40 protein-coding genes and 5 pseudogenes are annotated in these 45,658 nt (G+C 67.7%); 8 read left to right on the top strand and 37 right to left on the bottom strand.

The window, feature by feature from the left end; genetic code table 11:
- Positions 1–561, top strand: a pseudogene (locus tag ABEA33_RS00220) (2-oxoacid:acceptor oxidoreductase subunit alpha); the annotation flags it as partial.
- A gap of 41 nt (positions 562–602) precedes the next feature.
- The gene (locus ABEA33_RS00215; RefSeq protein WP_425577268.1) at positions 603–1,697 is read left to right on the top strand and encodes a 2-oxoacid:ferredoxin oxidoreductase subunit beta; all 1,095 of its coding nucleotides are present in this window, start codon (positions 603–605) and stop codon (positions 1,695–1,697) included.
- Positions 1,698–1,710: 13 nt separating this feature from the next.
- Here ABEA33_RS00215 and ABEA33_RS00210 read toward each other — a convergent pair whose 3' ends face one another.
- Both ABEA33_RS00210 and ABEA33_RS00205 read right to left on the bottom strand, forming a co-directional pair.
- Positions 1,711–2,955 (bottom strand): NAD(P)/FAD-dependent oxidoreductase, encoded by a 1,245-nt coding sequence (locus tag ABEA33_RS00210; protein WP_345524473.1) that lies wholly within the window; start codon positions 2,953–2,955, stop codon positions 1,711–1,713.
- Between the two features lie 14 nt (positions 2,956–2,969).
- A complete protein-coding gene (locus ABEA33_RS00205) occupies positions 2,970–3,167 on the bottom strand; it encodes a ferredoxin (protein WP_345524472.1) in 198 nt (65 codons plus the stop codon).
- Positions 3,168–3,354: 187 nt separating this feature from the next.
- On the opposite strand from ABEA33_RS00205, the gene ABEA33_RS00200 reads away from it, so the two are divergent.
- On the top strand, positions 3,355–3,966 hold the full coding sequence (locus ABEA33_RS00200) for an adenylate kinase family protein (RefSeq protein ID WP_345524471.1): 612 nt from the start codon (positions 3,355–3,357) through the stop codon (positions 3,964–3,966).
- On the opposite strand, the pseudogene ABEA33_RS00195 reads toward ABEA33_RS00200, so the two are convergent.
- From ABEA33_RS00195 to ABEA33_RS00090, 22 genes and pseudogenes are all read right to left on the bottom strand, one after another.
- A pseudogene (locus ABEA33_RS00195) lies at positions 3,949–4,580 on the bottom strand (IS630 family transposase); the annotation flags it as partial. The gene ABEA33_RS00200 and the pseudogene ABEA33_RS00195 sit on opposite strands and share 18 nt — an antisense overlap.
- A gap of 17 nt (positions 4,581–4,597) precedes the next feature.
- Complete coding sequence (locus tag ABEA33_RS00190; RefSeq protein WP_345524476.1) at positions 4,598–4,759, bottom strand: hypothetical protein; 162 nt, start codon at positions 4,757–4,759, stop codon at positions 4,598–4,600.
- A gap of 108 nt (positions 4,760–4,867) precedes the next feature.
- Complete coding sequence (locus ABEA33_RS00185; RefSeq protein WP_345524470.1) at positions 4,868–6,400, bottom strand: class I adenylate-forming enzyme family protein; 1,533 nt, start codon at positions 6,398–6,400, stop codon at positions 4,868–4,870.
- A gap of 125 nt (positions 6,401–6,525) precedes the next feature.
- Positions 6,526–7,020, bottom strand: a complete 495-nt coding sequence (locus ABEA33_RS00180; protein WP_345524468.1) for an ester cyclase — start codon at positions 7,018–7,020, stop codon at positions 6,526–6,528.
- Positions 7,017–8,096, bottom strand: a complete 1,080-nt coding sequence (locus tag ABEA33_RS00175; RefSeq protein WP_345524467.1) for a phenylacetaldoxime dehydratase family protein — start codon at positions 8,094–8,096, stop codon at positions 7,017–7,019. The genes ABEA33_RS00180 and ABEA33_RS00175 overlap by 4 nt, the downstream gene beginning before the upstream one ends.
- A 244-nt stretch (positions 8,097–8,340) precedes the next feature.
- Complete coding sequence (locus ABEA33_RS00170) at positions 8,341–9,213, bottom strand: enoyl-CoA hydratase/isomerase family protein (protein ID WP_345524466.1); 873 nt, start codon at positions 9,211–9,213, stop codon at positions 8,341–8,343.
- A gap of 217 nt (positions 9,214–9,430) precedes the next feature.
- Complete coding sequence (locus ABEA33_RS00165) at positions 9,431–9,802, bottom strand: nitrile hydratase accessory protein (protein WP_345524465.1); 372 nt, start codon at positions 9,800–9,802, stop codon at positions 9,431–9,433.
- The gene (gene nthA, locus ABEA33_RS00160; protein ID WP_345524464.1) at positions 9,799–10,419 is read right to left on the bottom strand and encodes a nitrile hydratase subunit alpha; all 621 of its coding nucleotides are present in this window, start codon (positions 10,417–10,419) and stop codon (positions 9,799–9,801) included. Before nthA ends, ABEA33_RS00165 begins: the two co-directional genes overlap by 4 nt.
- Positions 10,416–11,246, bottom strand: a complete 831-nt coding sequence (gene nthB, locus ABEA33_RS00155; RefSeq protein WP_345524463.1) for a nitrile hydratase subunit beta — start codon at positions 11,244–11,246, stop codon at positions 10,416–10,418. The genes nthA and nthB overlap by 4 nt, the downstream gene beginning before the upstream one ends.
- 68 nt (positions 11,247–11,314) lie before the next feature.
- On the bottom strand, positions 11,315–12,523 hold the full coding sequence (locus tag ABEA33_RS00150; RefSeq protein WP_345524462.1) for an ABC transporter substrate-binding protein: 1,209 nt from the start codon (positions 12,521–12,523) through the stop codon (positions 11,315–11,317).
- A 314-nt stretch (positions 12,524–12,837) separates the two neighbouring features.
- Positions 12,838–13,197 (bottom strand): ArsR/SmtB family transcription factor, encoded by a 360-nt coding sequence (locus ABEA33_RS00145; RefSeq protein WP_345524461.1) that lies wholly within the window; start codon positions 13,195–13,197, stop codon positions 12,838–12,840.
- A gap of 67 nt (positions 13,198–13,264) precedes the next feature.
- Complete coding sequence (locus ABEA33_RS00140; RefSeq protein ID WP_345524460.1) at positions 13,265–14,821, bottom strand: amidase; 1,557 nt, start codon at positions 14,819–14,821, stop codon at positions 13,265–13,267.
- A 236-nt stretch (positions 14,822–15,057) separates the two neighbouring features.
- Positions 15,058–16,086 carry a sugar ABC transporter substrate-binding protein gene (locus ABEA33_RS00135; protein WP_345524459.1) on the bottom strand — a complete coding sequence of 343 codons (1,029 nt, stop codon included), beginning with the start codon at positions 16,084–16,086 and terminating at the stop codon, positions 15,058–15,060.
- A gap of 55 nt (positions 16,087–16,141) precedes the next feature.
- Complete coding sequence (locus tag ABEA33_RS00130) at positions 16,142–17,701, bottom strand: sugar ABC transporter ATP-binding protein (RefSeq protein ID WP_345524458.1); 1,560 nt, start codon at positions 17,699–17,701, stop codon at positions 16,142–16,144.
- On the bottom strand, positions 17,698–18,741 hold the full coding sequence (locus ABEA33_RS00125; protein WP_345524457.1) for an ABC transporter permease: 1,044 nt from the start codon (positions 18,739–18,741) through the stop codon (positions 17,698–17,700). Before ABEA33_RS00125 ends, ABEA33_RS00130 begins: the two co-directional genes overlap by 4 nt.
- Positions 18,742–19,207: 466 nt before the next feature.
- Positions 19,208–20,005 carry a CbtA family protein gene (locus ABEA33_RS00120; protein ID WP_345524456.1) on the bottom strand — a complete coding sequence of 266 codons (798 nt, stop codon included), beginning with the start codon at positions 20,003–20,005 and terminating at the stop codon, positions 19,208–19,210.
- A 17-nt stretch (positions 20,006–20,022) separates the two neighbouring features.
- Entirely contained in the window at positions 20,023–20,220 is a 198-nt protein-coding gene (locus tag ABEA33_RS00115; RefSeq protein WP_345524455.1) for a CbtB domain-containing protein, read from the bottom strand.
- A 392-nt stretch (positions 20,221–20,612) separates the two neighbouring features.
- Positions 20,613–21,461 carry an SDR family NAD(P)-dependent oxidoreductase gene (locus tag ABEA33_RS00110; RefSeq protein WP_345524454.1) on the bottom strand — a complete coding sequence of 283 codons (849 nt, stop codon included), beginning with the start codon at positions 21,459–21,461 and terminating at the stop codon, positions 20,613–20,615.
- A 102-nt stretch (positions 21,462–21,563) separates the two neighbouring features.
- The gene (locus tag ABEA33_RS00105; protein WP_345524453.1) at positions 21,564–23,237 is read right to left on the bottom strand and encodes a CocE/NonD family hydrolase; all 1,674 of its coding nucleotides are present in this window, start codon (positions 23,235–23,237) and stop codon (positions 21,564–21,566) included.
- A 176-nt stretch (positions 23,238–23,413) separates the two neighbouring features.
- Positions 23,414–24,019: a nuclear transport factor 2 family protein gene (locus tag ABEA33_RS00100; protein WP_345524452.1), complete on the bottom strand. Its 606-nt coding sequence runs from the start codon at positions 24,017–24,019 to the stop codon at positions 23,414–23,416.
- Between the two features lie 181 nt (positions 24,020–24,200).
- Positions 24,201–25,118: a maleylacetate reductase gene (locus ABEA33_RS00095; RefSeq protein WP_345524451.1), complete on the bottom strand. Its 918-nt coding sequence runs from the start codon at positions 25,116–25,118 to the stop codon at positions 24,201–24,203.
- A gap of 5 nt (positions 25,119–25,123) precedes the next feature.
- Entirely contained in the window at positions 25,124–26,335 is a 1,212-nt protein-coding gene (locus ABEA33_RS00090; RefSeq protein WP_345524450.1) for an FAD-dependent monooxygenase, read from the bottom strand.
- Positions 26,336–26,478: 143 nt separating this feature from the next.
- Here ABEA33_RS00090 and ABEA33_RS27330 point away from each other — a divergent pair.
- Positions 26,479–26,685: pseudogene (locus ABEA33_RS27330) on the top strand (helix-turn-helix domain-containing protein); the annotation flags it as partial.
- An 88-nt stretch (positions 26,686–26,773) separates the two neighbouring features.
- Positions 26,774–27,300, top strand: a pseudogene (locus tag ABEA33_RS00085) (IclR family transcriptional regulator).
- A 462-nt stretch (positions 27,301–27,762) separates the two neighbouring features.
- Here the strand turns inward: ABEA33_RS00085 and ABEA33_RS00080 are convergent.
- From ABEA33_RS00080 to ABEA33_RS00070, 3 genes and pseudogenes are all read right to left on the bottom strand, one after another.
- A complete protein-coding gene (locus tag ABEA33_RS00080; protein ID WP_345524448.1) occupies positions 27,763–27,918 on the bottom strand; it encodes a hypothetical protein in 156 nt (51 codons plus the stop codon).
- A gap of 140 nt (positions 27,919–28,058) precedes the next feature.
- Positions 28,059–28,274: a helix-turn-helix domain-containing protein gene (locus ABEA33_RS00075; RefSeq protein ID WP_345524447.1), complete on the bottom strand. Its 216-nt coding sequence runs from the start codon at positions 28,272–28,274 to the stop codon at positions 28,059–28,061.
- Between the two features lie 193 nt (positions 28,275–28,467).
- Positions 28,468–28,974, bottom strand: a pseudogene (locus tag ABEA33_RS00070) (transposase); the annotation flags it as partial.
- Positions 28,975–29,261: 287 nt separating this feature from the next.
- Here ABEA33_RS00070 and ABEA33_RS00065 point away from each other — a divergent pair.
- The gene (locus ABEA33_RS00065) at positions 29,262–31,487 is read left to right on the top strand and encodes an MMPL family transporter (protein WP_345524446.1); all 2,226 of its coding nucleotides are present in this window, start codon (positions 29,262–29,264) and stop codon (positions 31,485–31,487) included.
- A 57-nt stretch (positions 31,488–31,544) separates the two neighbouring features.
- A complete protein-coding gene (locus ABEA33_RS00060) occupies positions 31,545–32,132 on the top strand; it encodes an acyl-CoA-like ligand-binding transcription factor (RefSeq protein WP_345524445.1) in 588 nt (195 codons plus the stop codon).
- A gap of 311 nt (positions 32,133–32,443) precedes the next feature.
- On the opposite strand, the gene ABEA33_RS00055 is transcribed toward ABEA33_RS00060, so the two are convergent.
- From ABEA33_RS00055 to ABEA33_RS00010, 10 genes are all read right to left on the bottom strand, one after another.
- Complete coding sequence (locus ABEA33_RS00055) at positions 32,444–32,587, bottom strand: hypothetical protein (RefSeq protein ID WP_345524444.1); 144 nt, start codon at positions 32,585–32,587, stop codon at positions 32,444–32,446.
- Between the two features lie 28 nt (positions 32,588–32,615).
- Entirely contained in the window at positions 32,616–33,272 is a 657-nt protein-coding gene (locus tag ABEA33_RS00050) for a transposase (protein ID WP_425577267.1), read from the bottom strand.
- 126 nt (positions 33,273–33,398) lie between these two features.
- Positions 33,399–35,141, bottom strand: a complete 1,743-nt coding sequence (locus ABEA33_RS00045) for an ABC transporter ATP-binding protein (RefSeq protein ID WP_345524443.1) — start codon at positions 35,139–35,141, stop codon at positions 33,399–33,401.
- The gene (locus ABEA33_RS00040; RefSeq protein WP_345524442.1) at positions 35,138–36,880 is read right to left on the bottom strand and encodes an ABC transporter transmembrane domain-containing protein; all 1,743 of its coding nucleotides are present in this window, start codon (positions 36,878–36,880) and stop codon (positions 35,138–35,140) included. Before ABEA33_RS00040 ends, ABEA33_RS00045 begins: the two co-directional genes overlap by 4 nt.
- A complete protein-coding gene (locus ABEA33_RS00035; RefSeq protein WP_345524441.1) occupies positions 36,877–38,076 on the bottom strand; it encodes an alpha/beta hydrolase in 1,200 nt (399 codons plus the stop codon). Before ABEA33_RS00035 ends, ABEA33_RS00040 begins: the two co-directional genes overlap by 4 nt.
- On the bottom strand, positions 38,073–38,903 hold the full coding sequence (locus tag ABEA33_RS00030; protein WP_345524440.1) for an ABC transporter ATP-binding protein: 831 nt from the start codon (positions 38,901–38,903) through the stop codon (positions 38,073–38,075). Before ABEA33_RS00030 ends, ABEA33_RS00035 begins: the two co-directional genes overlap by 4 nt.
- On the bottom strand, positions 38,900–39,964 hold the full coding sequence (locus ABEA33_RS00025; protein WP_345524438.1) for a FecCD family ABC transporter permease: 1,065 nt from the start codon (positions 39,962–39,964) through the stop codon (positions 38,900–38,902). Before ABEA33_RS00025 ends, ABEA33_RS00030 begins: the two co-directional genes overlap by 4 nt.
- On the bottom strand, positions 39,961–41,004 hold the full coding sequence (locus tag ABEA33_RS00020) for a FecCD family ABC transporter permease (protein WP_345524436.1): 1,044 nt from the start codon (positions 41,002–41,004) through the stop codon (positions 39,961–39,963). The genes ABEA33_RS00025 and ABEA33_RS00020 overlap by 4 nt, the downstream gene beginning before the upstream one ends.
- Positions 41,001–41,972 carry an ABC transporter substrate-binding protein gene (locus tag ABEA33_RS00015; protein ID WP_345524435.1) on the bottom strand — a complete coding sequence of 324 codons (972 nt, stop codon included), beginning with the start codon at positions 41,970–41,972 and terminating at the stop codon, positions 41,001–41,003. Before ABEA33_RS00015 ends, ABEA33_RS00020 begins: the two co-directional genes overlap by 4 nt.
- 35 nt (positions 41,973–42,007) lie before the next feature.
- A complete protein-coding gene (locus tag ABEA33_RS00010; RefSeq protein ID WP_345524434.1) occupies positions 42,008–43,873 on the bottom strand; it encodes an SIP domain-containing protein in 1,866 nt (621 codons plus the stop codon).
- A 131-nt stretch (positions 43,874–44,004) separates the two neighbouring features.
- Between ABEA33_RS00010 and ABEA33_RS00005 the strand changes: the two genes are divergently transcribed.
- Positions 44,005–45,603, top strand: coding sequence for a helix-turn-helix transcriptional regulator (locus ABEA33_RS00005; RefSeq protein WP_345524432.1), 1,599 nt, complete (start codon positions 44,005–44,007; stop codon positions 45,601–45,603).
- Positions 45,604–45,658 lie beyond the last annotated feature (55 nt).

Raw genomic sequence — 45,658 nt, 5'->3', positions numbered from 1 at the left:
GCCATCCCCGGCACCCCCGGCCTCGAGCACCGCATCGGCGGCCTCGAGAAGGGCGAGGGCCACGGCAACATCTCCTACGACCCGGCCAACCACGACCTGATGGTCCGGACCCGGCAGGCGAAGGTCGACCGGATCGCCGACTCGCTCCCGCCACTGGTCGTCGACGGCCCCTCCGGCCCCCCCGGAGCAGGCACGGCGAAGGTCCTCGTGATCGGCTGGGGCTCCACCTACGGCCCGATCGGCGCCGGCTGCCGCCGGGTCCGCAAGGCCGGCTACCAGGTCGCCCAAGTGCACCTGCGCCACCTCAACCCGTTCCCGAAGGACCTCGGCGAGATCCTCAACAGGTACGACAAGATCCTCGTCCCCGAGATGAACCTCGGCCAGCTCAGCCTGCTGCTGCGCGGCAAGTACCTCGTCGACGCCATCGGCTACAACCAGGTCAACGGCATGCCCATCAAGGCAGCCGCCCTCGCCGAAGCCATCGGCGGCCTCGTCGCCGAAGCCGAGGGCATCACCGTCGACCTCACCCCCGCCCCCATCGCCGAGGAGGCGAGCAAGTGACCACCACGTCAACAGCTGCCGAGCCAACAGGTGCCGAGAACCTGCCCTTCCCCGGCCTGCGATCAGGAGTCGAGCTGGTCCCGACCAACGACCAGCCCCAGACCGGCAAGGAGTACACCTCCGACCAGGAGGTCCGCTGGTGCCCCGGCTGCGGCGACTACGCCGTGCTCAAGGCCGTCCAGGGCTTCCTGCCCCAGCTCGGCCTGCGCCGCGAGAACATCGTCTTCGTCTCCGGCATCGGCTGCTCGTCCCGGTTCCCCTACTACCTCGACACCTACGGCATGCACTCGATCCACGGCCGCGCGCCGTCGATCGCGACCGGCATCGCCACCGCCCGCGAGGACCTCTCGGTCTGGGTCGTCACCGGTGACGGCGACGCCCTCTCCATCGGCGGCAACCACCTCATCCACGCCCTGCGCCGCAACGTCAACATGACGATCCTGCTCTTCAACAACCGGATCTACGGCCTCACCAAAGGCCAGTACTCCCCCACGTCCGAGGCCGGCAAGATCACCAAATCCACCCCCATGGGCTCACTCGACCACCCGTTCAACCCCGTCTCCCTCGCCCTCGGCGCCGAAGGGTCGTTCGTGGCCCGCACCATCGACTCCGACCGCAAGCACCTCACCTCCGTGCTGTCCGCCGCAGCCGCCCACCGCGGCACCTCGATCGTCGAGATCTACCAGAACTGCCCGATCTTCAACGACGGCGCGTTCGACGCCATCAAGAACCCCGACACCAAAGCCGACGCCATCATCCCGCTCGTGCACGGCGAGCCGATCCGGTTCGGCACTCCGTCGTCTTCTGGGGAGGGGTCCAAGGGCCTGATCCGCGACAGCGAGACCGGCGGCGTGAAGATCGTCGACGTCGCCGACCTGGGAGACGCGGCCGAAGACATGCTGCTGGTCCACAACGCACACAACCCCGACCCCACCATGGCCTTCGCCATCTCACGACTGACCGACTCCGGCTACCTCAACCAGTCCCCGATCGGGATCTTCCGCCAAGTCGAGCGCCCGACCTACGACGACGGCGCCCGCGGTCAGATCGCCTCCGCACGGCAGGCGACGCCCGGCAGCCCGAGCGAGCGGCTCGCGAAGCTCATCGGCGGCGGCGACACCTGGACCCTCGTGTGAGGACCGAGCCCCACTATTGACGAGCGAGGTAGCTGCGTGCCCTGCTCTCCGCGAAAACAATGGCCTCCGGCCAGGACGTACCACGTCCGACTAGCGCGCGAAGCTTCATCGTTTCGCCCGGGGCATTCAGGGCGAACGCCCCGACACAGCGATCCGCTCTCCGGTAGAGGGCGACTGCACGCCGGCCTTGGCCTACGCCTCCTTCGATCCATTGAACCTCGTCGGCGACTGGAGAGCCGACGAACTGCAAGCGGTTCCCGTACCAGTCCGACCAGAAGTACGGGGTCGTCGTGTAGGCGCGGGCTGTAGCCGGGTCAAGGGCATTCTTCGCTGCAACGGCACCCTGCTCGGCTGCTGACGTCCAAGTCTCGAGGCGCTGTCGCCCGAACTGGCCGTTGGGCCAGGAAACTACGTCGCCCGCCGCAAAGACCCCTGGTACTCCAGTCCACAGGTTTGCATCACACACTATGCCGTTGTCGAGTTGCAGTCCGGACCCACGCAGCCAATCCGTCTCCGGATCGACTCCGATTGCGGTCACGACAAGATCGCTCGCGATCCTCGTTCCCACATCCAGCCGAATGGCCTCGACGGCCCCAACCCCCTCCAATGAAGCAACACACGCCCCGAGCAGGAGTCGGACTCCGTTCTCTTCGTGGAGATCGGCGACAGCACTCCCGACAGTAGCGCCCAAGGCTCGCACGAGTGGAACTTCCTGCGCCTCGACAAGGGTCACCTCTGCGTCCCAGGTGCGCGCGCTCGAGGCCACTTCGGACCCGATGAGTCCGGCACCGATGATCGCGACTCGCGCGCCTCGTTCCAAGCCGGCACGGACTGCTTGCGAATCCTCGTGAACCCGAAAGTCATGCACACCGCTGAGCTGACCGGCCGAATCGAACGGCTGTCGTGGGCGTGCCCCGGTCGCGATGACAAGACAGCCGTAGCGCACCGCGCTGCCATCCGCCAGGATCACGCACCGGCCGTCAGTGTCGAGCGCGACAGCTGGCACCCCGGACCTCACCGTGACCTGCAGACCGTCTTGCACGTAGCCGGCATCACGGAAATGAGGCGGCGTCACTCGGCCGTCCGAGGAGCCCTTCTCCAGCAGCTTCTTCGACAGCGGCGGTCGGTCATACGGGAGATGGTGCTCCGTGCCGATCAGAACGATCTCACCGCTGTAGCCGACCTGTCGAGCAGCCTCGACAGCTCGCAGGCCAGCAAGCGACGAGCCGACCACGACGAACGGCGCAGCCCCGGTCACGCGATCTACGGTGCTCATACGCGGTGAACTCTCAGAGCCTCTGTCGGGCAGCTGGCCACCGCCTCTTCGACTGCGTCCCGGTCATGCGGTTCGACCTCGTCGCGCAGCAGCACCAACTCACCTTCATCGTCCGTCTCGAAGTACGCGCCCGCTAGGGACTCACAAACACCCAGGCCACCACAGCGCTCGCGGTCGACGACGATCTTGTCCATTGCCACTCACTCCTTCCGCGACATATTTTTTAACCGTGGCTAAACTAACTGATGGCGTCGCGGTCCGCCACAAGAACCAGGAGGGCTGCACCGTCCTCGCCATCGCCGCGCCGCAGAGCCTTCAGCTTTCCTCAACCGCGCTCGATCCAGCTCGTCGACAGAGAGGTCCATCTTGCGAGTTCTTCTCATGGGTCCACCCGGAGCCGGCAAGGGCACACAGGCAGCTGCGCTCAGCCGCGAACTGGCGTTCTCTGCGATATCGACCGGTGACATCTTCATGCGGAACGTCGCCGAATCCACCCACCTCGGCCGCGAGGCTCGAACGTTCCTTGATTCCGGAGAGTACGTCCCGGACAGCCTCACGAATCGCATGGTGCGTGCTCGACTCCAGGAGGCCGACGCACGCGACGGCTTCCTCCTGGACGAGTACCCGCGAACTCTTGCGCAGGTCGAAGAGTTGGACATCATGCTGTCGTCCCTCGGGGTGGGCATTGACGTTGTCGTCGCCTTGTCTGTTGATCTCGGGTCGATCGTGAACCGACTTCGGCAGCGTTCGGCAACGGAGGGGCCGCACCGACGACACGGAGGCGGTGATTCATCGCCGACTTGCCCTGTACGCAGTGGAGACCGACCCACTTGTCGACATCTACCGAACGCGTGCGCTCGCGGTCGAGGTCGATGGTGCGGGCGTGCCGTCCGACGTGACCAGACGGATAGTTGTCCTCGTGCGCGAACAGCGATCCGGCGCCGAGAACATCAGGGCCGCCGACAGACACGCCAACTAATGCCCCGCATTTGAGGTTCCGTTACGTTTCGTGTGTTTGGGGATCTGGTCGGCGGTCTTGGTCCAGGCGAACGGGTGGGCGCGGTCGTTCCAGCTGTCGATGTAGGTGCGGATCTTGGTGTTGAGGTCCTTGACCGAGCCGTAGACGCCGCGGTGGATGGCTTGGCGTTCGATGAGGGAGAACCAGACCTCGATGAGGTTCATCCAGGAGGCGCGGGTCGGGGTGACGTGCACGACGAAGCGTGGGTTGTCGGCCAACCAGTCGCGGACGTTCTTGTGCTTGTGCGCGGCGTAGTTGTCCATCACCAGGTGCAGCTCGACTGGCTCTCCGTCGTCCTCGACCACGTAGCGGTAGGCACGCTCAATCTGTTTGAGGAACGCGAGGAACTCCTGGTTGCGGTGCCGCGGCTTGAGTCCGGCGGTGACCTTACCGGTCGCGATCTCCAAGGCTGCGAACGCCAAGGCTGCGAACAGTGTCGTGGTGCCGTGGCGGACGTAGTCATGGGAGCGGCGTTCGATCAGCCCGGGCAGCACCGGTCGAACGCCTGGATCTGCGACTTCTCGTCCACGCACAGCACGACCGCGTTCTGCGGCGGGTTCAGGTACAGCCCCACCACGTCGACGACCTTGACTCGCGAGGCGCCGGTCAGCTCGCGATCTCGGCCTTCTTCATCCCATCGGCCGACAACAGCACGATCCGGGCCCGCTGCGCGAGCCCTGCGCGCACGCCGCGCGAGCGCAGCAACTCCTCCAACCGCTCGCGACCACCTTCTCGCAGCGGCAACGCCGCAGCACCGCGATTCTCCATGCCTCAAGATTTCACCCCAAGAAACGTATCGCTACTTCCCACGCGGAGCTTGGAGCGCGTCTTCTCCCTCGACACGGGCATGCGCCCGTGGTGCCGGCGTCCGCCCGCTCAGCGCGGGATCTGGAACCTGCGAACCTTGCCGACGCTGGTGCGCGGCAGCTCGTCGATGAGATTCCAGGCACGAGGCCGGGCGGCTGGAGCCAGGTTCTCGGCGGCCCAGGCCTCCAACTCGTCCATGTCGGGTGGGTTCGCGCGGTCGTGGGCCACGATGAACGCCACCGGCACCTGATCCCGGACGGGGTCTGGCTGAGCCACGACCGCGACCTCGAGAACGCCCGGAGCCTGCGCCAACGCCGCTTCCGTCTCGGTCAGGCTCACGTTCTCGCCCGATACCTTGATCACGTCGTCCATCCTGCCCACGAACGTGCAGACACCTTCGGCGTCCCGGACGACGAGATCACCCGTGTGGAACCAATACCCACCATCGTGCGCGGTCAAGGCGCGGGCGTTGATCTCGGGAGCGTCGAGGTACCCGGCGAACAGATCGCGCCCGGGCTGGCCGTGGACCCAGAGCTCACCGACCTCCCCGGGGAACACTTCGTGACCGGTCGACGGGTCGACAACGCAGATCCGTCTGTTCGCAGCTGGTCCGATGACGTTGTGGACGGGGGGTTCGCTCGCGTCCGCGGTGACGATCGCGCACGTCTCGGTCATGCCGTAGAGCTGGCGCGGCAGGCGACCCGCGAGGCTGCCGAACAGCTCATGGTGCTCGCGGCCGAGACTCTGTGCGAACCAGATGTGCTCCAACGCGAGCGGCGCTATGTCCGAGGGGGTCCGCGCCAAGATCATCCGGATCGGCGAGGCGAACAGACTGGCATGCGTCACCTCGAGGTCACGGGCCTGCGCAACCCACCGCGATGCGGAGAACGACGCCACCAGCGCGACGCTCGCACCGACTGCGATCGCCGGACCGAAGCAGTAGTACTGGGCATTGGCGTGGAAGAGAGGGAGGGACACGAACCATCGGTGACGTGCCGCGAGGTGGGCCGCTTGGGCCATCGCGAGCGAGACCGTCGTGTAGCAGGCCTGCGTGAGGTCCACACCCTTCGGCTCCGACGTCGTGCCCGAGGTGAACATCACCGCCAGACGATCGCCAGGGCTCACCGGGGCACCGGTGACAGGCGGGGACGACAGGATCTCCGCCTGCGGATCGAGGTCGCTCGCATCTTCGTTCAGCTCCACGACGCACGGCACCGCGCCCGAGGCACCTTCACGGAACGCCGCCGCACGGGACGCCGCGACCAGGGCGACCTGCGGTCGGATCCGGCGCACCTGGCTGGCGACGTCCCGGGCAGTCGACGCCGGGTCGACCGGCACCATCCATGCACCCAGGCGAGCCACTGCGAGCCACGTCGCCACGAAGATCGGGGCGTTCCGCAGCACCACGTGCACTGGCGTGCCATGCCCGACCCCCCGGGCACGGAGGGAGCCCGCGACCTGGGCCACGACTCGGTCGAACTCCGCGTACGTCCACTGGGTCGTCACACCGTCGTCGGACCGGAACAGGAGGAATGGGCGAGTCCCGTCGCGGTCCACGGTGCGACTCCACAGGTGCGCGAACGGGATGTCGTGCGAGTTCATTGGATCTCCTCTGGCCGGGATCACCTGCCGCGGCTCGTGGCCGGGGCAGGCACGATGAGCCGCCGCCCCCCACTGTCGTGGGACGACGGCACACCGCACGAGGCAACTGACGGACGAACGGGCCTCTAGATCAGCACCGAAGGGGTCCTGGGGTGCGTGAACTCCAGGGAGGGTGCGGCGCTGGCAGCAGGGAGGAAGGCGAGGCGGTCGCAGACGACCACGTCGCGGACGATCTGCTCGCCGCGGAACTCGAGCAGATGCACCTGGGGCACCTCGATCGGCTCGTGCGACGGCTCGATGCCGCAGAACTCGCCCAGGTGCGTGCCACGCAGCACCACGTAGGCGGCGAGACGATCCGCAGTCACACCTTTGCCGACGTGGTGGACGTCGACCTCCGCGGTCATCCAGTTCCCCTCGACCAGGGCGTTCACGTCCGGGAACCCGCGGCGCACCGTCTCCACCCAATCCTCGACCGACCCAGGCCCGACGCGGGGCTCGCTCCACTCGGGGAAATGCCCGACGAAGTCCTCGGCGAAGAGCTCGTCGATCACCTCTAGCCGGCCGTTGTTCAGGGCCTGGTCCAGGAACCGGCAGAACGCGGCCTTGTGGCGGTAGCTCATGCGGTCACCGCACCGATCTCGGAGCCCACCACGGAGGCGGCCTCGTCGGCCTGGAAGAACCCCAGGAAGCCGCTCTGCGGGTGACAGTTGACGTAGTCGAGCCGCAGGGCGCCCCGGGGAAGAACGTGCTGGTCGACCCAGGTCTGGAGTTCGGGGACGATTCCCTCCGCGGCAAACTGCTCCATCAAGCCACTGAACGTGTTGTACAGCGCGAGGTGGGAGGGCTGAGTCCGGGCGGCGCGCTCGAGGTGCCGTAGGGTGAGGAAGTAGCAGAGGATACTGTACTTCTCCAGGTCCTCGCCCGTCTCAAGGTCCTGTTCGACCGTCCGGCGAGTGCTGAGCGCACCGCTGAGGGCAGGATTGTCGATGAGGTACTGCACCCACTTGTCGAGGGCCGGTTCGACCTCCGCCTCCCACATGGCGCGCTCGACAGGCGAGCTGATGAAGGTCGAGACCACGCCTTCGCGCACGAAGCAGATGTTGTTGGGAGCAGCGACGCTGACGCGTCGCCCGAACGTGTCCTGGTGGACCGGCGGCGGCAGCTCGTCACCGATGTCCGACGCGAGCTGGTCGCCCGAGCTCGTGACGTCGAACCGATCGCGATACCCGCCCCAGTACCCCCACTTGTCGCTCGGAACAGCCCGCATGGCGTGCGTGCAACCCACGAGCCGGTCGGCCTGGAGCCCGAAGCCCGCGAAGTTCACCCTGCCGACGTCGGGCGTCATGATCTCGCGCCAATAGCCCACCTCGCCCTGCTCGGGAAGGTCGTCCCACCACGCCACGACGTCGGGCGATTTGATCCAGCGCTCGAAGGTGTCCAGGTTCAACCAGTAGGCCATCATGATGTCCTCGTGGAAGCCCTTGGCGTCCCACCCGTGGCAGCGCTCGACACGGATCGGTCCGTCCTCCACGCCGAACAGCGCCTTCATCTGCGAGGCGAACTGCGGCCCGTGGCCCTCGGCCCTCGCCTGGAGGCCGAACTGCGCGTAGACGAGGTGCTCGACGCCGTCGGGGTACCCGAACTCGCGGAGCGGGACGTCTGACTCCGGAAAGACCGGCTGGTCGTGCTCACTCATAGGTGTGTCTCCTAGCGATGTCGAATCTCATCTGAAGGTGGTACACCGCCATGACGAGCTATGCACGTCATGACCAGGGGTCCCTGCCTCGGGAGGGGGGACGGTTGTGCGCGCTCGTGAGGCGACCCTCGCGACCTGCCGGAAGCCTACGCACATCATGTTCACGTGTCAAGACTTATTGACGAGATGGCGTCGGATTCTCCACCCTGCTCGGGGAGAGCGGACCGAGTGAGCTCTGGCACCTCTATCGACCCTGGGCGGACGACATTCCGTACGCACCCGGACCAAGCGTCACGGCGCCGCTCACCAGGTCGCCGGACGGCTCGACGCCGGCCCCCTCCGCCGGGACGACGGTATGCTCCCCGTCGAGTGCGGCGAGAGCCTCGTGGGCGAACCCGGCCTGCAGTTGGTCGTGCATCAGCCGTCTGAGCTCCTGGGTGAGCAGGATGCGCGAGTACCGCCGCGCCAGGGGTGGCTTCGCCGCGATCATCCGGGCCAGCTCCATGGCGCGCGGCAGCAGCTGTTCGGGCGGGACCACCTCGTTCACGACACCCCACGCGAGGGCCTGTTCTGCAGAGATCCGCTGACCCGTCAGAAGGAAGTACCGGCCCCGCTGCGGGCCAAGGATGTGCGACCAGGCGACCTGTGCACCATCGCCGGGGACCGTTCCCAGTGGGAAGTGCGTGGAGTCCTCGAAGACGGCCGTCTCAGCGGCGATAGTAACGTCGGAAAGGATGGCGAGCTCGGGGTGGACGGTCGCCGGCCCGTTGATCGCAGCGATGATCGGGATCTCGATCGCCAGCAGGTTGCTGATCAGACGGCGGCCCTCGAACATGATGTGGCTCCACTCCGACGCCGTCCCGACCGGGAAGGTGTCGGAGTCGAAGTCCGCGCAGAAGCTGTCCCCGGCCCCGGTGATGACCATGACCTTGTTGTGCGGGTCGCAGGCGATGTCGGTGAAGCAGTAGGCGAGCTCGTCGTGCGAACGCGACGTCCATACCAGTGAGTCGTCATCCGAGTGCAGGGTGACGAGCAGGACGCCGTCTTCGCGATGCAGCCGGACGTTTTCGTACTTCCTCGAGTACTCACTCAGGCAAGGCCTCAGCGACGACACCATGGGACACCTCCTGCGATCCGGTGGACCGCTCGACATGTGGGGGGCGTGCGCCCGGGCGACGTGGTCAGTCGTCCCGAGGGATCGGGACAATGGCGCTGTCAGTCACGGCCAGCCTCCGCCAACGGCGGGACCGGACCGAGCGGCGGGTCGCACTGTAGTAATAGTTTTGTCAATGAGTCAAGACTCATAGACGTATGATCGGCCACGGGCCGCCGGGTTAGAAGACCTCATCCCGCGCATGGACGTGGTACTCGTGCTCACGCGCTTCTAGCTCAGCGCGTTGGTAGAGGCCGCGACCACTTAAGGACGCCTCCAGGGCGTCCAACCAGCGCAGGTAGTAGTCGTCGACGCCATCCTGGCCGCGGTCAACGATCGCACGCGCCAGGTTCGCCCGGAAATCATCCCACTCGAAGTAACCATCGCGACACAGCGCGACAGCCATTCCGAACGCTCGGCTCTGCCAGGGCGACTCGAAGACCACCTCGCCATTGCGGCGAGGGACGGCGACGTCGTCCTGCAGGGAGCTTACGTCGACGTCGACCTCACCGCCCCCCACGCCGGACTCGCGATCAGCGCTGTGCATGATCATCGAGCCGTCGCCGACGGCTCAAGGTCAGGCAGCACGGTCACCCCGACCATCGAGTCACGGGTGACGAGCCCTGCCAGCTGCTCCTCGGACATGCCCTCCGAACCCTTCGGCCTCTTCGGCAGGATGAAGTAGCGCACCTCGGCGTTGCTGTCCATGACCCTGATTTCGACGTCCGCCGGCAGCTCGGTTCCAAACTCTCCGAGCACGGCACGCGGCTCCCGGACGACGCGGGCGCGGTACGGCGCGTCCTTGTACCACCTGGGCGGGAGACCAAGGACCGCCCACGGGTAGCACGAGCACAGCGTGCAGACGATGACGTGATGGAGGGTGTCGGTGTTCTCGACCGCAACCAGATGCTCGGACTCGAAGCCCCCGATGCCGAGCTCGCGCACAGCGGCGGTGGCGTCTGCCATGAGCCGGTCCTTGAACTCCGGGTCGCACCAGGCACGAGCAATGGCCTTGGCACCATTGAGTGGCCCGATGTCATTGGTGTAGATGTCGATGATCTCATCGATGGCGGCGCCGTGGAGGACGCCCTTCTCGCGCAGGATGGACTCGATAGCGCGCGATCGAACCTCGCCCTCACTGAGCTCACTCGGGTGGTGGTCTCCGCTCATCCGCGGGCCTCCTTCTCATCACGCTCGACATCGCTGCCGCTGTTGTCGTGGTCCATGTAGCTCTGCCACAGGTCGATGGTCAGGCTGGTGCCTGGTTCGGCACCGTCACCCCAGAGGTCGACGCCCTCGAAGCGGACTGCGAACACGGGCTCGGGGTTGTCGCCCCGCCTGTTGTAGATCGTGTCGGGCAGCGGGTGGGTCCCGCTGTAGCCGCAGATGACCCCGGGCTTGTTCCACGCAAAACGTGGGAGACGGGTGTGACCGGCGTGGGACCTCTGTCGGGCACGCACACGGTCGCCGATCTTGAACGACCGAGGCAGGTCGGGCCTTCGCTGACCCACTCCGTGATAGGCGATGCGCCATGCCGCCTCAGACTGCGCCTTGGCCTTGTCGGGGTCTGGCTCGGGAGGCTCCGGCAGCGGTTCGCCGCGTCGGACCATCGCTTGTCGCTGAGAGAGCTCCTCGGAGCTGAACCAGCCCTCTCGGACGCAGAGCTTCTCCAGCGACTCCAGCCAGTGCACGTAGTATGCGGTCTGGAGGTACTCCGCAGGCGGCATGAGCTCGATCTCGTAGCGGAACTCGTCCAGGGACCAGCTTCCCTGTGGACCGACCACGAGGAGCATGGCCATCGTGCGTCCCTCCCAGTCGTCATGGAAGACAGCCTCGTCGACTGTGTCGATAGGGCCTGGATAGTGGAAACCACCGACGTCGTGCACTCCAATCATCCTGAAGCTCCTTCGTTCGTCCGAGGGCACCGCTGCGGTCCCGTGAATGTCCGCGGTGCCGGCATCACCGTATCGCCTATCCGTCAATAGGTCTAGACGCATCCACTTGTTTCGAGCATCTGCTCCTCGTCCCGCGATCCCACCGTCGCTCGTGTGGGGTCGACTAAACGTCACAGAGCGCGGAGGGGGGAGGAAGAGCGCCGCGCTCGGCCGCGCGTCGTTCGCCCCGGGGGCGCAGGGTCCACGAGGGCGAACCCACCAATGCGGGCCTGCCCGACCTGGAGCGTGCCAGGGTGGGCGAAGTCCGGCGGGGGTGAGGCGACGGACCGGCGAGCAATCCGCTCTCGTGGAGCGTGCAGCTGGTTGGCGACTGATATCGGGTCGTCATTCCGGCAGCGGCGAGCCGCCGCCGAGTAGCTCATGAGCGCTTCGTATACGGCATGGGAGAAAGAGGAGATTGGCGGGGCCAGCTGCCCGAACTGAGCGCGGTACCGGGAGGAGAGCTCGTCACCCTCACGGTCATCGAGACTCTGGAAGTAGCTGAAGGCCACCCATATCCCGGTGGCGGCGGCATCGCCGACGCGCTCCCGCGTGGCCTCCTCCATGGTGAGCGAGACGGTCTCACACCGCGATCGGATGCCAGCCGAGTGCGCCTGACGCTGGAACGCGACCTCGTCAGCGCCGACTAGTGTCGACAAGACGATCTCGGTCCCCTTCCGCTCGATGTCCTCGACCACCCGCGAGAAGTCGAGGGTGCCGAGGCGCGCGAAAGTGCTGGCGATGACGTGGCCGCCTGCCTCACTGATCACGCGCTTGCTGTCACGGTGGGCAGCGTGCGACCAGCAGTAGTCGTTGCCGATGAGATACCACCGGCGCCCGCCGGCGCTCTCCATGGCCACCTGCGCCAGCGCTCGCACCTGGGCCAAAGGTCGCTCGCCCCAGCGGAACACCGACGTCGTCTCGGGACCACCCTCGTTGAGATGGGGCTGGATGATCGGGATCCCGCTGGCGCCGACGCCCTGGCAGGCGGCCGCGAAGCTGGCGCTCGTCACACTGGCGATGATCGCCCGACATCCGGCGGCGAGCAGGTGTCGGCTCTCCACGAATGCCCGGTGGGGGTCCGTGGCGTCGTCGACCACCAGCAGCTCGGCTCGCTTGCCGCGCAGCCCCCCGTCGCTGTTGATCTCGTCGACGGCCATCTGAGCCAGGTACTCGCACGCGATCGAGTTCACCGCATTGGGCCCGCTCTTGCTGACCAACAGGCCGATCCGGTGGACGCCGGGGTCCTGCGCGACCAATCGGGGCCAGCCACGACGATGCATCAGCCACGCCAGGCCCTGATCGTCGACGCTGGCCGTAACGACCACCCGCGAGCCCATGGGGGTGCTCCGCCGGAGACTGACGCGGAGCTCCCCCTGCCACGGCTGGTCATGGGTGATCTCGATCAAGCGTCCTGGGACGCAGCGCGAGATCCGACCGAGTAACTGGACTCGATCGCCAACATCGCTGCCGAGCGGGAGGTCCAACGTGACCGCGTTACCCGGTCGTACTGCGTCGCACTGAGCGCCGAACAGCCACCCACCGCTCGCTCCCGACTCATTGCCGAACATTTCGTACAGTTCACGAGGAGTGCGGAAGACCTCATCATGAGCGGCAAGAACGATCGATGCCAAGACGTCAACTCCTCAGTGGATCAAGACCCGACAGCCTCGCTACGCCCGTTGCTGCGCCGAAGCTCCTCGTCCTGTCCTGCCGCTGTCGCGGATGCCGGTATTGCGCTGCGTAGCATCCCGTGCAGTGTTGCCACGGCATCACGCACCGGACCGTCCGGCTCGATCGCGTAGAACCTGTATCGGCCCTCCCGGCGCTCGGAGACGAGCCCGGCCGTCCGGAGGATCCGGAGATGGCTCGACACGGCCGTCCGGCCCACACCGTCGACGCGCTCCGCGATCTGACCAGCTGTGAGCTCGTCGTGCTGCGCCAAGTCCTGCAGGATCGACCGACGGGTCGGATCTGCCAGAGCGTCGAATGTGTCTTGCAGTGAATTCACCATGCGGAGCCTACTCTCAACGGCGCTCAAGTCAACATGTGCAGACACATGGCCATGAGGCGAGCCGGCTTCACGAGGACGAGGGCGCTCGATCGTCGTGGGCGAAGGGCGGGGAGGCGAAGCCGCCCACGATCTGCTCGAAGTTGTGGGCCAATTCGATGACCGTGTCGTCCTCGAACCGGCGCCCCACGATCATCATCCCGACCGGAAGATCGCCGTCGTGGCGAGTGGGGACCGAGCACGCCGGATGCCCCGTGACGTCGAAGGGTGCCGTGTTCCGCAGCATCCCCAGGGCCCGGTCGAGGTACACGTCCAACGCGCAGTCCGGCTCGGGGATGGGAGGAGCGACCATCGGCACGGTGGGCATGAGCAGCAGGTCGAACCCTTCGAACGCGGTGTCGTACGCCTCGGTCAGCTGGGGAACGAGGTTCCTCGCCATGGCGTAGTGCTTACCATGCGTCTGCGAGAGCGAGTGCGACGCCGTGAGCGCGACCATCTTGACGGTGGTGGAGAAACGCGACGCGTCCTCGCGCCACGCCCTGCCGAAGTGCTCTATCACCTCCGGGTCGTAGAGGCCTGGCCAGTTCATCCCGTAACCGTTGCCCTCGAGCATCTGCCGGAAGGAGCCATCGGTCGCGATGACGTCCCAGAGCTGACTGCCGTGCGCGTGCCACGGGATTGAGACCTCGTCGACCTTGAGGCCGGCCTCGGCCAGCGTCTCCGCGGCCGCTCTGACGGCGGCGTCGACGCGCGCCTCGGAGTTGTCGTGGCCGAAGCCCTCCCGCACGAGGCCGAGGCGGAGGCCCGCGGAGTCTCGCTTGAGCGCCGCGCCGAAGCGGATCTTCCGGATCTGCGCTGGCTGTCGGGGGTCGCGCCCGTCCGGACCGGCGATGGCGTCGAGCATCTCTGCGGTCCCGCGGACGGTACGTGTCATGGGGCCTAGGTGGTCGAGGGTCTGTTCGATCGGGAAGGCACCCGTGTACGGCACCAAGCCGTGCGTCGGCTTGAAACCGACGATTCCGCAGAAGGCGGCTGGGATGCGAACTGATCCTCCCTGGTCCCCGCCGATCGCCCCGTCGACGACGCCGGCCGCCACCAGCGCCGCGGAGCCTGACGAGGAGCCACCGGCGGTACGGGTGTTGTCCCAGGGATTCAGCACGGGGCCGGTGGCCGAAGTGTGCGATCCTCCTGAAAAGCAGAGGTCCTCGCACGTCGCCTTCCCGGCGATCGTGCCACCAGCATCCAGGAGTCGCGACACGACCGTGGCGTCTCGACTCGGCGTGAAGCCTTCGAGGATGCGAGAGCCGTTCATCATCGGGACGCCGGCGACGGACGTGTTGTCCTTGATCGCGAATCGCCGCCCACCCAGTGGGCCGTCCTGGGCACCTCGCACGTCGCACGTCATGTACCAGGCGTTGAGCGGATTGGCCTCCGCCGAGGGCTCGTCCCACTCCCGGGTCGGCGCCACCGGGGCGCAATTCTCGTAGAGGAACTCCACCGCGTCGTACGACGCGAGCGAGGCAGTAATCGCAGCGGTGAGGTCAGTGACCTGCTGGGAGTCGAGTCCCAGGTCGTGGCGCTGCGCGATCGACTCGAGATCTGCGGAAGCCGGTGGGCGCATGGGCATCGAACTACCTCCAATTGGCTCCACGGTCGACGGAGAGCAGCCGGAGGCTGCTCAGGGACCCGCCACTCGTGGCACGTACGCGTTGACTGATCGACCGAGCCGGCACGGCAGCGATCTGCCGGACCGCTGCTTGTGACCTGCATCGTCCGGTCTCACCGGACTCGCCGGGGACGCTCCTGGGGCGCGAGGTGCCCGGCCTCGGCGAAGGCCGGGCACCCCGCGTTAGGGGACGCGGCTCACTCGTACTGCTGCTCCCACTTCGTTACGTAGGTGTCGATCTGCGCCTCCACGTCGAAGTGCGTCTCCCCCTCCGGTGGCACGTTCGAGGCATCGATCACCTCGAACTCGAAGGCACCATCCGCTGCCTTGGGATCGATGGGCGCGCCGTCCACCTTGTGCGCCAGGATCTGGTCGATGGCGATCAGGATCCCGGTGTCGGCGTTCGCGTTCGACAGCACCAGGTTCGCGCCCTCACGGATGAGCTGCAACGCGCTCGGGTTGTCATAGCGGGCCAGTTGGATGACATCGGGGTGATCATCCGCCAGGACGGCATTTGTCGCAGCCGGTGTGAAGTCGCAACAGCTGAAGAGGACCTTGGCCTTCGGATGGGCCTGAATGAGGCTGGCCGCTGCGTCCTGTGTGGACTGCGCGAGGTTCGCCGGGTCGAGATCGACCATCCCGACCTCCTTCCACCCCGCCTCCTCCAGCAAGGGGGCAGCGCCGACGATCGCTAGGTGAGCCCCGTAGATCGGCGTCAGATCGATCTGCACGTACTCGCCGCCCCCGGGCACCTTCTCGGCAAGGTACTCGGCGAGCACGCGGCCGTATTCCTCGTCCTCGGGCGCGTAATTGGCGCTCAGCAGGTCCATGCCCGGCCCTCCGGTCGACAGCGCCGCGGCAATGATCGGGATACCTGCGTCCTTGGCGTCCTCCAACTGCGTCCTGATCGGACCCGGGTCGACGGCCATCAGCACGATGCCGTCGACCTGCTGGGCGATGAGCGCCTGCACACTGGATCCCTGTACGCCGGGATCTCCCTTTCCGTCCATAATGACGGCTTCCCAGCCGATCCGGTCCAGCGCGGCCTCCGCCGTGTCGGACCAGATGGCGACCCTCTCCGACTCGGCAGAAGACTGGATGAAACCGATCTTCCCCGAACCGAGCTTGCCGGACCCGGATCCGCCGTCGGAACCTCCCTCTGATCCACCGGACGACCCGCACCCGGTCAGGGCCAGGGCCATGGCCATGCAGAGCGCCACCGTCACGGCGGCCGCTACTTTCCTCTTACTCACTCGTGTCTCCATTTCAACGTGGGGCTGACTATGCGATCGCCGAGGTGATGTTGGCGACGGACAGGCGCGACCGCTCGATGACGTCGACAATGCGTCCGTTCGCCACGCAGATGACCTGTTGGCACAGGGCGACGAGCTCCTCCGGCTCGCTCGAGGCGACGACGACGGCTCGTGACTCGGCGATGTCGCGCACGAGGGACCACAGGTCCTCGCGGGCCGCGACGTCCACACCGATGGTGGGTTCGTCCAGGATGACGAGCGAGGCGTCGGACGCGAGGCACCTGCCGACGAGCGCGCGCTGCTGGTTGCCCCCCGACAGCTCTCCGATACGCCGTGTCCCGGATGCCCGGACCCCGAGGCGTTCCAGGATGGAACGGACCTCACGCGTCTCGTACCGGCTGCGGATGAACCCACCCCTGGACCACGCGCGCAGGGACGAGATCGAGACGTTCTCGCTGATGGTCGAGGTTCGCAGCGCCGATCGCGAACGATCGCCCGCCAGGTAGGAGACACCGTGCGCAAGGGCAACCGTTGGCGTCAGCGACGTCACCTCGACGCCGTTGAGGAGGACCGCTCCGTCGGTGCGGTCGACCGCTCCAGCCAGCAGCCCGGCCAGGTCCTTGGCGCCCGAGCCGAGCAGACCTGCGATCCCAGTGACCCCCGTCGCCCGGATGCTGACGGACACGTCGGTCAAGTCTGCGCTCGACACATGTCGGAGCACGGCCGCGTGCGCGTCGTGGCCCGGTCCCCCAGCACGCGCACCAGCGCTCGTGCGACGCGCCAGGGTGTCGTCTGTAGGCCGCTTCTCCGGGCCTCCGGTCGCGTCGTGGATGAGATCGATGAGGGCATCCTTGGTGACCTGGGCGCGCTCGAGGACCCCGCCACCCCGACCCTCCCGCACACACGTCACGCGGTCGCAGATGCGAGCCACCTCGGACAGGTGGTGCGAGACGTAGACGACGGCCACCCCGGACGCGCGCAGACGCTCGACCGCGTCGAGCACGGTGGCGGCCTCGTCCGGAGGTAGGCCGGCCGTCGGCTCATCGAGGATGACGAGCTCGGCATCCCGGTCGAATGCGGTGGCGATCATCACCAGGCGCTGGAAGTGCGGCTTGAGCCGCTGGACGGGCATGTCTGGATCGAGGGTGATCCCCACGACGGCCAGGGCGCGCTCCGCCCGGGCCTGCGCTTGGGCGCGCTGGTACAGACCCCATCGTACCGGCTCGGCTCCCAGCGTGATGTTCTCCGCGATCGTCATCTCCGGAAGGGTCGTCAGCTCCTGCGGCACCAGCGCGATCCCGCGTGCGGTCGCATCGCGGGGGTCGTGGAACTCGACCACCTCGCCTGCGAGATGGATCGTCCCGCTCGAGGGGGTGACGGCTCCGGCCACGACCTTCATCAGCGTGGACTTCCCGGCGCCGTTCGGACCCACCAGACCGTGGACCTCGCCCGCTCGGATCTCGAGGTCGACGCCTCGCAGCGCCTGGATGCCGCCGTAGTTCTTGGTGACGCCGGTACAGACGAGGATCGGCTCGTCGATGAGGACTCCGGTCTCGTGACGGGCCGACGCCCCGCCCTGCTCGCTCATGCGCGCTTCCCTCTCGCAGCCAGGAGCACGGCTGCCGCCAGCACGGCTCCCTGGATCAGGTTCACGAGGGCAGTGGACTCGTTCATCAGCGTGAGGCCGACCTGCAGGGTGACGATCCAGAGGACGCCGAGCGCGGATCCCAGGACCGAGAAGCGCGCTCGACGAGAGGCTGCCGCGCCCAGGAAGGCTGCCGCGTACGTGTTCAGCAGCAGGCCCTGGGAGGCGTTGGGGTAGTAGGAGGCCGACCGGGACGTCAGGATCAGGGCAGCAAGCACCGAGAGGACCGACATCACGACGAAGGCGATCACGACGAGCCGCCGCACGGGCACTCCGGCGAGGAAGGAGGCCGTCCGGTTCTGGCCTACGGCGTAGACGTGGCGCCCGAACCGCGTTCGATGCATGGCCAACCACGCGACCACCAGGGTCAGAGCCGCTGCCCAGACCGGCCAGCGCACCGTGAGGATCTCGTTCCTGGTGAGGACTCGGAACGACTCGGGGACGTTCTGGTAGATCGTGGTGTTGTCGGAGATCGACAGTTCGACGCCCGTGAGAACCGATCCCACTGCCAGCGTGACGATGAAGGATGACGCGCTCGTCCGTGAAACGACGAGCCCGATAGCCAGGCCGGCGATCGCACCACCGGCCAGCGCGGCCGCCACGGCCATCGGCACCGGCCAACCCTCCCTGGACATCAGGACGATGACGACCGCGCCGGAAAACCCAACGACGGACGTGTAGGCCAGGTCGAACTCGCCCACGGCGAGGACGATCGTCAGACCGACGACGAGGATCAGCGGAACTGCGGCCTGGTCGAGGACCGTGCGCAGGGTGTCCGGGGTGAGAAAGGTGTCGGGCGTCCTGATCGCGAAGTAGAGAACGAGCAGCACGAACCCGCCGACCACCGCCCATCGGCTCACGAAGTCCAGCGAGCGCGTGAGGCGCTCGTGCCCGGTGACGCCCACGGCCGTCGAGCGAACGCCGCCTGCCGACGCGTCGGACGGTTCTTGGTCGTTGGTCGGCTTCGCCAATGCCTCGGTCATCATCTGCCCTCCGGTCGCAGTCCCGCGTACTTCGCCTGAACGCTAGGCCGCACCCGCCTTTATGTCAATACTTCATGACATATCCACATTAGAGATCGCCCTACGCGCAGTCGCGGCCCTCCGGAGCTCCGGACCGGACGCGACCGGGCCGAGCCCGACCGGCGGTTCGCTGGCCCCAGGGCCCCCGCGCAGCACCCACGCGGCGACGAGCTCGGCTCTTCCGACCGTGTTGACCTGCCTCACCCAGGCGGGTCGTGCCCCGTCGCGTCGGGCCTCGGTCGACGGGCTCACGACGACGAGGTTCGAGTAGGCGCACGCGCCCAGGCAGTCGACCCGGATGACCTTTGCGACGGCCTCGAGGACGCCCGAGATCGCTGTGTGGTCGACGTCTGGGTGCTTGCGCGCACTGCCGCAGCAGCAGCCGTCGCACAAGTGCAGATGAGGGCCGCCGCTCCGCGTCAACCGATCAGGCTCCCGACCGCGCCGATGACGAGGCGGCGGGTCCACGACGAGCGGCACGACGCCTGGTAGGCCCTCGGTCCGGAGCAGCCGACAACCATGCGTAGCCTGCGCCCATCACGAACCACATGGCGCCCATCTGGGCCAGCGAGCCGAGACGGAACTCCCACAGCAGGCTCGCCGGAACGTCCCCCGGGACCTGGTCGGCGACGTTCGGGGTGGCCAGCGTCACGACGATGACGGCACCGACCGCGGCTAGGGCCGGCGCCAGGACCCGATTCCTGGGCGAGAGGGACCGAGCGCGCGAGAGCGCGACCACCACGCTCGTGAGTGCGACGGCGCATACGATGGTGCCGAGATAGACCATGGTTCGCACGCCGACCGTCGATGGATCGCCGATCGACGGCGGGTTGGCCGGAAGGACCACGGCCGGGGCGAGCGTGAAGGACACGAACCCGAGGGCCGCCACCACCACGGGCGCGGCGGGCCCTGCGGCGGTGCCGGCGATGCGGTCACCGAGGTGCCGATTCACCAGCGCGAACGCGATCCCGACGAGCACTCCGACGACGACAGCCGTGAGCATGCCGGCATAAACCTGCTGACCGCGGGTGACGATCTCCCCGCCGTGATGGCTGGCCTTTCCGAGCCCGGTGTGGGAGGCCTCATGCCGGGCGTCCTCGATGGCAATCGCAGCCCTTATCGACGGCTCAACCAAGACGTACATGACCACTGCGCCGACGCCGCCAGCCACGGCGCCAGCCAGAGCTCCTCGGCGGACCGCGCAGCCGATACTGACCTCGATCACGGCATGCTCCCCAGCACTCAGTGGCACGGAACCCCCAAGGCGTGCCTGGCATCGTGCGTGACCTCGTGCAGGTAGAGAGCCGCCTCGTGGCTGAGGATCAGGCCGTTCTCCTGCACAAGGAAGAGGACAGCGAGGAGGGCAACAGCTGCGAGCGCGAGCGCTCCCGCAGCCTCGGCGCCGAATCTATCGGTCGAACCGCTTCTTGCGTGTGCCATGACGATTCTCCTTTCGAGCGTCGCGTCGGCGAGTGGTGTTCGGTCGAGCGCTCAGTCGGCCCTGACGCCAATTGGCCCCGGACTGGCGTCCGCCCGGGGCCCCGGCGCAGGTGCCAGTCAGCTGCTCGCACGTGCACTCGGGTCGACAGGTCGATCCCTATACATGTCATCTTGTGGTGACATATTGAACTAACCACGCATCTTCGGCCAAGTCAAGATGGGTGCGTCGCTTCGCCGCGTCAAACTCGTGTGCCAACGATGTCGTGGTCGAGTGATGGCGGCCACACCTTTGATGTTGCCTGTCGAGGCAACAAGCCGACCTTCATTCAACGAACTGCGCTGGTGACAGGGACCGGACCCAAGCGGTTCTTCGGCTTTCTCACGCGGTCCGTCTACTCCGCGCCACCGTAGGGCATGGACGAAGACCGGTCGACGGCCACTCCGCCATCGATGGTGAAGACCGACCCGGTCACAAAGCTGGAGGCGGGCGAGGCAAGGAACAGGGCCAGTCCTTGGAGTTCGTCGGGGTGAGCCGGCCTGCGAAGCGCGCTGGCTCCCACGAACTGCTTCACGATCCCGTCCCTCACGGCGTTGCCATCTCCCAGGCTCGTCGTGAACCCCGAGGGTGCGATGGCGTTGACGAGGATGCCCGAAGGCGCGAGCTCAAGTGCAGCGTTGCGCATCAGCGCGATCACGCCGGCCTTGGACGCCGCGTAGGCGTATCCCACGAGCGGCTCCGCTCGGATGCCGGAAACCGATGACATCAGCATGATCCGCGTGTAGTCGGGGTCTGCGAACTCGACTCCAGATCGCAGCGTGTTGAGCACGCCGCCCAGATTGATGTCGATAACCCTCTTCCACCGGTCCAGATCAATCTCCGCAAGCCGCCCCGACTGATGAATCGGTCCGGTACCGGCAGAAATCCCAGCGTTCGCCACCAGGATGTTGATTCCCGACCCGTCCGATGCGGCTGTCGCTACTGCGCGTCGTACTTCCTCCGCGTCAACGACATCGACCACCATCGTTCGAACGGTGATTCCGTCCATGGCCAACTCATCGGCTACGTCGCGCAATCCCCGCTCGTTAACGTCGAGGCACGTCACGCGCGCGCCGGCGCGAGCAAGGACGAGCGCAATAGCGCGGCCCAAGCCACTTCCGCCCCCCGTGACCACGGCAACCCGGCCACGGATGTCGAAGAGGCCATCAAGGGTCCGCGATCGCACATCGTCGTTCACTGTCACTTCCAATCTCCTGTCACACACTTGGGTAGCGGACGACATCGGACGTCACGTCGAGCTCGAGGGCAAGCATTCACCGGCAGCTCTAGCCCTGCCTCACCCGACTTAGAGATCGCCGGACCGCCGTGTCACCATTGGGATAAGGAGATGCGAGTCGTACTGACCTCCGGTATGCAGCACGTGCATGCCCTCGTTGACCGTGTCCTCGTGGCGGGCGAAGACCTTCGGTTTCGGATAGCGGTTCAGATCGGTCCCCTGGATGATTAGGCGAAGTCGGTCTCCTGCCGCGAACGACGTCCCTGATGGCAAGACCTCAATCTCGAGGCGAGTGGGCTTGTCCGGTTCGAGATCAAGTAGACGCTGATGGGCGAGTACGGGCTGGAACGGGGTCGACTTCTCTTGATCTAGCTCTCGATGGGACGAACGTATCCAGCCGAGGGCCACGGGGCCGTCCACGAAGTTCCCGTAGAAGGGGAACGTGACCACTTGACCGGCTGCGTCGAACTTCCAGACCGAGACGAACACGTCCATCTCGGTCGTCTTCTCAGCGGACATGTGCAGTGTTGCCTTCATGTGCCCGACGAGCTCGGTTGCTTCGTCGAAGACGACCTCGAACTCCGCGCGATGTGACCCTGGCCCACTCCCGGCGCCGTCATATGCCACGGTGCTGACCTCGGCTGCCGGCCCCCAGTTGAGACTCCCCTGTGCCGCATCGAGATAGAGGAAACGGTAGTCGGTCTCCGGCAGCGGCCATTGCTGGTCAGTCCGAATCTCGCTCTCGCCTATGCGACTGCGAACCTCCACCCGGACAGGGGGCCAGGAGGATAACTCGTTGTCAGCGCCCTTCAGGAAGTGGTCGAAGAACGTGCGCTGCCGCTCGACGCTGTCCGGGTCGTAGTAGTAGGCCCACTTCTTCTGACCATGCACCTCTAGCCACTTCTGGCGCGACGAGATCTGCTTGAACCCCTCGAGCGTGCCCCGGGTGTGCAGGCCTTGGTCAGTCCAGCTCGCCACCACGTAGGCAGGCGTCTCGATCTCGTCGAGCTTCGCCGCCTTGCTACGCCAGAAGTCGTCGAAGAATGGGTGCTCGGCGGTCTCCGCTTCCAAGTCCTCGATCTCGGTACGACTCGCCCCCCATCTGTCCCACAGATAGGGCCAGAACCAACTAGAGGGAATTCCTCCGTGGCGAACGACTTCTCGATACGTGTCATTCCACCCCTCGAAGGGGTTAATGGCCGCCAGGTGTGGCGGCTTGAGTGCGGCGACGAACCACTGCGACGTAGTGAGGTACGAGACCCCGGAGAGCCCGACCTTGCCGCTACTCCACGGCTGCACGCCTGCCCACTCGATCAGGTCGTAGTAGGCCAGAGCCTCCTCGGGAGAGCAGTAGGTGGCACGTCCCTCGGAGTTCCACGTGCCGGGAAGGTCGATCAAGACGATCGCGTAGCCGTGCTGGGTCCAGTAGACCGGGTCCGGGCTCTCGAACGCGGTGTGCTTCGAGGTCCATTCATCCTTTACACCGGAATCAGGGAAGATCTTCTGGATCGGCAGGGGGTTGTGCTTGCCGTACGGCATCCAGCTGACCAGCACCGGCGCCGGCTCATCAGAACTCGGACGGTATACGTCAAGGTAGACGCCATCCCCGAACCGCGTCTCGACGCGGACGTCACGCTCGACGACCATGCCATCCTCGATGCCTAGCCTGTGATTCGGCTTTGCGCCACCACGGGACTCGGGGGTCATCTTCGGCGGGCGGAAGCGGTATTCGTACGTCGACATGTAACCTTCTCAGTTGTGGGAATCCATGTCCGTGGGCCGATAACTGCGCGGTCGACTCACGTCGACAACACTAGTTCGTTGTGACTGGCCCCACCCACGCGATGTTCGTTGGACGAACTCTGGATGCAGGCACATGGCTGGTTCACTGCTAGAGCTCCGAGTCATGCAGGTCCTTTTCAGTTCCCGGTTCCGTCCAGCCACTGGGCACCGTCCGCGTACAGACGTTCGACCGCTGTTCCAGTGAGGCCCGGGAGGCCTTCCTTGACGTCAAACCCCGACTTCGTTTGGACGTAGCCCAGGTGTCGATAGCCGCTGGGGAAGCGGCCCAGCAGGACGGGATCGAGATCGAGCATCATCGCCGGGTTAACCACATCGAGCCGGTCCTTTTCGTAGATCGGCTGCCGTCGTACGATCTTCCACTGCTCGTTCTCACGCGACAGGAAGTCGTAGAAGCGACCGGTGCACACCACATCAACCTCAACCCCGTCGACCGACGCGCGCTGGTTGATCGTCATCTTGGTCTGCGCAACTGCACGGTCCCCTGCAATATCGGCCGTGTGACCGCCAAGGAAGTGCAGGATGCTGACACCGTTCTCGAATCCGGATCGGCTGACCTTGATGAACTCGCTCGCCGGCCCTTGGAACCAAGTTGCGTTCATCCACCCGTCCTGTGGGTGCCACACCGTTGCGAATCGCTCCCAGTCCCCGGCGTCGCGCCATATCGCCCAATTGTCGATGAGCTGCCTGATCTCAGCGTTGTCCTGTGATCGTGCACGTCCCACTAGTGCTCCTTTGTCCGCGTCCGTACGTCATCTGCGACCGGCCTCCGTCCGCTGACTCGGCGCGAGACCTCCTGTAAGGCGTAACCACTCGTACTTCCGATCGTCCGGGGCAGGACGAAGTCATCAGTCTCCAGCTGCCAGGACGATGTCGAAGCGCACCGTGCTCCAGGTGCCATCGATCTCACGCCCATCCGGCGTCGCTGCGCCGGGTGGTTGCTGGTCGAAGCTCTTGATGAGCGAGTCCCTCGGTCGCCCCATCCGAGGCGAACCCTCTCGCGATGCGCTGCTCAGCGTCGGGAGCGTGGGGGACGTTGAAAGCCAGCACATGGGGCAGAACCACCGCATGGGTCTGAGCATGGGGTAGATCGAACATCCCGCCGAGAACATGGCAGATCTTGTGATGCATACCGGACCCGGCCGAGGCAAAGGCGATTGCTGCAAGGTAAGCGCCGTACAAAGTCTGCTCGATACCTTCGAGCGACGCACCGCCGTGAGCGACGCGCGGAAGCCCTGCGGCCAGTGCCCGGATGCCTTCGCCGGCCAGCGCCTGATCGATCGGATCGACCCGCGGGCCCCACATCGAGTCGATGCAGTGCGCCAGGGCGTTGAGCCCACTGGCCACCGCCATCTCCGACGGTAGAGAGCGCAGCAGGGTCGCGTCGTAGACGACCGAACAAGGGAGGACCTTCACCTCGACGCCGGTGGTCTTGGTCTCGCCACGGGTCAGACCCCATACATCGGTCGCCTCCGACCCGGCAAAGGTCGTCGGGACCGCGACGATCGGCAGGCCTGTGGTGAGTGCGACGGCCTTGGCCAACCCGGTCGTCGACCCGCCACCGACTGACACGACGACATCCGCGCCACTCCTCGACGCCGCTGCTCGGGAGCGCTCGGCCACCTCGACCGGGACATGCATCACGACCTCGTCGTGACGAAGCACCACGGGGCAGATCGTCGCGATCGGATCCGCAAGCACGGACTCTCGCTCCGAGGCGATGAGCATGACGCGGCGCGCACCCAGATCCGCGACCTCCTTGGCAACTGCATCGGGAGCCGAGCCTGGCGCGAAGACGACCCGCTGGGCGCGCGACTCGTGCACGAACCTCACTGGACGCGGGTCGTTTCGGCGAACGACGCTTCGAGATCGAACCCGTAGATCCACGCGTTCGCGCGCAGAGGATCTTCCTGGGCGTAGGCCTGGTCTCGCCGCCGCTGCTGGGGCCCGTCCGGCAGATGGTTCACGTCAGCCCGCTGGTGACTGATGGTCTGCAGTTTCGTCGTGCGAGGGATACGGATTTCCTCGTACCGACGCAGGGCCTCCGCCGGTTCATCGATTCCCTCAGCCAGACAACGGGCCAGGACTGCAGCGTCCTCGAGAGCCTGTGCGGCTCCCTGCGCGAAGAACGGAAACATCGGATGGGCCGCGTCCCCGAGCAGGGTCGCTCCCCCCGAGCTCCACCGATCCAAAGGGGCGCGATCCAGCAGAGCCCAGCGACCAGGAACGCCTGCGGCGCGAATCAGGTCGGTCAGACGCGGGTCCCATCCGTCGAACTCGGCCAAGAACTCGTCGACCGTCGCGGTCGAGGTCCACGACTCCGTGGTGAAGTCGCCCGCAGGAGCGAAGGCGACCAAGTTGATGTATCTCCCGCCCGACACCGGATAGTGCACCAGGTGATGATCAGGCCCAATCCACAGCGTCTGGGCAGGACGTCGCGCGAACTCCGGCGCCTGGTCGGCGGGTAAGAGAGCACGGAAGGCGCAGATGCCAGAAAAGGTCGCCCGCGCACGGCCGAACAACGCGTCCCGGACCATCGAGTGCACGCCGTCAGCGCCTATGACGACGTCAGCCCGGGTGGATCGACCGTCAGCAAAGTCCACGCGCAGGGTGTCGCCGTCGTTCGTCAGCGAGACTCCCTCGCAACCCAGCACCACGTCTTCGGAGGGAACTTGCGACTTCACGGCCTCCAAGAGGTCGGCCCGGTGCACGGTATACGTATGTTCGCCGTACAGCTGCTCGCAAGACGACGCCAAGTCCTCGGCGGACAAGACCGTGCCATCCTGCCAGCGCCGGAACTCCCACCCGATCTCCAGCTGGACGGCATTCTCCATGAGCTGCTCGAGCACACCGAGGGAGCGCAACTGGCGCGCAGCGTTGGGAGCAACGACCAGACCAGCACCGACTTCCGCAATACGAGGAGCTTGCTCGTACACCGTCGCTCCGAGTCCCGCCTGGCGCAGGAAGGCGGCGGCCGCCAGACCACCGATGCCACCGCCCACGATGGCGATCGTCGGCGTGTCGGACGTTCGTGCGGTCATGATGAAGCTCCTTGGCACCTGGCGGCAGTCCACTGACGCCACCGATGGGTGGTTGAGCGTGAATTGCGGTTGCACCCGCGATGTTGTCCCGCTCACGTACGCTGCGGGCATCATGATTCATTCAACGAACCTCGATTTCGGTCATGAGACCGCCGTCGAGCGTGCACAGGGCAGGCATGCCGAGGACTAGCGAACCGGGCCGCAGCGTCAGCTCGCGCCTGTTGGAGCTGCTGTTCTCGTTCACGCCCGCCGTTCCGGACCAGACTCTCGCCGACATGGTTCGCAGGACCGGCCTGCCGCACGCCACGGCGCGCCGACTCGCGCTCGAGCTAGTGAAGGCCGGCGCCCTCGACCAGCGTCCCGACGGCCGATACGCAATCGGTCTGAGGTTGTGGCACACTCGGGACCCTGTCGCCGTTGACGGAGTCTCTTCGCACGATGGCGCAGCCGTTCATGGAGGATCTCTACACGGCCCTCAATCAACACGTGCAGCTCGCCGTCCTCGAGGGCAAAGAGGCAGTAATCCTCGATCGATTGTCCGCGCTACATGCCGTCGGACTGACGTCTCAGGTCGGCGGACAACTTCCGCTGCATTGCTCGGGCGTCGGCAAGGTGCTCCTGAGCCACGCGAGCAGCCAGCTGGTGGAAGACGTCATCGGGGGCAGGTTGAACGAGCACACCGATGCAACCAAACAGACCCGCAAGTGCTGCGGCGCGAACTCGCGGAATGCCGGCGAACGGGTTATGCGCTGGTGCGAGGCGAGCTCACCGATGGAGCCGACTCGATCGCCACCCGTGTGCTCGACAGGCAGGGAAACGTCGTAGCCGCTCTTTCAGTGGTCATCCGGACCGGCTCGGTGCAGCCGCATTCGGTGCTGCCATCGGTCATCACCAGTGGCCTCGGGTTGTCACGCAGACTCGGATGGCGACCGGGAGTTCCGGCGCGCGTGGGCACTGACCAATGACTAGACGGTGTGCACTGACTGTCTCGGCCTGAGGCGGTTGCTGGCCGGCGCCTCCCTCACAACATTCGTGGGTTACCGAGCAGGGCTGCCTCCTCGGCCAATCCGACAATTGTGGGGCCACGGTGTTCACCGAGCGTATGAGTGTCGGGCTAGTGTGCCCGCGCGGTCTGTTGCAGCGGATCTAGGCGTCACGGGTGGACTATTCCAAGCGAACCCTATATCCCTCGGCCATGTGCTTGTTCTGGCTTGTGGCGCTCCCGGGGCCGGGGGCGGTGGCCTACGAGGCTGGTCCGACCGGATTCGGGCCATCTCGCCATCTGATCAGTGCGGGGATTCGGTGTGTGGCCCCGCCCCGTGCTGCTGGTCGAAGCCGACCCGACCGGCGGGTCCGGGATCCTCGCCGGATTCCTGAAAGGAACCGTGCCGTACGACGCCGGGCTGGTCGAGTTCGCCCTCTCGCCACTAAGCGCGGCGGATGCTCTGCGTGAGGTCGTCCGGCCGCTGAGCCCGAACGTCACCCTGGTCGCTGGCACGCGGACCCACGGTCAGGCCGCGGCACTTCACGACGTGTGGGAGGCCCTCGCCGTCGTGCTCCCCGACCTCGAAGGCAACGGTCAAGACGTCATCGTCGACGCCGGTCGACTTGGGCTTACGGGATCACCGCAGATACTCCTGGAATCGGCCGATGCGTCCTTGCTCCTCACGCGCGCGAACCTCCCATCGATCTCGGCAGCACGTTCCTGGGCCGAGGCCGCTCGTCAGCCCGTGACCGGTTGGCGCCACCCCGGGCCATCGCCGGGCACGGTCTCGCGCTGGCTCGAGAGCCACGCCGCGACGTCGGAGGTCGCGAAGCGGACCCGGCCGCCGACCTTGATCGCGCACGGCCCCTTGCTGTCGGTACGCCAGTCGCGGATCGTCGTGACTGGCACGTCGAGGTACTCGGCGAGCTCCTCGATGCTCAGCAGCGACTCCAAGCCATTCAACGCACTGCCGTCAGCGCAGTGTTGCTGGCACGGTGATTGGTCTCCGTGGCCCTCAGGTGCGCGCCGCGCCCCGGGCGATCCCGCGGGTCTCCGTGACATCCCATGCCGATGCTCGCGGATGCGGCTCAGTGGGGTCGTCGGACGGGGTTTGCGACTAGCCTCCATCAGACCCAGTGCGATTCAAACCGAGAACCTCCCGGCGCCTGTCAGCGGTGACGCCGGTGGCAATCACGACCGCCTGCGACACCACCCGGCGGTCGACCCTGGCCCGCTGTAGGTCGCATCGAGGGACCCGTACGGATAGGCGTCCTCGCCCAGCGACCGGTCGCGGAACGCACCGACCTCCTCGTCGGGGCCCGCACAGATCCGTGCGACCTCGGACTTGCTGATCCAAGTGTCCGCGCCCAGCCCTTTGACGAGGTCGTCGACCTTCCTGGTCGAGACGCCGTGGAGGTAGGCCTCCATCACCACCGCGAACAACGCCTGGTCGACCAGCCGCCGGCGCTCGAGAAGGGAACGGGAAGAACGACCCGCCCCGCAACTTCGGGATCCGCAGCTCCAGATCCCCGGCAGTCGTGGTCAGCGTCCGTGCCCGAGTCCCGTTGCGCTGAGCCGTCCGCCCAGGCGCCCTTTCCCAGGGGCCGGCGCCGATCATCGCGGTGAGTTCGGCGTCGATCAACGCCTGACAGATCCGTCGCACGATGGCCGCCTACGTCACCGGCAACGTGACCGTCTTCAACGCCGAGGAACTACACCACTCGGCGGGACGTCACCCGGCGAACGAGTCCTCACTGGTGCCGACAGCACCACCCAGCGGAGGACCAGCGGTTCCGTCCACTGACGTCACGAGGCACGGCGAAGCGGCCTCATCTCAGTCACAGGGGTGCCCACGTCACATTGGGGCCCGGCTGCGGTTGCGACCCAAGTAAATGGAAGTTACTATCAAATCACATCAACTACTGATTGACGGTAACCATCATGTCCGTTCTCTTGTATCGCCTTGGCCGCTTCTGCTACCGGTCGCGACGCCTCGTCGCAGCACTGTGGGTCGCGGCCCTCGTCCTGTTGGGCGTCGGTTCCGCGATCTTCGCCGAGCCGGCTGTCACCTCGTTCAGCCTTCCTGGCACTGAGTCCCAGGAGGCACTGGACCTGCTCAAGGACCGGTTCCCCGACGCCCCCAGCGATGGGGCCGTAGCTCGGATCGTCTTCATCGACGACGGTGGCATCACGACTCCGGAAGTCCAGGCTGAGGTCCGCGCTGTCCTGGCCGATGTCAGCTCGATCGGCCAGGTAGCTGCGGTCGCTGATCCCTACGCCTCCGGCATGGTGTCCGACGACACGACGACAGCGCTGGCTGAGGTGACCTTCAGCGTGCCTTTCGCCGAGATCGACGACGAGAACCGCGAAGCGGTCCTTGATGTCGTCAAGGACGCTGGCACGGACGCTCTCCAGGTCGAGGCAGGGGGAGATGCCCTCGAGCCGGCTCCCGCGGTGGGCGGCGAGCTCATCGGTCTTGCGGTCGCCGCCGGCGTCCTTATCATCACGTTCGGGTCGCTGCTCGCTGCCGGTATGCCTCTGGCCACCGGCATCACCGGCGTGATGGCCGGGGTCCTCGGCATCACCATCGCCGGTGGGTTCGTCGACCTCGGCGCCACCACGCCGATTCTCGCGCTGATGCTGGGACTCGCCGTCGGGATCGACTACGCCCTGTTCATCGTCTCGCGGTTCCGCCACGAGCTCCGCTCCGGTCGCGCGGGTGACGACGCAATCGGTCGAGCCCTGGGGACTGCCGGCTCCGCCGTCGTCTTCGCTGGCCTCACCGTCGTGATCGCCCTCGCTGGGCTCACCGTAGTAAACATCGGCCTGCTCACTGAGATGGGCCTGGCGGCTGCCGCCACCGTCGCGGTGACCGTGCTCGTGGCGCTGACCCTCCTTCCGGCGCTGCTCGGGTTCGTGGGCCCACGCATCCTCGTACGGCGCCCTAAGACCCGGCCGCTCGCCACCCCCGGCTCCGGCCACCCCACGCACCCCACGCACCCCACGCACTCAGAGGGCTCCACGCTCGGCAGCCGATGGATCCGCAGCGTCACCCGGCATCCCGGCGTCGTGGTGGCAGTCGTCATGGTCGGGCTCCTCGTTGCTATTACCCCGATCCTCGGTCTGCGACTGGGCCTTCCTGACCAAGGGACCTATGCGCAGGACACCACCCAGCGTCGGGCCTATGACGCGATCGCTCAGGCGTTCGGCTCCGGCGTCAACGGTCCACTCCTCGTGGTCGTCGACGCCGCATCCGCGCCCGACCCCGATGCTGCAGTCGCGGCGATCCGGTCAGCAACGGGGGTCACCCATGGAGTTGCCAAGGTCAGCCAGGCGCAGTGGAACCAGGACCATGACACTGCTGTCCTCAGCGTCACTCCAAGCTCCGGACCCAACAGCGAAGACACCTCGGGCGTCGTGGAACGGCTACGCGATCGAGTCGACGCGATCGCCCACCAGTTCGACGCTGACCTGACCGTCACCGGCAACACCGCCTTGCTCATCGACTTCACCGACAAGATGAGCGGGGCACTGCTGCCCTACCTGCTCCTCGTGATCGGCCTCTCGTTCCTGCTGCTCATGGCCGTCTTCCGCTCGGTCCTCGTGCCGTTGAAGGCGACCCTGGGGTTCCTGCTCACCCTGGGCGTCACGTTCGGCTGCCTCGTCGCAGTGTTCCAGTGGGGTTGGCTGGAGTGGGCGGGTATCGAGCCGACCGACACCATCTCCCCAGTGCTGCCGTTGCTCATCATCGGCATGGTGTTCGGGCTCGCCATGGACTACGAGGTGTTCCTGGTGAGCCGGATGCGCGAGGAGTATGTCCACGGCGCGGGGCCCACCGCCGCCGTCACCATGGGGTTCAAGCACGGCGCACGCGTGGTGGCGGCCGCCGCGCTGATCATGATCAGCGTCTTTGGGGGCTTCATCCTGGGAGAGGCCGCCGACCTGGCGCAGCTCGGGGTCGCCCTCGCCATCGCGGTCGGCGTTGACGCCTTCATCGTTCGAATGACGCTCGTCCCGGCCGTGCTCACCCTGGTCGGCGAGCGCGCCTGGTGGCTGCCGAGATGGCTCGACCATCTTCTGCCCAACCTGGACGTCGAGGGCGAGCGACTGAACCACACCCTGGCCGCGGCAGAGCTGGTAACTGAACCATCTCCGTCACAGCCGTGAGCTCGTTGCTCGGCCGCGCGTCCTGCGTGACGCGCGGCCCGGGGGAGGATGGCCAGCATGACTAAAGCACGACCAAGCTTGCGGGAGCGGAAGAAGCAGCAGACGCGCGAGGCGATACAGGACCGTGCCCTGCACCTCTACCGTGAGCAGGGCTATCACCAGACCACGGTGGAGCAGATCGCTGATGCCGCCAACGTCTCGCCCAGCACGTTCTTCCGGTATTACCCGACCAAACCAGAGACTGTGCTCTACGACCGCACAGACTCCGTCCTTCTCGACGCGATTCTCGCTCAGCCGACGGAGCTGACACCGGTGGCCGCAACCCGGGCGGCCCTGCGCTCTGTCTTCGCCGACATGAGCGACGAGGAACGTTCTCTCGAGTTGACGCGCATGCGCCTCATGGCCGACGTCCCCGACCTACGTGCCGCGGTGGCAGAACGATTCAGCATGGTCCTGCCTGAGTTCACTGCGGTAATCGCGCGCCGAGCAGGCCGCGAGTCCGACGACCAAGACGTGCAGCACTGGCTCGGCGCGGTGGCCGGGGTCGTCCTCGTGGCGCTCTTTCGCGCCGCCCGCGACGGAGCCGAGATCCTCGACGCTATCGACGAGGCCATGGCCTACCTCGAGAACGGCATGCCGCTGTGACTCCACCAGCAAGGCTCATACGGCGGTGCTGACCTTTCTGATTCGGGTGTCTGCGAGTAGGTCTGCGGGTGGCTTTGGCCGGACGCAAGACGGGGACCGGTGGCTCGTAGATCGGCCGATCCGACTTCGGACGGGGCGGCTCGGCGATAGAGGTCGCCCCCCACGCAGCCAGCGGCGTGATGCGCCCGGGCAGGCTTCCCAGTCCACCAGAAGTAGTTCAACTTCGGTGGCCCGCCCAGACCTGAGTCGGATGTGTGGCATCGGATGGTTCGGGCCGTGGCGCTGCGCAAGTTCGTACTTTCGCCGAGCGATCAGGTGTACATCGGCACGGTCTTGGAGTCGGCACGCAACTGCATCGCGGATGCCGCGTTGCCGTTGAAGTTGTCGACACGTTCAACGGTCTCCTCAACGACGTGGCGAGTATGGGCGCCTTTGGCGACGGCGACGGCACCCATCTCACTGCCAACGAACTCGTCACGGACTTCATCTGGATCCGCTCGCTGGATTCGGTCTGGCCAGCCTCGAGAGCCCCTTCGCTGCAGCCATGCGCTGGATGAGCGCGTCGTTGATCTCGATGGCCTCACGGTGCATCAGCCTCGCGGCGACCCCGGCGGCCACCACGACCGCCATCGAAGTGACCTGGCCAGGCTTGCCGTTGCTACCGACCGCACGGACGTGGACGTAGGTGGCATCGAGGTAGACGTAGGAAGCTCGCGGTGGCCAAGGGTCCGGGGCCGGAACGCCCCAACCATCTCGTCGAGACCTTCGCAGATCCGCGAGACCTCGGACTTGCTGAACCCCGAGCCGACCCCCGAGGGCCTCGACCAGGTCATCGACACTCCGCGTCGAGACGCCCTGAACGTAGGCCTCCATCACCACCGCGTAGAGCGCCTGGTCGATGCGGCGGCGGGGCTCGAGGATGACCGGAAAGAACGACCCCTTCCGGAGCTTGGGGATCCGCAGCTCCAGGTCGCCGGCCTGGGTGGCCAACAACCGCGGCCGCGACCCGTTGCGGTCGGTGGCGTCGGCTTCGATCGGCTCCTGCATCACGATCCGGACCGATTCGCGGACCAGGAGCACGCCATCCCCGGCGCGGAAGGCCTCGAGCAGCTCGGACACGTGCAGACTGGGGTAGGGCAATCGGTGATTCTCCTTGGGTGTGTTCTTGGCGGTTCACACCGAAGATCTCGCCGAAGGCCCATTCACGTCCGGAACCCCGCCATCCTTCCTCAAACCCCATCACTCAGAGGATTCTCACCACGGTCGTCACAGACCGTCCTCCCATGCTGCCCACAACCTTGCATACACGCCACCGGAAGCGACCAGCTCGTCGTGGGTTCCAGTCTCGATGATCCGACCTTGCTCCATCACCACGATCCGGTCACAGGTTGCTGCTTGGGAGAGCCGGTGCGCAACGACGATTGCAGTGCGCCCGGAGAGAACAGCATTGGCGGCCTGGTCGAGCTGTCCGGCGTAGGTTGAGCCGGCTTCAGCTGTCGCTTCGTCGAGGATCACCAGGTCGGCGTCGGCCAGCAGTAGACGGGCGAGGGCGAGCTGTTGCGCCTGTGCGTCGGTGAGCAACTGCCCGCCGACACCCACCACCGCGTCCAGATGGTCGGGAACATGGTCGAGTATCTCGGCGGCGCCGGTGGCTTCGAGCGCTGCGCGGATGTCGTTCTCGGTGGCCCCGGGAGCGGCGAGGGTGAGGTTGCTGCGCAGGGTGCCGGCGAAGACGTGGACCTCCTGGGTGATCATCGCGGTTCGGGCGGGACGAGTCACCATGCCAGTCTCCGGTAGGTGGGTACCGGAGACCACGCCGGCAAGCGTGGTCTTGCCTGCCCCGGACACACCAACTACGGCCACACGCTGACCGGACGAGATGTCGAGGGTGATGTCGTCGAGCACCCGTGGCCCCTGGCCGTACCGAAACGAGACCTCGTCGAGCCGTACGGCGGTGCCCGCGGTCTGCGCTGGGACATCCGATGAGCTGAGCGGAATCGTGACGACCCCGATCATGCGGCTCAGTGATGCGAGGGCAGACTGGAGGGTGTCGATGACGAACAGCAGCTGGTTGACCGGTCCTAGCAGACGCAGCACGAGCAGCATGGCGGTGGTGGCGCCGCCGACGGTCGAGGCGCCGTGGTCGATGAGGACGAAGCCGACGACGAGGACGGCCGCCAGGCTCAGGCACTCCCCGAGGTTGAGCCGGCCGTTGAGCATGCTCTGCACGGTGCGGGCGCGCAGCGACTGCACTGCGACGCACCAGGAGGCCGTCATCACCGCCCGGTCGCGCTGCTCGGCGAGCCCGAAGCCGAGCACGGTGGCGTAGCCGCGCTGCGACTCGAGGATCTGCTGCGCCCGCGCGCTCATCGCCGTGCGCTCGGCGCGGTACACGCCGGGTCCGGTCCGCAGGTACCACCGCATGGCCAGCGCGTAGACCGGCAGCACGACCGCGAAGGCCACCGCGTAGGGCCACTCCAGCGACGCGAGCCCGCCCAGCGACACGACGATGGTGAAGGTTGTGACGGTGAGCACCGGGATCACGGCGGGGGCGGCGTCGGCCACGGCGGTGACGTCGTCGCTGGACCGCGAGATCAGGTCGCCGGTGCCGGCCCGCTCGACGAGATGTTGCGGGAGCGTCATCGCGCGACCCACGAGCTGCTCGCGCAGCGCGGCGAGGACGGAGTGGTAAACGCGTGTGGCGAGCACGATCGTCAGCGCGGTGCCCGCAGCGCCGAGGACCGCCGAGAGCGCCATGACGGCCGTGACCGTCAGCACGGTGGCGAGGTCTGCGGTCCCCTCCTGCACGCGGTCGACGAGGAATCCGATCGCCGCCGGCGCGATTAGGTCGACGCCGGTGCTGACGATCCCCAGCGCTCCGGTGACGGCGAGTCGGAGCCGATGCCCGTGGCTGAGTCGCCACACCTCCCTGACCGTCTCTCGCCCGCTCGCGACCGGCAGCCCGGCATCGGAGGTCGCGTGCGCGGGCGCGGCGGAGGTGCCGGTCACTGCGTCCTCCTTGTAGGCAGGGGTACGTCGTCAGGGAGCTCGACGACGCGGTCGCAGGCGCTGAGCAGCGCTGGGGCCGAGACGATCAGCAGCGTCGAGCGGCCCGCCCGGACACCGCGGAGCCGTCCCGCGATCGCGTGCTCGGTGACCGAGTCGACCGCGGTGGTTGGGTCGTGCAGCACGAGCACCGGCGCGTCGCTCGCCAGGGCGCGGGCGAGCGCGACCCGTTGGCGCTGGCCGCCGGAGAGCCGGTTGCCGCCCTCGCCGACGGGGGCGTCGAGATCGGCCGCGAAGTCGTCGCACGCGGCGGCACGCACCGCGGCGTCCACCCGCTCGGACGCGCCCGTGGTCACGGCGAGGTTGTCGCGGAGGGTGCCGCTGAACAGGGTGGCACGGTGCGGGGCGACGGTGACACGGGAGCGGTAGTCGCCCGGGGAGAGCTGCCGCGCGGCGATCCCGTCGAGGCGTACCTCGACTCCTCCCCCGGCCCGCGGGTCCAGCAGCGCCTCGAGGACCCGGGCGGCGGTCCGGTCGTCGGCGCGCACGCCCACGAGCTCGCCGGGCTCGATCCGGACCGTCACGCCGGGTCCGGCGCTGTCCGGCACCACCACGTCCAACACCGGCACCGTGGTGACCTCCCCCCAGTTCGCGTCCTCCGGTCCGGGTGCGGATGCCGCGTTATCGCGCAGCGCGTCGAGGAAGCGCGCGGCTGAGGCGTGGGCGTTGGCGAGGTTCGGGATGGTCAGGTTTGCGATCGCCTCGATCTGCGGCAGCAGTGCCTGGGCGAGGCCGACGGCGGCGATCAGCTCGCCGATGCTCAGCTGTCCGTCGACGGCGAACCAGGCCGCCAGCCCCATCACCGCGGCGACGAACGTGCCGCTGACGACGCCCGAGCTCACGAGGAATCTCCCCAGCAGGCCGGCGTTGCGCCGGGCGCCGGCAAGGGTCTCCTGGCTTGCCTGCCGGTACCGGCTGGTCGCCTCGGCCTCGGCGCGCACTCCCTTGATCACTCGATAGCCGGCGACCAGGTCGGTGGCCCGTCCGACTGTGGAGGCGAGCAGCTCCTGGTATTCGCGGGTGTCCCGGGCGAGCCGCTCGCTGAGCACTCCCATCAGCCAGACCGCGAGCGGTGCCCCGAGCAGCACCACGAGCCCGAGCAGCCAATGCGTCGCCAGCAGCGATGCCGCGATGAAGCCGATGGCGGTGATCCTCGCGACCGGGATGATCATCAGGATTACCGCGTTGGACAGGCGCGTGACGTCGTTCGTCATCACTGAGACCACGCCGCCGTCCGGCGCATGGGCGGTGCCGCCGACCGGATGCAGTACGCCGGTGGAGAGGGTGCCACGGAGCCGGTGCTGCACCAGCTGGTTCGCGCAGGCAGTCAGCCGCAAGGAGAGCCTGGCCGCCGTCGTCAGCGCGACGTACAGGGCTATCAGCACGCCGATCCACAGCACCAGCTGACCGGTGTCGCCGGTCGCCAGCGCCCGGTCGATCGCGAGGCCCATCACCACCGGGACCGCCGACTCCCCGACCTGCCACACGATCGCCAGCAGTAGGGCAGGGACCGTGAGCCGCGGCGCCGAGAGGATCACCCGCATCACGAACCGGCCGGGGCGCTCGCGCATCCCGACCTCGAACGGTGGGAGAACGGGCGGCGCGGCGGTACCCTGTCCGAGCACCGGAAGCCACCGGGTCAGCCGGCCCCGGCCCAACCCGGCGGGGTCGGCACGGGTCACGATCGCTCGTATCCGCGTTGCGCGGCGTCAGGCTCCGCCGGGAGCGGGAAGCACCAGAGCAGGGCATCGGCGAAGAGTCCGCGCCACCATGCGTAGTCATGTCCGCCGGCGAACTCTGTGTAGCTGGTGTCGTAGCCCTTCGCGGTGAGCACCTGATCCAGCCAGCGGCTGTGCGTGGTCGAGCCCTCCAGTTCGCCGGCATCGTGGAAGAGGCGGATCGGCGCGGGCTCCGCGGCCAGGAGGTCGGCGAACAGCGTCGGCACGGGAATGCGGCGCAGCAGCTCGCCCGCCCCGGTGCCCCAGGTGAGGTCGGGGTGGTAGCCGCAGGACGGGGACTGGAGGATGGCGTTGCCGAACGCCGTCGGGTGGTGGAGCGCCGTCCACGCGGCGCACAGGCCGCCGTAGCTCTCGCCGGCCAGCGCCACGTCGGCGGGGTCCTGCGAGAGCGCCACGCCCTGAAGGCTCAGTCGCTCGCGGAGCCAGGGCAGCAGCTCGTCGGCCAGCATCCGCGAGAACGCTGGGTCGCAGAGCAGCTCCTGGTAGCGCTGCATCCCGAGCTGGTCGACGAGGACCACCGCACAGGGCCGGAGCAGTCCCGCCCGGACCAGGGCGTCACGAACGCTCGGCGCGCTGTGGTGCGGCGTACCGTCCAGCTGGATCACGAAGGGCAGTGCGCTCTCGTCCGAGAGGTCGCCCGGCGGCATCGAGACCCAGACGCGGCGCTCGTTGCCCAGGATCTCGCTCGTCAGCACGGCCGGCTCCATCGCCGGGGAGGGCAGTGCCTCGGCCCGGTCGAGCCAGGGCAGCGGCGCCGCATCGGGCAGGACTGCGACCGACGAGCCGGAGAACCTCGCCTCCGGGTACTCGGAGAACGGCGGTGGCGGATTGAACGGGTCCGGCACCTGTTCCTCCTCGCCTGTTGGCCCACGGCGCGTGAAGACGTAGGAGAAGCGCAGGTCGGAGCGCATTCGCAGCGTGAGCGCGTGCAGGGGCGTCCCTGCCACCGGGGTGAACTCCGTGTCGATCGTGTTGCGGCCGATGACGGGACCGATGACCACCGAGAGGCGGACCGTCGTGCCGGCGCCGGGCTCGTCTACGAAGGTCACATCGACCTCGTCCGCGGAGACCCGCTCGACGAGCGGGCCGCCGCTCTCCGCGAGCCGCCTGAGCAGCGCCGGCGTCTCGGCACCGGTCACGCCCTCTGCTCCTGCCGGGTGCGGCCGAGCGGCACGACCTGCGGGGTACCGACCACCGGGTCGGGTACGACGAGGCAGGGCAGGCCGAACACCTCCTCGACCAGCTCGGCAGTGACGACGTTGCCTGGGTTGCCCTCGGCGACGACCTGACCGTCCTTCATGGCGATCAGGTGCGTGCCGTAGCGGGCGGCGTGGTTCAGGTCGTGCAGGACGGCGACCAGGGTGTGGCCGATGTGGTGCAGGTCGGTGAAGAGCTCCAGCAGCTCGATCTGGTGGGCGATGTCGAGGAAGGTGGTCGGCTCGTCCAGCAGCAGGATGTCGCTGTGCTGCGCGAGCGCCATCGCCACCCACACCCGCTGGCGCTGACCGCCGGACAGCTCGTCCACCAGGCGACCGGACAGCTCGGTGACCCCGGTCTGGCGCATCGCCCGGAGCACGGCCTGCTCGTCAGTCTCGCTCCACTGCCGCATGAACCCCTGATGCGGGTACCGGCCCCGGGCGACCAGGTCGGCCACGGTGATCCCGTCGGGAGCGATCGACGTCTGCGGCAGCAGGCCGACCCGGCGGGCCACCTCCTTGGTCTTGAAGGAGCTGATGTCGGCGCCGTCGAGGACGACCTGCCCGACCGATGGCTTCAGCAGCCGGGACAGGCCGCGCAGCAGGGTGGATTTGCCGCAGGCGTTCGGGCCGACGATGACCGTGAACGACTCGTCAGGGATCGCCACCGAGAGGCCCTCGGAGATGATCCGCTTGTCGTAGCCGATCGTCGCCGCCTCCACCCGCAGGCGTGCGCTGCCGGTCGTGATGTCGGTCGGGGTCGTGCTCACAGGCGTCTCCTGGCTTCGGTGAACAGCAGGTATCCGAGGTAGCCGCCGCCGAGCATCACGGTGATCATGCCGACCGGCAGCGGAGTGGGGGCGACGTGCTGGGCGACGTAATCCGACGCCAGGCACAGCAGCGCGCCGACGAGGGCGGCGGGCGCGAGGGTGATCCCGGCGGTGCGGGCGAGCCGCCGTCCGATCTGCGGGGCGACTAGGGAGATGAACGCGATCGGACCGGCCGCCGCGGTGACGGTCGCGGTCAGCGCCACAGCCACCACGATCAGGCCGAGGCGTGCAGGCGAGACCCGCACACCCTGGGAGGCGGCCGCGTCGTCACCCAACTCCATCTGCCGCATCGGCCGGCTCAGGATGCCCGCCAGCAGCACGAGTGCCGCGATGCAGGCCCCACCGACGACGACGCGGCCCCACGAGACTCCGTTGAGCGATCCGGCGCCCCACGCCGCGGCGGACAGCGCCTGGTCCAGCTCGGCCTTGAGGATCAGCCATGTGTTCACCGAGGAGAGCATCGCCGAGACGCCGATACCGACCACGATCAGCCGGAACCCCTGGACGCCGTTGCGGTAGGCGAGCACGTACACGGCGAGGGCCGTGGCCATCCCACCCACGAGCGCCCCGCAGACCAGCTGCACATAGCTGCCGTTGACGACCAGGATCACGACCAGGGCCCCTGTGTAGGAGCCTTGGGAGAACCCGATGATGCTGGGGTCGGCGAGCGGGTTGCGCACCAGCGACTGGAGGATCGCCCCGCTCACCCCCAGCGCGGCACCGAACACCAGCGCCGCCACCACCCGGGGCAGTCTCCACTCGACCACGATGTCGCGGATGATCCCGGTCTCGCTGCCGCGCAGCGCGGAGACGACCTGTCCCGGGCTGAGCTGGTAGGAGCCGGTCATCAGCGCGAGCACCGCCATGCCTGCAGCCAGCAGCGCGAGGACGGCGCAGACGACGACCGAGCGCCAGGTGAGGCGTACGGCGATCCGGCGGCTCCGGAGCACCAGCACCGGACGCCCGAAGCCCACCCGCTCCACGGGCACCTCTGCACTCACAGCCCGCTCGCCTTCCTCCGCCGCACCAGCGCGACGAGAACAGGGGCTCCGACGAAGGCGGTGACGATGCCCACGGGGATCTCTCCCGGGTGCATGACGACGCGCCCGAGGATGTCGGAGCCCAGCAGCAGGATCGGGGCCAGCAGCAGACTGTAGGCGAAGATCCAGCGCTGGTCCGGACCGACGACCCAGCGCGCGACGTGCGGGACCATGAGTCCGACGAAGATGATCGGTCCGGCGATCGCGGTGGCGCCCCCGGCGAGCAGGGTGAGCGCGATCACCGCGAGGACGCGGGTGCGTACCAGCCGCACGCCCTGCGCGACCGCCAACTCGTCGCCCAGGGCCATGGCGTTGAGCGAGCCCGACACGGCGAAGGCCAGCACGACCGCCACCGCGAAGAACGGCAGGATCGGCCAGACGACATCCAGGGAACGCCCGAGGATCGACCCGGCGTTCCAGGACCGCAGCGTGTCGAAGGCGTGCGGGTCGGTCAGCTGGAGCGCGTCCCTGGCGCCGCCGAGGACGGCGCCGACGCAGACCCCGGCGAGGACCAGGACCACCGGCGACTGGCCTCGTCTGGTCGATCCCAGGCCGAGTACCAGGACCGTGACGACCAGCGCCCCGGCGAAGGCAAACCACATGTAGCCACCGATGTCGCGGATCCCGAGCAGTCCCACGGCGACGGTCACGGCGAACGAGGCACCCGCATGGACGCCGAGGATGCCCGGCTCGGCCAGCGGGTTGCGGGTCAGCGCCTGGATCAACGCACCGGAGAGCCCGAGCGCGGCGCCCACCACGACGCCGACGACGGTGCGGGGCAGCCGGTAGTCACGGATCGCGAACTGGTCGATGTCGGCCGACGGGTGGAACAGCGCGTCCCAGATCACCGTGGGTGCGATCGCCGTCGACCCGATCATCACGCTCAGCACCAGCAGGACCGCCAGCACCACCAGCGCGATGACCAGACCGAGCAGGCGACGACGCGGTCCGGGCACCGTCACGGTGCCCGGACCGTCGTTCCGCAGGGCGAGGGCCGTCACTCCTCAGCCGGGAGGGTGGCCAGCGCGGCGTCGAGGGACTCGAGGTAGCGGTTGACCTGCCCGTAGGAGCCGTTGCCGGGGCAGAAGACCCCCAGCGCGCGACCGGACTTCACGGCCGGCAGTGCCTTCCAGGTGTTGGTCTCGACGACCGGCTCGAAGGGCTCCTTCGGCTGGCCCTCGGCGTCGACGTCGTAGGTGATCACGTCGTACTTGGCCAGGTCGGCGATCTGCTCGAACGGCAGGGAGGCCCAGCCCAGCGGGTCCTCGCCCTCGGCCGCCTTGGCGAAGTTCATGCCGACGTCATCCGTGGCGACCTCGACGCAACCAATATCCGCGACGGAGAACGTCCCGGGATCGGCGTTGTCCCAACGAGCCACGTTCACGAACGACGTGCTATCGATCAGCTCGCGGTACTTCTCCTGGATCCCGCTGACCCGCTCCTCGAACTCCGCCTTCTGCTCGGTCAGGCCCTCGGTCACGTTGCCGGCCTCCGCGATCGCGCCGGCCATGGTCTTCCACTCGGTGTCGAGTCCCCAGAAGACCGTCGGGGCGATCGCCTCCAGCTGCTTCTGGATCTTCTCGAACCCGGCGTCGTCGCTCTGGACCAGGATGAGGTCCGGCTCCAGGCTGGCGACCTTCTCAATGTCGATCTCTTCGTTGCCGATGTCCGTGGCGGCGTCGAAGGTGGCCTTCTGGTCGTCGGGCAGCGCCTCGGGCTGGTAGTAGGGGGTGACGCCGACCGGCTTGCCGCCGAGGTCGACGAACGGCTGGGCCGTGCCGCCGATCGTGACCACCCGCTGGGGGTCGACGGGTACCTCGATCGTGCCGTTGTCGACCTTGATGCTGTGCGTCTCGCCGGTCTTGTCGGCGCCGTCGTCCTCGCTGCCGCAGGCGCTGAGGACGAGCGCGGCGCCCAGGAGTACGGCGGCCGCGGCCGAGCCGCGTCGCCTCAGGGGTGTCGTGGTCATGGATGTGTCCTTCTTCTTCTCGGGTGGGGAGGGGGTCAGTGGGTGTGGGCAGGCACGAGCTCGTGGACCGAGGTACCCCAGCCGACGGTGTGCGTCGCGCTCCGGGCGAGCCCGGCCCGCGCGATGACGGCGTCCAGCTCGGCAAGGGTGCGCAGCCCGGAGCCGTGGACGGTGAGGGCGAGCAGGTCGGCCTCGCCGTCGTGCTCTTCGAGGTCGTCGGTGTCGAAGACCTCCTCGATCAGCAGCACCCGGCCGCCGGGCAGGAGGCTCTCGCCGGCTCGGCGCAGCGCGTGGGCGGCGTCGGCGTCGGCCAGCGGCTTGAGCGCGCGGCTGACGAGCACCGCGTCGGCGGCCGGGCCGGGCTCGAAGACGGACTGCTCGACGACGCTCACCCGCGCACGCTGCTGCTCGTCGCCGATGGTGGCGGGCAGGTCGCGGCGCAGCCAGTCGGCATGGGCGGGCAGGGCGCAGATGGTCACCCGGAGGTCCTCGTGGACGGCGACGAGCTCGCCGGCCAGGGCGCCCGCGCCGTCGGAGTGGATCACCAGGTGCTCGACGCCGTTGAAGAGGTCCGAGCCAGCGAGCGGCACCGCCAGTGCGGGCGCGAACTCTGCGATGCGCTCCAGGTGGCGGTCCTCGTAGTCCTGCTCGGCCCGCGCGTCGGCGTAGGTCAGGCCCGTGACGGAGGAGTACGACGCCCGGCCGGTGCGGATCGACTCGGTGAGCCCGTGGATGCCGAGCATCTCCCGGCCCAGCGCGCCGGCGGGGTTCAGGTAGTCGGCCATGAACTCGACGGTCAGGACCTCGCCCATCGGCGCTAGGCCGTAGTGGCCCGGCTCGGTCTCGGTTAGGACGTCCAGAGCGTGCAGGTAGCGCAGCAACTTGCCCATCGCCCGCTCGTCGGCGCCGGCCCGGGCGGCCAGGTCCGCAACGCCCGCCACGCCGCGGGAGATCAGCTCGGGGACATCCAGCTCGACAGCAGTGCGGATCGCGATCGGCGCGATCAGCTCGGTCAGCTCATGGAGCCTGTCGAACGGGGTGATCGACTTCTCGGGATCGGGCACCGCCTCGTCGGTCTCCAGTGCGACGACCTCGCCACGGCGCCAGTACCCGATGAACTCGATGTTCTGCTTCGGCATGGCGCGGTCCTCGACGAGGTGGCGGCGCAGGTCTCGCACGGCGGTCCGCTCTCCCGCTACCCATGCGAACGGCCGGCCCTCCCACCAGGTGGCACTCCGGACGGCGTCGACGAGCTGAGTCGTCGTACCTGCCTCGGCGCCGTCGCGCACCAGCCAGGTCACCTCCACACCGGGGAGGTCACGCAACTCCAGCCGGTGGGCGTCCTCGGCGACCTCGATGAACACTTGCGCCCGAGCGTCGAGGGGCATCTCGTCGAGCAGGCGACCGATCGCGGGGATCGTGGTGTCGTCGCCGGCCGCGAGCAGCCAGTCCGCTCCCGCGGGGAACGCCTTCGAGCTGGTCGGACCGGTGAAGTGGATGCGGTCGCCGGGCTGGGCGCGGTGGGCCCAGGTCGTACCGACGCCGATGCCGTGCTTGACGAAGTCGACGTCCAGCTCGCCGGCCTCGGGATTCCAGCGGCGGACGGTGTACTCCCGCGACAGCGGCCGCGGGTCCCGAGGCGTGCTCAGACCGCTCTCCTGCTGCACCGGCAGCACCGGCTCGCTCTGACCCGGGTACGGGAAGTAGAGCGCGATGTCGTCGTCGAAGCCCGGCGACTCGAATGACGGCTGCGGAAAGCCGTTCGCCGAGGTGAACGCACGCAGCTGCTCACCGGCCAGGGTGACGCGCCGCAGCCCCGGCGTCAGGTCCATGACCCGCACAACCTCGACCTCCCGCAGGGTCATCGGGTGCACGGTGAGCCGGCGTGAGGTCTTCGGCATGCTGGACGCAGCCCCTTTCGGATCGTTTCGAGGGTGCTCAGGCCGCGCGCCACCATCGGCGGGAGGGCCGCTGCTAAGGTTAGGCAACCCTCACCTAAGATGGTGTGCGCAGGCTGCCGTATAGTTAGGATGTGACGCAGCCTTCACTGTTCGCTTCGGGCGCGAGCGATCCGCCGCCGATTCCGCGAGCACGGTTGGACTCAGCCAACGAACCCGTCCGCCCCCTGCTGATCTGGGTGCGCACCGGCACCGCCCACATCCACCTCGACGACGCCGCGCCTTACCGGCTCGACCGCGGGCAGGGGATCTGGATCCCGGCCGAAGGCTGGGACAACCGCGTGATCACCACCGAGCCGGACACCGTCGCGTTCCCGCTCTCACCACAGGCCGCCATCGGCTCGGGCGCACCGGGCACACCGACCGGGTTCGCGGTCCCCGATGACTGGCAGGACTGGCTGATCCAGCACTTCAACCTCCAGGTCACCCCGTACAGCGCGCACGGCTACCCCGAGGGCGCGATCGCCGACCTTCTGCGGCCCGCGCGGAGGCTCCACCACGAGGCCGACCCCGCGACGACCCTCTCGCCGCCTCCGGTGCCAAATGCCCGCGGCGCCCGAACAGTGGCCGAGGAGCTGCTGCGCGACCCTGCCCTTGGCCTCACCGTCGAGCAGTGGGGCACCCGCGTGCTGTGCAGTGCGCGCAGCCTGCGCCGGGCCTTCGTCGCCGACACCGGCCTCACCTTCGAGCAGTGGCGACTCGGCTGCCGGCTCAGCGCGTCCGTCGAGCTCCTGGCGGCTGGCTACGACGTAGACCAGGTAGCCACCCGGGTCGGCTTCGTGAGCCGCAACGGCCTGACCCGTGCGTTCAAGCAACGATTCGGGCAGACGCCACGCGAGTTCGCCAAGGAGATCCCGCGCCGGGTTGCCACCGGTGACCCGTCCACGCTCGGCCAGCGGGCGATAGCGGCCCGGCAGACCGACGCGATGGTCAGCATGGTGGGCCCGGGCGTCGCCCGCGCCGCGCCGGACCTGCTCCCCGCAACCCTCACGCCCCCACACAGCAATGAGTTCCACGTGCTGACCTGGGTGTACCGCGGCAGCGGATACCTCGACGTCGGCGGGCGGCGGTACGAACGGGAGCGAGGCGTCGCGACCTGGATCCCGGCCGGCGCCGATCACGTCACCGCCCTGCGCGAGAACTCCGTCTCGCTGCCGCTCGGCGACGCCAGCACCGCCGACCTCACCCTAACCGAGCCGCTGCAGGTCCGGTTCTCGCCCGCCTGGGACCACTACCTGATGTCCTGCTCCATCAGCGCCCGATCCGGGCTCCGCCCCGCCGATCACGATCCCCGACACATCCTCGGCCTGTTCGCCGACCAGGTCGCCGCCCGGCGCGCGCTGTCGGTGCCGATGCCCACCGATCCGCGTGCGCGCGCGGTGGCCATGGACTACCTGCGCACCATCGGCACCTCCGGCAGATCGCCTGCGCTCGACGTGTCCTCCGAGGTCCACCGTGCCTTCCGCGACGAGACGGACATGACCTTCGCCCGCTGGCGTTATGCGGCCCGGATGCGTGTCGCGCGAGACCTGCTCGTCGCCGGCGCCAAGCCCAGCGCCGTCGCCCGCCGCGTCGGCTACGCCCACCTGCCGACGTTCAGCTCCGCCTTCTCCCGCTTCCACGGACTCTCTCCACGCGCATACCAAGAACGCGACGCTGACGGTGCCAGCTAGGCCGTGTCTCCCTTATGTGCGTAGCCAGGTGATGATCGCGAATATCGTGGCTGCG

The sequence above is a fragment of the Nocardioides endophyticus genome, assembly GCF_039543845.1.
In the GTDB taxonomy this organism is placed as follows: domain Bacteria; phylum Actinomycetota; class Actinomycetes; order Propionibacteriales; family Nocardioidaceae; genus Nocardioides; species Nocardioides endophyticus.
This window is presented reverse-complemented; position numbering and strand designations above follow the sequence as displayed.

Excerpts from the sequence above, each read along its gene's own strand:
- ABEA33_RS00205 (WP_345524472.1), bottom strand. The coding sequence starts at position 3,167 with ATGGACAAGATCGTCGTCGACCGCGAGCGCTGTGGTGGCCTGGGTGTT.
- ABEA33_RS00200 (WP_345524471.1), top strand. The coding sequence starts at position 3,355 with ATGGGTCCACCCGGAGCCGGCAAGGGCACACAGGCAGCTGCGCTCAGC.
- ABEA33_RS00190 (WP_345524476.1), bottom strand. The coding sequence starts at position 4,759 with ATGGAGAATCGCGGTGCTGCGGCGTTGCCGCTGCGAGAAGGTGGTCGC.
- ABEA33_RS00185 (WP_345524470.1), bottom strand. The coding sequence starts at position 6,400 with ATGAACTCGCACGACATCCCGTTCGCGCACCTGTGGAGTCGCACCGTG.
- ABEA33_RS00180 (WP_345524468.1), bottom strand. The coding sequence starts at position 7,020 with ATGAGCTACCGCCACAAGGCCGCGTTCTGCCGGTTCCTGGACCAGGCC.
- ABEA33_RS00175 (WP_345524467.1), bottom strand. The coding sequence starts at position 8,096 with ATGAGTGAGCACGACCAGCCGGTCTTTCCGGAGTCAGACGTCCCGCTC.
- ABEA33_RS00170 (WP_345524466.1), bottom strand. The coding sequence starts at position 9,213 with ATGGTGTCGTCGCTGAGGCCTTGCCTGAGTGAGTACTCGAGGAAGTAC.
- ABEA33_RS00165 (WP_345524465.1), bottom strand. The coding sequence starts at position 9,802 with ATGATCATGCACAGCGCTGATCGCGAGTCCGGCGTGGGGGGCGGTGAG.
- nthA (WP_345524464.1), bottom strand. The coding sequence starts at position 10,419 with ATGAGCGGAGACCACCACCCGAGTGAGCTCAGTGAGGGCGAGGTTCGA.
- nthB (WP_345524463.1), bottom strand. The coding sequence starts at position 11,246 with ATGCGTCTAGACCTATTGACGGATAGGCGATACGGTGATGCCGGCACC.
- ABEA33_RS00150 (WP_345524462.1), bottom strand. The coding sequence starts at position 12,523 with ATGGGCTCGCGGGTGGTCGTTACGGCCAGCGTCGACGATCAGGGCCTG.
- ABEA33_RS00145 (WP_345524461.1), bottom strand. The coding sequence starts at position 13,197 with ATGGTGAATTCACTGCAAGACACATTCGACGCTCTGGCAGATCCGACC.
- ABEA33_RS00140 (WP_345524460.1), bottom strand. The coding sequence starts at position 14,821 with ATGCCCATGCGCCCACCGGCTTCCGCAGATCTCGAGTCGATCGCGCAG.
- ABEA33_RS00130 (WP_345524458.1), bottom strand. The coding sequence starts at position 17,701 with ATGAGCGAGCAGGGCGGGGCGTCGGCCCGTCACGAGACCGGAGTCCTC.
- ABEA33_RS00125 (WP_345524457.1), bottom strand. The coding sequence starts at position 18,741 with ATGACCGAGGCATTGGCGAAGCCGACCAACGACCAAGAACCGTCCGAC.
- ABEA33_RS00115 (WP_345524455.1), bottom strand. The coding sequence starts at position 20,220 with ATGGCACACGCAAGAAGCGGTTCGACCGATAGATTCGGCGCCGAGGCT.
- ABEA33_RS00105 (WP_345524453.1), bottom strand. The coding sequence starts at position 23,237 with ATGTCGACGTACGAATACCGCTTCCGCCCGCCGAAGATGACCCCCGAG.
- ABEA33_RS00090 (WP_345524450.1), bottom strand. The coding sequence starts at position 26,335 with ATGACCGCACGAACGTCCGACACGCCGACGATCGCCATCGTGGGCGGT.
- ABEA33_RS00065 (WP_345524446.1), top strand. The coding sequence starts at position 29,262 with ATGTCCGTTCTCTTGTATCGCCTTGGCCGCTTCTGCTACCGGTCGCGA.
- ABEA33_RS00060 (WP_345524445.1), top strand. The coding sequence starts at position 31,545 with ATGACTAAAGCACGACCAAGCTTGCGGGAGCGGAAGAAGCAGCAGACG.
- ABEA33_RS00055 (WP_345524444.1), bottom strand. The coding sequence starts at position 32,587 with ATGGGTGCCGTCGCCGTCGCCAAAGGCGCCCATACTCGCCACGTCGTT.
- ABEA33_RS00015 (WP_345524435.1), bottom strand. The coding sequence starts at position 41,972 with ATGACCACGACACCCCTGAGGCGACGCGGCTCGGCCGCGGCCGCCGTA.
- ABEA33_RS00010 (WP_345524434.1), bottom strand. The coding sequence starts at position 43,873 with ATGCCGAAGACCTCACGCCGGCTCACCGTGCACCCGATGACCCTGCGG.